The sequence below is a fragment of the Shewanella sp. GutDb-MelDb genome (genome assembly GCF_002836075.1).
GTDB lineage: Bacteria > Pseudomonadota > Gammaproteobacteria > Enterobacterales > Shewanellaceae > Shewanella.
This window is the reverse complement of sequence record NZ_PJBM01000232.1, coordinates 1-56937: the sequence shown is the minus strand read 5'-3', so window position 1 is coordinate 56937 and position 56937 is coordinate 1. Positions and strand designations below refer to the sequence as shown.

General features: G+C 43.1%; 46 protein-coding genes. 24 read left to right on the top strand and 22 right to left on the bottom strand.

From position 1 onward, the window contains the following. From CXF82_RS14060 to rfbB, 7 genes are all read left to right on the top strand, one after another. On the top strand, nucleotides 1-238 hold a 238-nt coding region (locus CXF82_RS14060; protein WP_219621786.1), incomplete at its 5' end, for a hypothetical protein. Continuing rightward, nucleotides 239-757, top strand: a complete 519-nt coding sequence (locus tag CXF82_RS14055) for an SDR family oxidoreductase (RefSeq protein WP_102044396.1) — start codon at nucleotides 239-241, stop codon at nucleotides 755-757. It abuts the gene before it with no gap. 7 nt (nucleotides 758-764) lie between these two features. Next, a complete protein-coding gene (locus tag CXF82_RS22790) occupies nucleotides 765-980 on the top strand; it encodes an SDR family oxidoreductase (RefSeq protein WP_102044395.1) in 216 nt (71 codons plus the stop codon). Beyond that, nucleotides 981-2156, top strand: a complete 1176-nt coding sequence (locus tag CXF82_RS14045) for a DegT/DnrJ/EryC1/StrS family aminotransferase (protein ID WP_102044394.1) — start codon at nucleotides 981-983, stop codon at nucleotides 2154-2156. It begins immediately after the preceding gene. 143 nt (nucleotides 2157-2299) lie between these two features. Next, nucleotides 2300-3652 (top strand): phosphoglucosamine mutase, encoded by a 1353-nt coding sequence (glmM, locus tag CXF82_RS14040; protein WP_102044393.1) that lies wholly within the window; start codon nucleotides 2300-2302, stop codon nucleotides 3650-3652. A gap of 608 nt (nucleotides 3653-4260) precedes the next feature. Next, the gene (locus tag CXF82_RS14035; RefSeq protein ID WP_102044392.1) at nucleotides 4261-6210 is read left to right on the top strand and encodes a nucleoside-diphosphate sugar epimerase/dehydratase; all 1950 of its coding nucleotides are present in this window, start codon (nucleotides 4261-4263) and stop codon (nucleotides 6208-6210) included. A gap of 561 nt (nucleotides 6211-6771) precedes the next feature. After that, nucleotides 6772-7845: a dTDP-glucose 4,6-dehydratase gene (gene rfbB / locus CXF82_RS14030; RefSeq protein ID WP_257982792.1), complete on the top strand. Its 1074-nt coding sequence runs from the start codon at nucleotides 6772-6774 to the stop codon at nucleotides 7843-7845. A 363-nt stretch (nucleotides 7846-8208) separates the two neighbouring features. Here the strand turns inward: rfbB and CXF82_RS14025 are convergent, their stop codons facing one another. Then, nucleotides 8209-9813 carry an MBL fold metallo-hydrolase RNA specificity domain-containing protein gene (locus CXF82_RS14025; RefSeq protein ID WP_102044390.1) on the bottom strand — a complete coding sequence of 535 codons (1605 nt, stop codon included), beginning with the start codon at nucleotides 9811-9813 and terminating at the stop codon, nucleotides 8209-8211. A gap of 224 nt (nucleotides 9814-10037) precedes the next feature. Here CXF82_RS14025 and rfbC point away from each other — a divergent pair, with 224 nt between their 5' ends. Continuing rightward, on the top strand, nucleotides 10038-10577 hold the full coding sequence (gene rfbC, locus CXF82_RS14020) for a dTDP-4-dehydrorhamnose 3,5-epimerase (RefSeq protein WP_102044389.1): 540 nt from the start codon (nucleotides 10038-10040) through the stop codon (nucleotides 10575-10577). A gap of 871 nt (nucleotides 10578-11448) precedes the next feature. On the opposite strand, the gene CXF82_RS14010 is transcribed toward rfbC, so the two are convergent. The 12 genes from CXF82_RS14010 to CXF82_RS13955 all read right to left on the bottom strand — a co-directional run bounded on the left by CXF82_RS14010 (nucleotide 11449) and on the right by CXF82_RS13955 (nucleotide 26655). Further along, entirely contained in the window at nucleotides 11449-12756 is a 1308-nt protein-coding gene (locus CXF82_RS14010) for a CDP-glycerol glycerophosphotransferase family protein (RefSeq protein ID WP_102044387.1), read from the bottom strand. A 12-nt stretch (nucleotides 12757-12768) separates the two neighbouring features. After that, nucleotides 12769-13191 carry an adenylyltransferase/cytidyltransferase family protein gene (locus CXF82_RS14005; RefSeq protein ID WP_102044386.1) on the bottom strand — a complete coding sequence of 141 codons (423 nt, stop codon included), beginning with the start codon at nucleotides 13189-13191 and terminating at the stop codon, nucleotides 12769-12771. A gap of 93 nt (nucleotides 13192-13284) precedes the next feature. Beyond that, entirely contained in the window at nucleotides 13285-14754 is a 1470-nt protein-coding gene (locus CXF82_RS14000) for a sugar phosphate nucleotidyltransferase (protein WP_102044385.1), read from the bottom strand. Nucleotides 14755-14764: 10 nt separating this feature from the next. After that, nucleotides 14765-16795: a WecB/TagA/CpsF family glycosyltransferase gene (locus CXF82_RS13995; protein ID WP_257982791.1), complete on the bottom strand. Its 2031-nt coding sequence runs from the start codon at nucleotides 16793-16795 to the stop codon at nucleotides 14765-14767. Nucleotides 16796-17083: 288 nt separating this feature from the next. After that, the gene (locus tag CXF82_RS13990) at nucleotides 17084-18163 is read right to left on the bottom strand and encodes a glycosyltransferase family 2 protein (protein WP_180961213.1); all 1080 of its coding nucleotides are present in this window, start codon (nucleotides 18161-18163) and stop codon (nucleotides 17084-17086) included. After that, nucleotides 18150-19682 carry an oligosaccharide flippase family protein gene (locus tag CXF82_RS13985; RefSeq protein ID WP_102044383.1) on the bottom strand — a complete coding sequence of 511 codons (1533 nt, stop codon included), beginning with the start codon at nucleotides 19680-19682 and terminating at the stop codon, nucleotides 18150-18152. The genes CXF82_RS13990 and CXF82_RS13985 overlap by 14 nt, the downstream gene beginning before the upstream one ends. 561 nt (nucleotides 19683-20243) lie before the next feature. After that, nucleotides 20244-21494, bottom strand: coding sequence for an O-antigen ligase family protein (locus CXF82_RS13980; RefSeq protein WP_102044382.1), 1251 nt, complete (start codon nucleotides 21492-21494; stop codon nucleotides 20244-20246). After that, nucleotides 21449-22861, bottom strand: coding sequence for a GumC family protein (locus CXF82_RS13975; protein WP_180961212.1), 1413 nt, complete (start codon nucleotides 22859-22861; stop codon nucleotides 21449-21451). The genes CXF82_RS13980 and CXF82_RS13975 overlap by 46 nt, the downstream gene beginning before the upstream one ends. Before the next feature lie 26 nt (nucleotides 22862-22887). After that, complete coding sequence (locus CXF82_RS13970; RefSeq protein WP_101089317.1) at nucleotides 22888-24222, bottom strand: polysaccharide biosynthesis/export family protein; 1335 nt, start codon at nucleotides 24220-24222, stop codon at nucleotides 22888-22890. A 25-nt stretch (nucleotides 24223-24247) separates the two neighbouring features. Next, nucleotides 24248-24598, bottom strand: a complete 351-nt coding sequence (locus CXF82_RS13965; protein ID WP_101089316.1) for an STAS domain-containing protein — start codon at nucleotides 24596-24598, stop codon at nucleotides 24248-24250. 403 nt (nucleotides 24599-25001) lie between these two features. Next, a complete protein-coding gene (locus tag CXF82_RS13960) occupies nucleotides 25002-25394 on the bottom strand; it encodes an ATP-binding protein (RefSeq protein WP_101089315.1) in 393 nt (130 codons plus the stop codon). Between the two features lie 13 nt (nucleotides 25395-25407). Further along, nucleotides 25408-26655 (bottom strand): SpoIIE family protein phosphatase, encoded by a 1248-nt coding sequence (locus CXF82_RS13955; RefSeq protein ID WP_102044380.1) that lies wholly within the window; start codon nucleotides 26653-26655, stop codon nucleotides 25408-25410. A 362-nt stretch (nucleotides 26656-27017) separates the two neighbouring features. On the opposite strand from CXF82_RS13955, the gene CXF82_RS13945 reads away from it, so the two are divergent. The 5 genes from CXF82_RS13945 (at nucleotide 27018) to rfbD (ending at nucleotide 35210) form a co-directional block, all read left to right on the top strand. Then, complete coding sequence (locus CXF82_RS13945) at nucleotides 27018-27869, top strand: phosphate/phosphite/phosphonate ABC transporter substrate-binding protein (protein WP_102044398.1); 852 nt, start codon at nucleotides 27018-27020, stop codon at nucleotides 27867-27869. Continuing rightward, nucleotides 27869-31510 carry a PAS domain S-box protein gene (locus CXF82_RS13940; RefSeq protein WP_102044378.1) on the top strand — a complete coding sequence of 1214 codons (3642 nt, stop codon included), beginning with the start codon at nucleotides 27869-27871 and terminating at the stop codon, nucleotides 31508-31510. The genes CXF82_RS13945 and CXF82_RS13940 overlap by 1 nt, the downstream gene beginning before the upstream one ends. Before the next feature lie 137 nt (nucleotides 31511-31647). Further along, nucleotides 31648-33147 carry a sigma-54-dependent transcriptional regulator gene (locus CXF82_RS13935; protein WP_102044377.1) on the top strand — a complete coding sequence of 500 codons (1500 nt, stop codon included), beginning with the start codon at nucleotides 31648-31650 and terminating at the stop codon, nucleotides 33145-33147. Nucleotides 33148-33238: 91 nt separating this feature from the next. Then, nucleotides 33239-33985 (top strand): phosphatase, encoded by a 747-nt coding sequence (locus tag CXF82_RS13930; protein ID WP_101089310.1) that lies wholly within the window; start codon nucleotides 33239-33241, stop codon nucleotides 33983-33985. Nucleotides 33986-34136: 151 nt separating this feature from the next. Further along, nucleotides 34137-35210, top strand: a complete 1074-nt coding sequence (gene rfbD / locus CXF82_RS13925) for a dTDP-4-dehydrorhamnose reductase (protein WP_102044376.1) — start codon at nucleotides 34137-34139, stop codon at nucleotides 35208-35210. Between the two features lie 183 nt (nucleotides 35211-35393). Here rfbD and CXF82_RS13920 read toward each other — a convergent pair whose 3' ends face one another. Together CXF82_RS13920 and CXF82_RS13915 are read right to left on the bottom strand one after the other, a co-directional pair. Then, a complete protein-coding gene (locus CXF82_RS13920; protein ID WP_102044375.1) occupies nucleotides 35394-36848 on the bottom strand; it encodes a capsule assembly Wzi family protein in 1455 nt (484 codons plus the stop codon). A 512-nt stretch (nucleotides 36849-37360) separates the two neighbouring features. Next, a complete protein-coding gene (locus CXF82_RS13915; RefSeq protein ID WP_374702371.1) occupies nucleotides 37361-38485 on the bottom strand; it encodes an alkene reductase in 1125 nt (374 codons plus the stop codon). Between the two features lie 91 nt (nucleotides 38486-38576). On the opposite strand from CXF82_RS13915, the gene CXF82_RS13910 reads away from it, so the two are divergent. The 5 genes from CXF82_RS13910 (at nucleotide 38577) to CXF82_RS13890 (ending at nucleotide 43599) form a co-directional block, all read left to right on the top strand. Then, nucleotides 38577-39473: a LysR family transcriptional regulator gene (locus tag CXF82_RS13910; protein ID WP_102044373.1), complete on the top strand. Its 897-nt coding sequence runs from the start codon at nucleotides 38577-38579 to the stop codon at nucleotides 39471-39473. Between the two features lie 502 nt (nucleotides 39474-39975). Further along, nucleotides 39976-40755, top strand: a complete 780-nt coding sequence (cysQ, locus tag CXF82_RS13905) for a 3'(2'),5'-bisphosphate nucleotidase CysQ (protein WP_257982793.1) — start codon at nucleotides 39976-39978, stop codon at nucleotides 40753-40755. A 174-nt stretch (nucleotides 40756-40929) separates the two neighbouring features. Then, nucleotides 40930-41835, top strand: coding sequence for a fructokinase (gene mak, locus CXF82_RS13900; RefSeq protein ID WP_102044371.1), 906 nt, complete (start codon nucleotides 40930-40932; stop codon nucleotides 41833-41835). Between the two features lie 183 nt (nucleotides 41836-42018). Then, the gene (locus CXF82_RS13895; RefSeq protein ID WP_102044370.1) at nucleotides 42019-42756 is read left to right on the top strand and encodes a YdcF family protein; all 738 of its coding nucleotides are present in this window, start codon (nucleotides 42019-42021) and stop codon (nucleotides 42754-42756) included. A 105-nt stretch (nucleotides 42757-42861) separates the two neighbouring features. Further along, nucleotides 42862-43599 carry a DUF2982 domain-containing protein gene (locus tag CXF82_RS13890; RefSeq protein ID WP_102044369.1) on the top strand — a complete coding sequence of 246 codons (738 nt, stop codon included), beginning with the start codon at nucleotides 42862-42864 and terminating at the stop codon, nucleotides 43597-43599. A 108-nt stretch (nucleotides 43600-43707) separates the two neighbouring features. Here the strand turns inward: CXF82_RS13890 and CXF82_RS13885 are convergent, their stop codons facing one another. The 4 genes from CXF82_RS13885 to galU all read right to left on the bottom strand — a co-directional run bounded on the left by CXF82_RS13885 (nucleotide 43708) and on the right by galU (nucleotide 46819). Further along, nucleotides 43708-44124, bottom strand: coding sequence for a bactofilin family protein (locus CXF82_RS13885; RefSeq protein ID WP_102038567.1), 417 nt, complete (start codon nucleotides 44122-44124; stop codon nucleotides 43708-43710). A gap of 185 nt (nucleotides 44125-44309) precedes the next feature. Then, the gene (gene napF / locus CXF82_RS13880; RefSeq protein ID WP_102044368.1) at nucleotides 44310-44786 is read right to left on the bottom strand and encodes a ferredoxin-type protein NapF; all 477 of its coding nucleotides are present in this window, start codon (nucleotides 44784-44786) and stop codon (nucleotides 44310-44312) included. Nucleotides 44787-44849: 63 nt separating this feature from the next. Beyond that, nucleotides 44850-45863 carry a UDP-glucose 4-epimerase GalE gene (galE, locus tag CXF82_RS13875; RefSeq protein ID WP_101089300.1) on the bottom strand — a complete coding sequence of 338 codons (1014 nt, stop codon included), beginning with the start codon at nucleotides 45861-45863 and terminating at the stop codon, nucleotides 44850-44852. A gap of 50 nt (nucleotides 45864-45913) precedes the next feature. Beyond that, on the bottom strand, nucleotides 45914-46819 hold the full coding sequence (galU, locus tag CXF82_RS13870) for a UTP--glucose-1-phosphate uridylyltransferase GalU (RefSeq protein WP_102044367.1): 906 nt from the start codon (nucleotides 46817-46819) through the stop codon (nucleotides 45914-45916). Nucleotides 46820-47275: 456 nt separating this feature from the next. Here galU and phhA point away from each other — a divergent pair, with 456 nt between their 5' ends. The 5 genes from phhA (at nucleotide 47276) to maiA (ending at nucleotide 52452) form a co-directional block, all read left to right on the top strand. Continuing rightward, nucleotides 47276-48067 (top strand): phenylalanine 4-monooxygenase, encoded by a 792-nt coding sequence (gene phhA, locus CXF82_RS13865; protein ID WP_102044366.1) that lies wholly within the window; start codon nucleotides 47276-47278, stop codon nucleotides 48065-48067. Nucleotides 48068-48101: 34 nt separating this feature from the next. Next, nucleotides 48102-48443 (top strand): 4a-hydroxytetrahydrobiopterin dehydratase, encoded by a 342-nt coding sequence (locus tag CXF82_RS13860; protein ID WP_101089298.1) that lies wholly within the window; start codon nucleotides 48102-48104, stop codon nucleotides 48441-48443. 341 nt (nucleotides 48444-48784) lie between these two features. Then, nucleotides 48785-50329, top strand: coding sequence for a transcriptional regulator TyrR (gene tyrR / locus CXF82_RS13855; RefSeq protein WP_101089297.1), 1545 nt, complete (start codon nucleotides 48785-48787; stop codon nucleotides 50327-50329). Between the two features lie 262 nt (nucleotides 50330-50591). Then, nucleotides 50592-51578: a fumarylacetoacetate hydrolase family protein gene (locus CXF82_RS13850; RefSeq protein WP_101089296.1), complete on the top strand. Its 987-nt coding sequence runs from the start codon at nucleotides 50592-50594 to the stop codon at nucleotides 51576-51578. 220 nt (nucleotides 51579-51798) lie between these two features. Then, the gene (gene maiA, locus CXF82_RS13845; RefSeq protein ID WP_101089334.1) at nucleotides 51799-52452 is read left to right on the top strand and encodes a maleylacetoacetate isomerase; all 654 of its coding nucleotides are present in this window, start codon (nucleotides 51799-51801) and stop codon (nucleotides 52450-52452) included. A gap of 21 nt (nucleotides 52453-52473) precedes the next feature. On the opposite strand, the gene CXF82_RS13840 is transcribed toward maiA, so the two are convergent. Next, a complete protein-coding gene (locus CXF82_RS13840) occupies nucleotides 52474-53355 on the bottom strand; it encodes a LysR family transcriptional regulator (RefSeq protein ID WP_101089295.1) in 882 nt (293 codons plus the stop codon). Between the two features lie 182 nt (nucleotides 53356-53537). Between CXF82_RS13840 and CXF82_RS13835 the strand changes: the two genes are divergently transcribed. Beyond that, the gene (locus CXF82_RS13835) at nucleotides 53538-54764 is read left to right on the top strand and encodes an MFS transporter (RefSeq protein WP_101089294.1); all 1227 of its coding nucleotides are present in this window, start codon (nucleotides 53538-53540) and stop codon (nucleotides 54762-54764) included. A 145-nt stretch (nucleotides 54765-54909) separates the two neighbouring features. Here the strand turns inward: CXF82_RS13835 and CXF82_RS13830 are convergent, their stop codons facing one another. Continuing rightward, entirely contained in the window at nucleotides 54910-56148 is a 1239-nt protein-coding gene (locus tag CXF82_RS13830) for an MFS transporter (RefSeq protein ID WP_102044365.1), read from the bottom strand. Nucleotides 56149-56598: 450 nt separating this feature from the next. Next, on the bottom strand, nucleotides 56599-56826 hold the full coding sequence (locus tag CXF82_RS13825; protein ID WP_101089292.1) for a hypothetical protein: 228 nt from the start codon (nucleotides 56824-56826) through the stop codon (nucleotides 56599-56601). Nucleotides 56827-56937 lie beyond the last annotated feature (111 nt).

The following is a 56937-nucleotide window of genomic DNA, read 5'->3' as shown; positions in this document are numbered from 1 at the left end:
TTGGAGAAATAAAGTGAACTTAGACGAATTGATGAAAGAAATAGTTGAGTTGATGCAACTTGAGACTGAACCGCAGTTGAAAGATAGTTTAGAGGATTATTCTGAATGGGATTCTTTGGTTATTTTAGGTGTACTTGCACTTTTTGATGATAGTTTTGGTATTGATGCGAGTGAGAATATAACTGAATGTAAAACGTTCCAAGATGTTGTAAACCTAGTCTCGGATAAACTCCATTAAATGTATCAATATAATAGCAATGATCACTTTGTCGTTACGGGCGCAACTTCTGGCATCGGATTCGAAGTTACAAAATCTTTATTATTAGCTGGTGCTTCCGTTATAGCTATTGGTCGTAATCCAGCAAAGCTAAATACTTTAAATTTTAGTACGCTGCATTTTGTTGAAATGGATTTTTGTAACCCCGATGAAGTAGAGCAGAAAGTTAAGCTAATAGTTAAGGACTTTAACAACTTTAGAGGGTGTGTTTTAGCCGCTGGAACACAGTACATATTACCCTTTAGTGCATGTAAAATGTCAAAGATTTCAAATTTAATGAATGTAAACTTATTGTCAAATTTGGCTGTAGCTAAAATCTTTGCTAATAAAAGAAACATTACGGAAGGAGGTTCTTCTATAGTATTTATTTCTTCAATTTCTGCAATAAGAGGGAGTCAAGGTATTTTGCCTTATGCTGCAAGTAAGGCTGCTATGAATGCTTCAATGAAATGTTTGGCTCTAGAGTTTTCAAAAAAATAATGTTCGTGTGAACGCTTTATTACCTGGCTTAGTTAGAACCGAATTACTTGAAAAACATTCTAATGTGTATACGAAGGAGTACCTTGATAAAATTAATCTAGAGTATCCATTAGGAATAGGAGAAATAAGTCAGATAATAGAACCTATATTATTTTTACTATCCTCAAAAGCTAGTTGGATCACTGGTTCTGAAATAATTGTTGATGGTGGGATATCTATATAAATGTTAAACAAAAAAGTGTCACCATGGCCTTCTTTTACTCAAGAAGAAGCTGATGCCGTCAGTCGTGTTCTATTATCAAACAAAGTTAATTATTGGACAGGTCAAGAATGTCGTAATTTTGAAAATGAATTTGCTGCATGGAATGGCTGTGACCACGCTATTGCTTTAGGTAATGGAACTTTAGCTTTAGACCTAGCTTTAAAAGCGCTAAGTGTAGGAGTGGGTGATGAAGTCATTACTACTCCACGCACATTTCTAGCTTCTGTGTCCTCAATTGTCACAGCTGGTGCTACACCCGTTTTTGCTGATGTCGATTTTAATAGCCAAAATATCACAGCACAAAGCATAGAACTGGTGTTAACGCCAAAAACCAAAGCTGTGGTTGTTGTTCATCTTGCAGGTATGCCCGCTGAGATGGACGCTATTATGGCACTTTCTGATAAACATGGTTTTAAGGTGATCGAAGATTGTGCTCAGGCACATGGTGCTAAATACAAAGGCCGAAGTGTTGGCTCTATTGGTCATATTGGTGCTTGGTCTTTTTGCCAAGATAAAATCATGACCACTGGCGGCGAAGGCGGCATGGTTACAACGAACGATAAAACTTTGTGGTCAAAAATGTGGTCTTATAAAGACCACGGTAAAAGTTTTGATGCTATTTACAATCGAGAGCATCCTCCAGGTTTCCGCTGGTTACATGAAAGCTTTGGCACTAATTGGCGTATGACTGAAATGCAGGGCGCGATAGGCCGTATTCAATTAACACGTATGCCTGTTTGGACTGCTAAGCGTCAAGCTAATGCTAAAGCGATTGATGATGTGGTTACAGATCTTAAATGTGTGCGCACTGTTGTAGTGCCTGATTATATTGAGCACGCTGAATACAAGCATTACATGTTTGTTAAGCCAGATAATTTAGCCAATGGTTGGTCGCGAGATCGTATTGTTGATGAGATTATGTCTCATGGTGTTCCAGCTTTCCAAGGAAGTTGCTCTGAGGTTTATCTTGAAAAAGCGTTTGATAACACCCCATGGCGACCTGAAGAGCGTTTAAAGACTGCAGTTGAATTGGGTGAGACTAGCTTAATGTTTGTGGTTCACCCTACATTAACTAAAGCTGAGATAGATAAAACATGCGAAGTTATCAAAAAAGTTTTATTAGCTGCTCAAAAGTAGAACTTTTGGAAATGTTTATTTGAGTTTTGTATGAGCCTTATATAGGTATGTTGTATCAGTTGTTTATAATTCCATTATGAATTTTCTACTTTATAACTGAGACCTTGCTTTATTTTTTTACTTTGGCTTTAAAAGGTTAATTGATGTCACGTAAATATTTTGGCACTGATGGTGTACGTGGAAAAGTAGGTGAGTTTCCTATTACACCTGATTTTGCAATGAAATTAGGTTGGGCTGCAGGGACTGTATTAGCTTCCTCTGGCACCAAGGGTGTGTTAATTGGTAAAGACACTCGGATAAGTGGCTATATGCTTGAATCCGCTATTGAAGCTGGATTATCAGCTGCAGGTGTTAATGTTTCACTTGTAGGTCCAATGCCTACACCCGCTGTTGCGTATCTAGCATCTACTTTTCGTGCTGATGCTGGCGTTGTGATTAGTGCTTCCCATAATCCTTTTTATGATAATGGCATTAAGCTTTTTTCTAATACAGGAAGCAAACTCACCGATGCTCAAGAATTAGAAATTGAAGCATTATTAGATAAGGCGATTAATCACAATGCAATGCAGTGTGTAGATTCTGCTAATTTGGGTAAAGTACGTCGTATAGACGACGCTGCAGGGCGTTACATTGAGTTTTGTAAAGGTGTATTTCCGCATGACCTATCGCTAGCAGGATTAAAGATCATCATTGATAGTGCTAATGGTGCTGCTTATCATATTGCTCCCAATGTTTATCGTGAATTAGGTGCTGAGGTTGTCAGCATCAACGATAAACCTGATGGGTTAAACATTAATGAACAATGCGGTGCAACAAGTTTAGAAAGTTTGCAAACTGCAGTTGTAGCACACAATGCAGACTTAGGTATCGCGCTTGATGGTGATGCTGATCGGGTTATGTTTGTTGATCATAATGGCCAAGTCATTGATGGTGACCAGATTTTATTTATACTAGCTCAAGCAGCTAAACAAAATGGCACGCTGGAAGGCGGAGTTGTTGGTACTTTAATGTCCAACTTAGGCTTAGAGCTTGCTTTAAAAGATCTAGATATTCCTTTTATCCGCGCTAAAGTGGGTGATCGCTATGTTGTTGAGCAGCTAAAAAAGACTGGCTGGAAGATTGGTGGTGAAGGTTCAGGCCATATATTAGATCTTAACTTCGCAACGACTGGCGATGGTATTGTTGCTTCATTGTTGGTGTTGCAAGCGGTTCTACTCAGTGGAAAGCGACTTGCAGAAGTAGCGTCTGGTATGACTAAATTGCCACAATTACTCATTAATGTTCGTTTAACGTCTAACAATGCTGATGAGATTATTGCGTCCGATAAAGTTAAGCAAGCTGTTTTAGATGCCGAAGCAATTCTTGCAGAGAATGGGCGTGTGTTATTAAGAAAGTCAGGGACTGAGCCATTGATAAGGGTGATGGTTGAGTCTTCAGATTTAGATATGACTCGAACTCAAGCTGAGAATATAGCCCAAGCGGTTAGAGAAGCATAAATGATACCCTGTTTTGGTAAGTGTTCACTTACCTGTTGAATGATAATAGTTATCGAGTAAGATGAATAAAGCCCGGCCTAATTATTTAGAACGGGCTTTTTTTGTTGTTTTAAATCCAATGAAATACAACTTCCTTTAGCTACAAGTCAGGATCATGTGCTACAGAACTGTTGATACAAATTATTTCGGAAACGTCAATAGGTCCAACGCCAAGTGTAATTGTCTACACTAGGTTACGCTGTTCGATACAAGGTCCTGTTAGCCAAGCATAGTATAAGCACGGCGACCGACTTTTAGTACTTTATAAATTGGTTCATTTTGAATTGATAGCGGTTGTTTTGAATATACCGAAACTTTGTCTTTGATCATTATCTTTCTTTATATTCACACAGAGTTAAGGTGCCATGCTTGCTCAGTTTCACCATATGTTTACAAATGCCTTTCGTTTAAAGAGTACGCCCCCAGAATATCACTATTCCCGTACTGCTAAATGGGTATCTGTATAATATGGTTTATGGTAAAATCGCAGCCTTGTTTATGCTATTATTACAGCGTAAATCCTTTTTAAGATCTCTTATACTATGAAATTTATGAACTTGGGGCGAAAAATGGAATTTTTGCAAGGCATATTTACTTTACCTCGCGCTCAAAAGCGTATGGTGAGTTTAGCAGTTGACTCTTTATTTTTAGTTTTTGCTTTTTGGACTGCTTTATTAGTTCGTTTAGATGATGTTTCTGTCTTGTCGGATAGCGGTTACTGGCTTGTTTTATTATTTGTGGTGCCTGTGAGTCTATTTGTGTTTGCTAAGTTTGGCCTCTATCGTGCGGTATTACGTTATATGGGCTTGCAAGCGTTGATCGCTATATCCTCTGGTGTCGTTGTATCGACGATAACTCTGGTGTTGGTTGCGTTTTATACTGAAGCGAATGTACCTCGGACTTTCCCTCTTATTTACGCGGCTTTCGCACTGGTCTTTATTGGCGGCTCACGAGCAATGGTCCGCTCGTTGGTCGGCACTGGGATCAAGCGTGTCGGCGAACCTGTGATTATATACGGCGCAGGTGTTAGTGGGCGTCAACTATTAAGCTCCTTAGTGCAGAGTCATGAATATCATCCTTTTGCGTTTGTCGATGATGATGAAAGTTTGCATGGAACGGTTATTCAAGGGGTGCATGTTCATTCACCTTCTATTATTCGCAAACTGATAAAGCAAAAGTCAGCAACTAAAGTGCTATTAGCGATCCCAAGTGCTAGTAGGAGTAAGCGTCAGAATATTTTGTTAACACTCGAATCCTTGGCTGTTCAAGTGCTCACTATTCCCGCGATGGCTGATTTGGTGAACGGCAAAAAGCTATACAGTGATATTAAAGAAGTTGAGATTGAGGATTTGCTTGGAAGAGACTCGATCTCTCCTCGTGAGGATCTTCTTTCTGCCAATATTACCAACAAAGTTGTTCTGGTAACCGGAGCTGGAGGTTCTATTGGCTCTGAACTCTGTCGCCAGATTATAAAGCAATCACCTGCTAAATTGGTTTTGTTTGAACTCTCAGAATTCGCTTTATATGCGATAGAGAGGGAATTAAGGACGATTGCTTTAGAACTTAATTTAGATGTACCTATTTTCCCTCTGATGGGATCGGTCCAGCGTGAGAATCGAATTCAAGCTGTGATGGAGTCTTTTAACGTTCAAACGGTCTACCACGCAGCTGCCTACAAGCATGTACCTCTCGTTGAGCACAATGTAGTGGAAGGGGTTCGAAATAATGTGTTCGGGACTCTATATACCGCAAGAGCTGCAATTGCTGCCAAGGTCGAAACATTTGTTTTAATTTCTACAGATAAAGCAGTTCGCCCAACTAATGTCATGGGCACCACTAAACGTATGGCTGAATTGGTATTGCAAGCTTTCGCTAAAGAAAATAAGCACACTCGTTTTTGCATGGTTCGCTTTGGTAACGTTCTAGGTTCATCAGGTTCTGTAGTCCCTTTATTTAGAAATCAAATCGCTAATGGTGGCCCTGTTACTGTTACTCACCCTGAAATCACTCGTTTTTTCATGACTATTCCAGAAGCATCGCAACTTGTTATTCAGGCGGGTGCTATGGGTAAAGGGGGTGATGTTTTTGTTTTAGACATGGGCAAATCAGTAAAAATTGTAGATTTAGCCTCGAAGATGATCCGCTTGAGTGGATTTGAAGTGAGAAACGAGGTTAATCCAGATGGTGATATAGCGATTGAGTTTAGCGGTTTACGTCCAGGTGAAAAACTCTATGAAGAGTTACTTATTGGTGATGATGTTACCGGGACCGAGCACGAACGTATTATGACGGCTAATGAGTCATTTTTAGATTGGAGTGAATATTCCCTAATATTGGACAGGCTTGATAAAGCTTGTCATGCATTTCAACACGAAGTGATTCGCGATATTTTGCTTACTACGCCGACAGGCTTTAATCCAACAGATGGTATCTGCGACTTGGTATGGCAACAAGGTGTGTCAGAAAGAGAGATGGATTCTATAAAAGAAACTGCAAAAGTTATCCCGTTAGTTTCTTAACTCATCCTCAAGTTTATTTAAAGGCCAATTGTTAATTCGTCCTCAAGTTTATTTAAAGGCCAATTCTTAGAGTTGGCCTTTTTTGTTTTTAAAGGAGTAAAAAATAGGTATAAGCTAAGACGGTTAGGGCAGGTTAAGAGCCGATAAAAGCAGATTAAGGCTGAGAAGGGTTAGAGCCGGGAAAAGCTAAGACGGTTTAGGGCTGATAAAAGCCGGTAAGAGCGGATTAAGAGCCGAGTAAAGCTAAGACGGTATAGGGCTGATAAAAGCCGATAAAAGCAGGTTAAGAGCCGATCAGAGCTGAGACGGTTAAGGGCTGAGGCTATTTGGGGCTGTTTCTTTGCCTTACCCCATTGTGTAGGTTTATGCATAATATAGACGGAACGTGCTTCTTCAAAAGACATTGGGTGTATGTGAGAAGAGATTGTTAAAGTAGCTGAGGCATAATGCCTCCCGCGGAATTAACTCTCAAGTTTCAGGCTGAGTCCAAAACAGTTAAATGGTGCACTGTAGTCATTCCCTATTGGGGCTATAGCTTAGCGCTTTATGGAGTATTTTAAGTTGGCTGTGGTAATAAATAGCAAGACAAATAAAGTCATACTTATAACCGGTGGTTCAGGCTTTATCGGTTCTGCGTTAGTACGCTTTATTATTGAACAGACACAAGATGAGGTTGTTAATATTGACAAGCTTACGTATGCGAGTACACCTTCCGCGTTGGCCGGAATTGAACATAGCGCGCGTTATCAGTTTGTAGAAGGTGATGTATGCGACCGGGTGTTATTGCTCCGCGTATTGGATCAATTTAAGCCTGATGCCATTATGCATCTAGCAGCTGAAAGCCATGTTGATCGCTCTATCTGTGGTGCTGATGAGTTTATACAGACCAATATTGTTGGTACGTTTACTTTATTGGAAGCTTGCCGAGATTACTACTCGAAGTTGCAAGGTGAGAAACGGCAAGCGTTTCGCTTCCTTCATGTGTCCACTGATGAAGTGTATGGTGATTTACCTGATGGAGGCAAGTTCACTGAACAATCAAGCTATGCGCCTAGTTCGCCATATTCTGCGAGTAAAGCTGCGGCTGATCATCTTGTACGCGCTTGGTACAGAACATATGGCCTGCCAGTTATATTATCAAACTGTTCTAACAACTATGGTCCTTATCAGCATGTTGAAAAGCTGATCCCTCTTACCATATCAAACGCACTTCAAGGTAAGTCCATTCCTATTTATGGTTCAGGTAAGCAGATAAGAGATTGGTTATACGTTGACGATCATGTACGAGCACTTTATCAGGTCGTGTGTCATGGGACATTGGGTGAAACCTATAATGTCGGTGGTAATACTGAGATGCAGAACATTGATGTCGTCAAAGAGATTTGCAACATTCTTGAAGATGTCGCTGCGGATAACCCATATTCGCTGAAGGGTAGTGATAAGAGTGTTGACGGTTTTTCGAGCTTGATATCATTTGTGAATGACAGGCCTGGTCATGACGTACGTTATGCTATTGACGCGAGTAAAATCGAAAAAGAATTGGGTTGGAAACCGCAAGAATCTTTTGAGTCGGGATTGCGGAAGACGGTTGAGGGCCGATTAAGAGCCGGTTTAGGGCTGGAAGGAGCCGATTAAAAGTCGGTAAAAGCTAAGATGGTTAGAAGCCGGTAGAGCCAAGACGGTTTCGGATAACGGAACGTTCGCAAGCTCACTTACAGAACGCTGCGCTTACGGGAAAGAAAGGTTAAAGCAGGTTTAAGAGCCGGGAATAACAGCTGAAAGCCGGTTAAAGATTAGATTAAGGGCCGGGAAGAGCAGGGACGGTTTAGGGCTGATAAAAGCCGGGAAGGGCAGGTTAAGAGCAGATTAAGAGCCGAGTAAAGCAGATTAGATCTAAGACGGTTTAGGGTCGAACAAAGCAAAGACGGTTTGTTCGAATGTGCTGTTATCCGTTAGCCTTACTTTGTCTTGGTTTGCACCGTCTTGGCCTGTATCATCTCAGCTATTCCGTCCCTGCTTGTACGTCTCAGCCTGTATCGTCTCAGCATTATCCGGCTTTAAATCGGCTCTTAACCGATTATCACCTTCTCCGCTCGCACCTATTTCGATTTTCGCATTGGGGAGTAGTTTTTTATATTCCTCAGCGAGTGCTGCTTTAGCGTCGTTATCGCCGTGGACTATGCGGATGAGTGTTGGTTTAACGCGCATGCCTTTTACAAAGTTAATTAGGTTGTGTTGGTCTGCGTGGGCTGAATAGCCACTGACGGTATGGACTCCTGCTTTAATGGTGATTTTCTTGCCATCTATGGTGCTGTAACCTCCGCGAGATCCGTAGGTTTGGATCTCTCGTCCTGTTGTTCCTTGTGCTTGATAACCTACAAATATGATGTCGGTTGTTGGATCGCCGAGCAGTCTCGCTAAATAGTTTTGAATTCTTCCACCAGTACACATACCACTTGCGGCAATGACTATCGCCGGTTTATTGCGTTTACAAAGGTAATCTATTGTTGCTAGGTGCTCTTGATGGCTGCCGACGGTATAAAGCTGCTCGAAGTCTAACGGGTGCCTGTGTTGAGTGAGCTTTAGTTTGGCTTCGTTGTCCCACAGCGCTTTAAACTGTAGGTAGTGCTCGGTAAACTTTGCGGCCATTGGCGAATCAATAATCACTTCAATATGTTGCCACATCTCATTTTTATGCTGATATTGATGGATCAGCTGCTCTAGTTCATAAAGTAACTCTTGTGTTCGGCCAATACTAAAGGCTGGGATAAGTACCACGCCATTATCTGCAACAGACTTCTCTATAACCTTTCTTAAACTTTCACTCCGCTGTTTACGTCCTTGATGGTTCTTATCGCCGTATGTTGACTCTATAACTAAAGTGTCTGCTCTATAAGGGCTTTTGGGACTTGCAAGCAACGGAGTATTAGTCGCCCCTAAATCGCCGGAAAATACCACTCTGTGCTTAGCTTTGTTCTGGCTGTTGTTTTGGCTCTTGTCTTTGTTCTTATTTGTGTGCTTATTTTTAGAGGCAGCACTATTGGATAGCTCTATCTCTACATAGGCGGAGCCAAGAATATGACCCGCGGGTTTAAACTTTGCTTTGGCTTGGTTATAGGTATTGGCTTGATGGTCTGGGTTCGCGTTATTCACTGCGTTATTCACTGCGTTATTGCTGAAAGGGGAGTTGAGCTCTAAGGCAAACCATTGATTATATTCAATCGGTATGATGAGTTGTTGCAGTTTTTTTAAGTAGAGCTTTATCATACGGTGGTTTTGGGTCACACCAATTTTTAGTGCGTCTTCAATAACCATTGGCAGTAGCGCTGCAGTGGCCATTGTGGCGTAGATAGGTTTGTTAAAGCCTGCTGCCAGCAAGTAGGGTATTCTGCCAACATGGTCGATATGGCAGTGAGTTACAATTAGCGCTTGGATATTGCTGAGTTCGAACTCTATCGGTAGTTGTTCAATGGCGCTTTTGCCTGCGGTTTCAGCGCCCTGAAATAATCCACAGTCAATCAGAATACTCGACTGAGTGTTGATATCAAGTTGATGGCAAGAGCCAGTGACTCCGTTGACTGCACCGTGATGGATTATTTGCATTTTTTTATCTCCGTATTTATACACAAGCCATTTGGATATACCCTTCCATGGATTAAACTAGAGTAATGCAAATATAATAGGATGCAAATATAACGAGCAGCAAAGGTGCTTAATGGGTGTTATTTTAATGATGGCCACTGTTGCTCTCGTTGCTGAACATTAGCACCGAGTTTTTCTTTTGCTGTACTTTAGTTATTTTTCGCGTTTTTTTACCATGAGATATTATGAAACTCATTTCTACCGCTATTGCTGATGTGTTGTTATTCGAGTCCCAACGTTTCGGTGATGAGCGTGGTTTTTTTATGGAAACCTTTCGCCAATCTCAGTTTGACAAATTGTTTGAGGGACTAGGGTTAACAGCCCCTACTTTTGTGCAAGAAAACATGAGTCGCTCTGCAAAGGGTGTGTTGCGGGGACTGCATTTTCAAAAGAACCATCCTCAAGGCAAACTTATTCGAGTGGTCGCCGGAGAGATTTTTGATGTGGCCGTTGATATTCGTGCGGGCTCGGCGACTTTCGGCCAATGGGTGGGTCAAATTCTGTCAGCTGAAAACGGCCTGCAAATGTATATTCCAGCAGGATTCGCACACGGTTTTTTAACCTTAAGTGAGCATGCTGACATTATCTATAAATGCACTGATTACTATGTGCCAGGTGATGAAGGGATCATTGCTTGGAATGATGCCAATTTAGCGATCAAGTGGCCTTTAGAGACGGGTGTTGTGCCTATATTATCGGATAAAGATGGGAAACAAAGACGGTAAAATCTTAGACGAACGGCTTATGGCTTACGGCCTAAGGCCTTACGGTACGTGACTTCGTCACTACGGAGCGCTTCGCTTACGGCACGCGACTGCGTCACTACGGAACGCTTCGCTTACGGTAAAAATTAGAAAAGCCTAAAATCTTAGATGAACGGCCTACGGCCTCACGGCACGTGACTTTGTCACTACGGAACGCTTCGCTTACGGTAAAAGTTAGCAAAGACGGTAAAATCTTAGACGAACGGCCTACGGCCTCACGGCACGCGACTGCGTCACTACGGAGCGCTTCGCTTACGGTAAAAACTAGCAAAGACGGTAAAATCTTAGACGAACGGCCTACGGCCTCACGGTACGCGACTGCGTCACTACGGAGCGCTTCGCTTACGGTAAAAGTTAGCAAAAACGGTAAAATCTTAGACGAACGGCCTACGGCCTTACGGCACGTGACTTTGTCACTACGGAGCGCTTCGCTTACGGTAAAAACTAGCAAAGACGGTAAAATCTTAGACGAACAGCCTACGGCCTCACGGCACGCGACTTCGTCTCTACGGAACGCTTCGCTTACGGAAAAAATTAGAAAAGAGCAAAGCGACGGTATAAATGCCGACCTTCTCAGCTTGTTCGGCTAGTTCGGCTTTCCCCCTGCTCTTGAACGGCTCTTAACCGGCTTTAAATCAGCTTAAACCATCTCACTTGTTCGGCTTTCCCCCTGCTCTTGAACGGCTCTTAACCGGCTTTTAATCAGTTTAAAGCATCTCAGCTTATTCGGCTTTCCCTCTGCTTTTTTTCGGTTCTTAACCGGCTTTTAATCAGCCTAAACCGTCTCAGCTTATTCGGTCTTTACCCGGCTTTCCCCCGGCTCTTGATCGGCTTAAACCGTCTTAGCTTGCACCCACTCTTCTAATGCACTAAACGATTCGGTTTCGTCTCCCCAAAGCATCTTGTTAGCTGTTTGATAGTTTGCGCCATATTTATTGGTCAGAGCGTTAACTGAAGCTGGTTCTATCTGAAGTAATAACTCATTGAACGTCAGGCACTCTGGTCCTAGTGTCGGCATTGAATTGGAATACTCATACATTTCGCGGCAGTTTTGTTGATATTGCGCTTTATCAAATCGGTAAAAACAGATGGGAATATTCAGTGGTAGTACATCAATAAACAGTGATGAATAGTCGGTGATCAACATATCGACTTCATGCAATATGCCATACACGTCTTCCATCGCACTGATGTTCAATATGTTAGGTAGACTTGCAAGATTATTGCCCAGCTCAGCTTCGTTCGGGTGTAATCTCAGTAAAAACAATTGATTATTTTTCTGCAGGTGTTCTGATAGCGCTTGCCAGTTAAACGCGGCTGTATAGGGCGTTTCATCTTCAAAGCGCTTACTTTCAAAAGCATCACGCCATGACGGGGCATACAAAATGACTTGTTGATAGCTTTGGCTAATACTTTTACTCTCAACCTCACTCTGTATTTTACTCTCAGTTTTACTCTCAATTTCAGCGCCTCTTTCGCTACACTTTGCATTTTTCAGTAGCACGCCTGTTTTGATGGATTGCGCCTGATGTGGGGTTAATCGATAGTAATCGGTTCTGGGATATCCGCAGCGAAGTAAGTTGCTACTTTTGAGTCTAAATGCGCTGTTAAACAATTCATCAACTAGTGGGCTGGGGCTGAGCATGAGGTCGGGTTTAATCCGTTGTTGATGTGCATGCATGCTCTGTATAAACGTTTGAAATCGTGACGTTGGATTAAATACCTTCGCCATTGGGCCTGACGTAATATCGAACTCAATTTTCTTCATCGGCAGACCATGCCATAAGTTTACTTTTACAGCGCCCTTTGCCAGCCATTGATTGATGTCACCTATATAGCTGTTGTAAAAATAGTATTTGGCGGTTAATGCATGATACGCGCCTTGGATTGACCAGCGGTAATAGGCTTCACAACCATCACCTTGGAGCTGCTTGATAATATCTTTGTTAGCCGTGATCCAAATACAGCGGATGAATTGACTCTGTTGCCAGTGTTTATAAAGGTATTTACTGTTATCTGAAAATAGCTCTTTATAACTGCCAAATACGGCTTTATTGGCATTTCGAGGCGCAAGCGCTGATAGCCAATAGACCAGTTTTCTGGTCGCTGCTTTAGCCCATTGCAAAGCCGAATTCTGCATTGTTTTTGTACCTTATTTTTGTACTTTATTAATGTCATGGTTTGGCATTTTGGCCGCGAGGCTATTTTTGATCTCGGTTGAGGAGATCTCTCCAGTGCGACTTAGATAAACAACATCGCACAGTATTGACAGTTCATCAAATTCTCCCTGCCAATCATCTCCCATCCCAAAAATGCTGATATCGTGTTTACAGATATCTTTGGCCTTTTGCTGCCAATGGGTTTCAGGCACCACCATGTCGACGTATTTACACGCTTCAACAATTTCAGCCCGTTGCAGGTAACTAAAAAATGCGGCTTTACCTTTTAACGCATTAAACTCATCCGTTGAAACGGCCACAATCAACTTATCACCGAGGGCTCTAAGGCGTTTGAACAGACGTACATGGCCAAAATGAAATAGATCGAAGGTGCCGTAAGTAATAATCGTTTTCATAATGTTCTCTCTTATATTCTCTAGGTGAGCGCTAAATAGGGACTCGTTATCAATCGACATTAGTTTCAGTTGCTGATGACTCGCTAATGATGGTTATTGCTTAACCGTGTTTATCGGTGTTTTGTGTTTAACAGATTTGGTAAATATGGACATGCTGACTAACGACCAATATTTACTGCGCTGGTTAATACAAAGGTATTCGGCTTCAACAAATTCACGCTCTTCTATCGGTGCTGCAGCGTCGATAACTAATTGCAATGGGCCGTATAGCCCTAATGATGTTGCCAAACCGATTGGGTTATGCTGTTTAGTTGTCTGTACTTTGGCCTCAAATGGTGTCGCCCCAAATAGGGCGAGTCGGCCGGTAAATACCCAATAAAGCTGCGGTAGACGGGCGATAAATAACGGGCTTAGATTCCAACGCCAAGTTGCTTTTTTTCCACCTTTGATAAAAATATATTCTCTGATCAAAGGTTGCTTAGGCTGGGTGATTAGCGATATCAACATTAATAACGGGGCAAAAAATAAGCCGATAGAGAACATGACCAATGCTTGTAATCTATCCAGTGTGGAGACGTGTTGTAACGGCTGCAAACGGTTAGCGAGCTTGCTATTGTCAGAGATAATACTCGGGTCTGTGAGCGTTAAGTGACCGCCATTTTCTGGCATTATCAGTAAGTCTTCACAGACAATTGCGTTACTGACATTGAGCCCTTGACCAATATAAGTATTATCTAAAATAAGGCAGTTGTTTAGGCTGCAAGCTTTCTCAACTAAGCAATTTTTGCCGACGATAATGCTTTGCTGCATATCAACACTTTCATCTATCCAGGTATTTTTACCTATCACACCCCATGCGTCGTGCATTCTAAGTTGGCCGGTTTTGGTTTTAGCACCAAGGTAAAAACCCTGTACCTTGGAAGCACTGCTAAAGTAACGTCCTTTAGGGGTTATGCCGGTGAGCTTTGCTGACGCAATTGCTTGGTTGGCACTCATGTAATCTTGCAGAGAATCGAGCATAAAGCAGTTGCCGTGCAGAATTTGAGTGACACTTTGCGATTGCTCAGAACTCTGGTTAGTATTTTGGCTATTAGCTAATGGCCAGTTGAGATCTTCAGTAAAATGCTTGGCGCCAGGGAGCATCATTAGGCCTGCATTTTTGTTCGCTATTTTTGCGACTACGTGGCTAGTGCTCATCTGTTGGCTAAATTGCACAAATGATTTGATGCAAGGGCTTCTCAACATATCGGCTCGCGCCAGCAATATTGCTTCATTTGGGTTAAGCGCTAGCCGTGGCAGAATGTTGGATACCGCTTCTTGCTCACGACTTAAAAAATACTCAACGTCTAATCCCCATTTCTCGCCATTACCAATGAGCTTTTCTATTGCTGCAGATTGAGCAGAGATAACAATTCTCACTCGGTCAATTTGGGCTTCGGCTAAATCTTCTAAGGTAAATTCAATCACGGCCTTATTACCGACAGGCAAGAGTGCAGGGCAATAATGCGCATGCAAGGGGGCGAGTTCATTACCGTTTCGATTAGCGAATATGATTGCTTGCATAGTCAGCTCCTTAATATGCGCCACGAGCAAATAACACGGCTGGAATGGTTTTAATCAATAGCCAAACATCGGCGGTGATTGATTGCTGGTAGATATAGTCAATGTCGAGTTCAACTTGCTGCTCAAAAGGGATATTTGAGCGTCCAGAGACCTGCCAAATACAGGTGATACCGGGCTTTACCAGCAGTCTGTTTCTATCATGCTGGCTGTATTGCTTCACTTCACTTAACAGCGCGGGGCGCGGACCGACTAACGACATATCGCCTTTTAAGACATTCCAAAGCTGTGGTAGCTCATCGATTGATGCTTTACGAATAAACTTACCTATCAGGGTGATTCTTGGGTCTCGCTTCATCTTAAACAGCACGCCGCCTTGCATTTCATTGTCTGTTGTTATCATTGCGAGTCTTTGCTCTGCGTCCTGATACATGGAGCGTAACTTCCACATGGTGAAAGGTTGGTTATGTCGTCCTGCACGTGTCTGGTAAAACAACACCGCACCCTTCGACTCAATGCGGATACAGATTGAAATTAGAATGAACAAAGGCATAAGTAACGTAAGCAAGGTGACTGATACCGAAATATCGAGCATACGCTTAGTGCCGCGGTTTAAGCGTCGACCTAAGTTATGTGCTGCGCGACGTGCATTTGCTCGCTTAGCATCAAAATTTGGGGTGTAGTGAGTATTTGTTTTAGCCTTTACCTTTTGCGATTGCGTCGGCTGCATTTTTCTCAGTTGACGGTTTTCGTTCCAAACACGTCGCAAAAACCTTGGATTGCCGATGATATAACGTTGCCACATTCTGCTAGGCTCTTGCAGCAATCTGTAGGTCCACTCCATTCCCATTTGTCTTAACCATAAAGGGGCTCGTTTGATCCGATTTGAATAGAAATCGAACAGACCACCGACACCGATGCCAACATGGCAGTTGAGTTGATGCTTGTTCTCTTTAAGCCATTTTTCTTGCAGTGGTGCGCCCATTGCGACCAACAAAATATCTGCTTGAGATTGGTTTATGCAATCAACAACGGCCTTGTTTTCACCATTATTAGGCTCTTTGTTATTGGTGTTGTCGGCATGCTTGTTGCTCATATTGAAATAACCGCTATGAGTGCCTGCAATTTTTAGATCTGGGTAGATTTTTTGCATATTGCTGGCAGCATCAATGGCCACCCCATCAGCTCCCCCCAGTAGAAAAATAGACAACTGCTGCTCGGCGGCGAGCTGGCACAATCTTGGGAACATGTCGGTACCGTTGAGATTGTCTTTCAGCGCATGCCCTTTGGTTAAGCAAGCCAACCTGACACCCATCCCATCAGCAAATACGCGCCCGCTTTGTTGTAAGCACTGACGATAAGCTTCATTTTTCATGCTGATGTTTAAACAGTCCGCATTCACAAAACTGTATTGTTTCATTACAGATGGAGTATCACTTTGGCACTGTTGCTGTAAATCACTTAAAAGATCCGTCATGGTCCAGTTATCTAACGCTATGCCAAACACAGAGATTGTTGCGGTTGTACGTTTGGTTTTTGGCATAAATATACCGGTGATAATCAACACGAATAGGGCTCTTACTAGTGCTGATATGTAGTTAACCACGCTGCTGTGGGCTTTGTTGAGAGAGCGGTGTGCAGCTTCAAAGCTAAGGCCTGTGGCACTGTTTATCTGCTCAATCGAGGTGATCCCGGGGTTTATGGCGTAATTTTTATCTGTTTGATGGCAAGCTTGTTTGGCATCAAATGCAAATTCGATTTTGCTACCCAGTAGGCTGATGTCACCCTTGAGCAGGTTCAATAGCATAGGCAGCGATTTAAAGTGTCCAGCGTAAGTAAACTGATATAGCGCGATAACACTATTGTTAGGTCCAGAAATAAACACCGACTCAAACGTATGGCTATGCGTGGCAGCGCTTCTGAGCATGGCATAAGCAAGTAATGGACTCGTGAGTAATATCATCAAGATTGCGGCAAATGCATCGACAACACGGATGGCGAATGCCGTAGTGCGGGGAGCGCGCGTTTGTGTTTTCGTCATCATCGGCCTCGTTGTCATCAATCGTGGTTATCAATCTAGGTTATAAAGAGTTATTGCAGGTAATAGGCCAATACTTATATACACCTTACAATCAAATGCTTACTGTGTTTTTGGTGGGTTTTGTCGTGTGTGTTTTTAAACGATTTGCAACTTGCATCGCGTGCTGCAAACGATTTATGACGCTTGATAGGGCAATTGTTGGGCGCTGAAGAGGGGATATACGGGTATATGGCTATAGATAGGCTCTAGCAAGGCTTTTACAAGCCATTACTAGAGGAGAGTCGTTCTGCATTACAAGCTGTTCATTAGCTCGGCCGTCACGCCGTCTTTAGATATTCGAGCACGTTGCATACGCCCAAGAACGGCTTGAGCAGCTAGCTCAATGCCTTTATAGGCGCTGCGGGGCAATATCTTTAGCAGGTAGGCAGCGGCAAGCGTTGCCAGGGTGCGGCCGGTTTCATGCTTAAGAATCGACGGTGATGTTTTTAATGCTTGGTTTATGCGTACTACCGCTTCTTTACCATCATTATTACGAATGGCTTGTCTCGCTAAGTATCGCAGTTGATACGCACGGGCGCGATTTTCGTGTTGGGCTAATAACTCAGGTGCGTAGCGACTGGCTTTGTTTATCATGTTTTCCCATGAAGCATATTGTTTATTGGAGTCCGCTGATAAGCCCTGATTATTGAGGCGGTAATAGGTGAGTGGCGCCGGTAGCCCTTCCATTTTCCAATGGGTGGTTGCAAGGATCCTTAACCAGCATTCGATATCTTCTGATTGACGAAAGTTTTCATCAAAATAGCAGCTATGGGGATGGCTTTTATTCAGTGCTTGATAGCGGATATCAGCTAGCGTTTCTCGGCGCAATACGGGAGCCGAACCGTTACCAACAGGATTGCGGCACAGCAGATCACTGGCGCTGATATCGGTTAACTGTGGCATTTGGAACACATTAATGGCATTACCTTGGTAATCAATAAACAGTGAGCGAGAAAAGCTAATGCCCACTTCAGGCGCATTATCCAAGTGTTCTACATGCTGCGCTAACTTTTCAGGGTGCCACATGTCGTCAGAATCAATAAAAGCGACGTAACGGCCAATAGCGTGGCGGATCCCGGTATTTCTGGCGGCAGCCAACCCTTGATTAACGTCATGACTAATAATACGAATACGTGGGTCGCTAAACGACTGGCACAGGGCAAGGCTGTTGTCGGGTGAACAGTCATTGACCAATATGAGTTCAAAGTGGGTAAATTCTTGTGCCAATACTGAGTTGATAGCGTCTTTTACAAAAGCTTCAACATTGTAGATGGGCATGACAACAGAGACTTTTGCTGTCAAAGGTTTGTGGTATGGGTTATGAGAAGTCATAGCGTGTCTCCCGTGAGCCAACGGTTATCGGCTGTGTCGGTTGATTAGGATTATGAATGCTGGATTGCGGACTGGCTGTCACTTGAGCCGATACTTCTGTGGTGATGATGGCCGCTGAAGCTGTATCGGCTTGTTGAACCGTAATCTCGCCGTTGTCAGCTTCAGGCTCAGGTTCAGACTTTTGGGTTAACTGTAAGTAAATAGTGAAACCGGGCATCATAAATAGATGCACCAGCAAAATGCCCAGTGCTACCGTTGTGAGCCCTGAGAAACTGCAGAGGGTGATCGTCACTGCGAGTACTAAGGTAAAAATACTATTGCAGATAAGGTTGAATCGACTTTGTCCTGAGCTAATTAAATATTGGCTAGCGGCTTCACCAAGTGGCCTGACTAAACCACTGAGACAAAGCAAAATAAAAATTGGTAGTGCGCCGGCTTCAAGCCATTTTTGACCGTAAATTAGCGGCAGGTAAAAAGGGGCGAGTGCAGCTTGCACGGTAATGATGGGCACCGTGAGTAACATAATAAACTTGAGTGATTGAAAGTACTTTTGCTGCTGTGAAGTGTTTTTTTGAGCATCGTTGGATTGTTTCTGACATAGATGCGAGTAAAGCGCAGTGCCATAGCTTTGTATCAAACCAAGACTAATGCCTAAACTGGCATTGAAAGCAAAAAAGTAGATCCCCAGTGCTTCTATGCCAAGGAAATAGCCAACAAGTATATAATCGATGTTCTGGCGCATGGCGATTGCCAAGTCACCTAAACCTACCTGTATACCAAACCTTAAGATCTTAATTGCTTGTGGGTTTAAACCCAGTTTATGCTTTTTGGAACTCGTTTCGCATTGACCGGCGTTAATCGCACTCGATGCTGATTTGAGTGTTTTTGATAAAGCCTCGGGAAGGGGATTGTGATATCGATGAACCCCAATCCAAATAAATATCACAATAATCTTAGGCAAAATAATTGCCCAGATCCCTAGCCCGAGTAAAGCCAATGTTGCGGTGAGCAGTCCATCAAAAACGGTCTGCCAAAGTACCGCTCGTCCTACTACCCTCATTCGGTTGAGGCGTAGGTTCTTTGCGGCGTAAAGCATGCCTAGCGGCAGCAGTAAATAGCTTGTTGCCATGAGTATCATAGGAGGTATGAGCTGCAAGTCATCGTAATAGAAAGCAAGCGGCAAACTGAGTAAGCTCATGGCAACGAAGGCGGTAATCGCAGCTAACCAGTTAACTTGATTAGCACTGGTGAGTGCATTGTTAAACTGTTCATCATCCATCTGTATTAATGCGGCGGATGATATTCTGCGGGTGGGAGTACAGATAACTTCAAAACTGGTGAGAATGATGGCGACCAGACCAAATATTTCAGGTGTGAGTAAGCGAGCAATGATAATGCTAGAACCTAAACGCACAATACGACCGAGTACTTGAGCGGAGCCGAGCCAAAATAGACTCTTGCCCAGCGCACTCCCAAAGAGGGTAGTTAGGGTGCTTTTAAGTTGTGAAATAGCTTGCATGCAACCACCTGTTATTCAATTCGAGAGGCGCTAGGATTAAGCTGTTAATCGCGTCGTCACACTCTGCTTCTGTCATCTGTCATCTACTCTTAGCGTTAGATCTATTGTCTTTGGCTAAGGGTTATTGGAGGTGACTTTTCCTCTTGTCATATACAGAGGGTTACAGATATCGTGCCAACCTTGTGCTTTAACGCTGGAAGAATGTAAGTATTTGAAGTGTATTGTGATTGATCCGTTGGGGCGAAGGCGGTATTGGTGTGCCGCTATGTTAGGACAGGTTATGTCCGTGGATTTTGCATATTGCGAGTCAGAATGTGAAGCGGATAAGAGCAGGATGGAGCGGGGTGGAGACGGATTAGAGCCGGAATAGAAAAGGGATAAAGCCGGGGGAGAGCGGGTAAGAGCCGGTTGAGAGGCGGAAAGGAAACGGATAGAGACGGGGGAGAGCGGATAAGAGCAGGATAAGAGCCGGGGGTGAGCCGGAATAGAGCTGGGGTAAGCCGGAATAGAGCTGGGGTAAGCCGGAATAGAGCTGGGGTAAGCCGAGGTGGAGTCGTCACTTTAGCTTGTGGATTTATTTTGTTTTAGTGCTATGCCGATAATGATAAGTCCTGGCCAGAATAGGTAGGCGAGGATCTCTAAGTTTTCACCAAAAGTGTATAGGAACATCTGCAACAGAATGGCAACTGCTACTGCTGAAATCGCATTGCTAAAAATAAAACGCAGTAGGCTAATAAAAGTGACTAACATCGCTGAGGCTAACGCTAAAGCGCCCACTAGCCCTTTAACAAACAACAACCCATACCAAGTATGGTGGGAGCCAATGACCATGTATTCCACTAAATGCGGACCTTTTTCAACAATGCCGTGACCCCAAATAACGGCTTCGTTAGCCCAACGTTCGAGTGCAATGTTGCCCAACTCTTGTCTAACTCGGGTTGAACCTGCGCGTGCGTTCTTAAATGCGTCGACACTTTGTTGTACTTTTTCAAGCACGCTATAGCCAGAGAATCCGAGAAATAGCAGGGCTGGGCTAGCAACAAAGTACAGCCATGGCGAACGGTACCAACGTATGAACATGAAAAAGCCAATCAGTAACAGGTAAGTCACCAGCGCAAGTCGAGATTGAGACAACAAAATCATGCTTAAGCTGCCAGCGAAACCATAAAACCGATACCGCTTTGATTGCTCTTGGGTGGTAAAGATAAAAAACAGATTTCCCATCATGCCTAATGCCGGTGCCCACGGAGTGAACAGCCGCCATCTGGGGATCCCGCTTGCTGGATCGAGTTCATATAAACTGACGCTGAAAAATTCAGGTCCAGGTCCACCAATAATACTCAGGGGTGAGGTATAGAGCGTAGTGGGTAGTTTTAGTAGCCAGGCGAGCATAAAAATAGGCAGTAGAATAAGGGTGTGTTTACAGACGATGCAACAGGCACGATAGATGATTTGTGGGCGAATATTAAGTGAGCCAATTAAAGGGAAAATAGCTAACAGCGCCCAACCTTTGGCCCAACCAATACTCGACTTAATTAACTTGGCAACACCCAAGCCTTCAGTGAGATGCGCAACGACCAGTGCGAGTAACATCAATGACATGGCCACGATCCAGAATTTTTGCGTATTGGAAACAACAAAGTGCTGCTGGTTCACAAGGATTTTTTTGGCAAACCTTAGCAATAAAATCCAGCCAATCACCGGCGCGACTACATACATGGCACCCAATAACCAAAATAGGTAGGTGCCTGTGATGGAGTACCAAACTAGTCGTTCATCAGAATTTTCTGGAGTATAGGCTTGCGGATCCATAACATTCCCATCCCTGCGATTAATGATATTGATGCGGCAAATCCGCCAACCAATGCCAACAATATTGCTAACTTATCTGATGCCTCTGGCATTGTTGGTGCCGACATTAACTGTATCAAAGGAAATGACGAATATATATCAGCTTTACCAACATCCATTTTAGCCAGTGCTGAGGTGAATACGGCGGTGGCTACCTGGTGTTCTCTTTGTAGATCTTCTAGTTTTGCAGCATCATCGTTACTGTCGTATAAACGGTGATCCCAGTCATGGATCTGCTGCGTCAGCGAGGCAATTCGACGATTGAGTCCTTTGGCCTGAGTGTCGAGTGTTATTAGCTGCTGCATTAATTGCGCTCGGCCATCAAGATCATCGACTGATATCATTAACATTAGGCGTTTATCAGCATAACCAAGCAGTACTTTACAGCGCTTTGATATCGCCGCTAGTATCGATTTTTGCTCATTTCTATGGGTAACCACCTGTGGGTGGCGCTTACCATATCGACTTGAATATTCAGTGAGTTTTGCCGTTACATTGGTATAGCTTACCAGTAATTGCTGAAACAACTGGTCATTTTTAAGGGTTAGCAAACCTGCAGCTTGTTTTGGTGACAATGACAGATGTATTTCAAGCATTTTTTGGCTTGCGATAATGCCTTGATACTCAGATACCAAGGTAACTTTACTATGCTTTAGGCGCTCCATTGTCAGTGCTAGCTCTTTAAATTGGTCAAGCGAGACCAAACCATGATCCGACTGAAACTCAAGTAACTTGCTTTGAGTAAAGCTGACTTTATTGGCAAAACTCGCCATACCTACGCGGATAGCATCTTCTCGTTGCTGTACTTCATCGTTACGCAGCAGCGACAACAATGCTTGTAAGCTGTGATAGTGCGCCCATGCTCGTTGTTGTGCGTCTTGAGCCGTGGCTGCTTTTATGCTGAACTGCATCAAGCCAGTTTGATTTGGCAATTTTAGCTTTGGCTTGGTAAATGCGCTATTTTTAATGTTCATGGTTTTGGCTGCAGCATTGAGTATGGTTTTGCTGGTGGCGATTGACTGGTAATTGATTCTAGGATCAATTGCAGTGCTTAAATAGGGTGAGCTAGCGCTACTATTGGCTTGGCCGATACTGTCTAAGCTCACTACGGCGCCTGCACCTGCGCCGGGTAAAATGAGAGTCCATTGGCTTACATAGCGGCTAGGGGTCATGAGAATAAACAGCAGTACCAGTAGCCAAATACAAGCGACAAGGGTAAAGGTTAGCTTCAGATAAGCACTTTTTCGCTGCTTAATGGGCATCATGCTACCGTCGACGAACAAACGCTTCATCCACAGTAGAGGTCTTATTGATTGTTTTTTTTCCATCATAGCCTCCTTTCCGTTAAGGACGATTAAAGTAATTCAAGTAGGGTTGCAGGGACTAATATTTCGGTCATAGTCCGCGCGATTTCCCGCATATTGGTCACACGTGAGTCATAACAAGCAATGCCGTCACCGGGCATTAATATTGGATTCATGCCCGTTTCCCAAGAGTGTCTAATTAACGAATCCATAGAGCGTTCAATCACATCCATTTCAGATGTTAAGGGATTTTTAGTGATCAGCAGTAAGTGTCGACTGGCATTGGTTGACTGCGCGCCGCCGACACAGTTTGCCGCTATTGCACCACTCAGCAGGCGCGTACCATAGGGAAAACGAGTGGCGTCGGTATCGACTGCAGATTGCGAGTTACTGCTTGCTGGTTGCGTGAGGTTAGATAGAAACACCCGGATCCCTGGCGCTGTTATTTGCGAGGGTCTAGCCAGTGCATCATCAAAATAATCGTGCTGTGGTACATGAATATGGTCACCTGACATGAGGGTCATTGATGGTACTGGGTAACCGTGGATCACCCCCGAAAGATCGAGCTTGAAACTGTGCTGATCACGAATAACAATAATTTCGCTTATATTCGCGTCGGGGCGAACTCCACCAGAGGCTCGAAGCGCAGCAGCAATGCTTCTTTCTACTGCTTGGTCGCCACTGTGGCTGCCGCTATCATCGATAATGACGGTATCGGTTTTCTTGTTGATTTTGTGCTGTCCAGGTTCAAATACGCCACCTGAAACGGTGACCTGCACTGGCGCCCACTTTAATGGGGTAATACTTATCCTTACGCTGTCTTTGAGCATAAAGTCTTGCTCAACCAAATGTTGTGCAATGGCGGCTGATAATTGCTGAACATCAAGCCCTTTAGCATGAATGGGTTGCAGGTAGGGTAGATAGATATATCCGTCGTTGTTGACTTCGATTTTACCACTGAACTCGAGTCCATTTAAGACGTTCACGTTTAAACGATCACCGACCGATAAACGAATATTTTGCGGCAAATGTAGCGCTTGCTGTGCTTGACCCGTTTGCATTAACCAGGTGGTTCCCATTGGATCATTTGTCCTTTGAGTTATATTTTTAGGCGCACGTTCGCTGGTTTTGCTGCGCATGTAAGGGGTGTCGTTATCGTAGAAGTGGCATTGGGTCATGTCATCTTCTATGTTGTCACAGATGTCAGCTTCTTCTGGGTGATGGGGCAGAACGCATCCCGATAATACCGTCGCTATGGCGATGATGAGTAGCCCAGATAAAGCACTCAATTGTTTTACCTTACTCACTGGACTCAGCTGTATATTCTGCGGCAATGCTGAGTGTTGGACTGTGGCGGATAAGTTTAAGCAGTGATTGGGGTTCATAGCGTCTTCCTTAATACCTAGCTTGTTAGCTAACAAGTTCATTACATATATAGTCAATAGCGGCTGTTTCATCTTCATAGATAGAAAAAACGTGATGCAGACGGGTCAGCTCTATCAGTGCCCGCACACCAGCAGTGGGTGACAGTAATACAATTTCGCCACCTTGCTCCTCGACTTTTTTAAGCGCTGAAATCAACACTGAAAGGCCGCTTGAGTCGATGTATTGCACTTGATGTAAGTCGATGACTAATTGAATCATCCCGCTGTTGATTTTCTGCAAAATGGCGGCACGAAGAGTCGGAGTCTGTGTCATCACCATTTCGACCGGTAAGGTGATTTTGCAGGCATTATTCTGTGCTAGTGGAGAGAATTTCATAGGAAGCTCCTTAATATGCTTTGGGCTGGTTGCTAATGAATCGTTGCTAATGAAGACAAAATAACGATTTGTTTTGTCATTCATCTTTATTGGGTTACATAGATATTTGCAACTCTGGTGCCAACTTTTAAGTGGTTGTTATTAATCGGTTTAATCTGTTTTAGTGGTTTTGACTGGGGTCTGTTTGGAAGGGAGTCTTAATATGCAAAGCAAAATGAGCAATCTGCGAATAACTCAATGTGATGTAAGAAACAGCTTAATGTCGTTGACTATTTAACAATGAAAAACAATACGTTGTGTTATGCGCGGGACACTGACTTGACTGATTAGCCAAAGCACAACGATGTTTTCCTGCTCCCTAATGTTGAGCTTGAGTTTAGTGTTGTCTGTAAATATGCCTGCGTCATTGGATTGATAAACTCAATTGCAGATGAGTCCCAGCGACAGATTTTTGCACCCTGACGTTATCCATCCAGCTATGCATAATCCATAAACCACGACCCGACTGAGCATCAGTATCAGGGCATTGCTGTGGTGCTTTACTGCAATGTAATGTGGAGTGGTCCAGCAGGTCGACAATCACTTTATTATCGCGATTGTGTAAAATGAGGGTCATATCTGCGGATCCATTGTTAGCGTGATCCATTACGTTTGCGACAGCTTCGAGTACACAGGTGACAATCTTAAATCGTTGCGAGGAGCTTATGTGGTTCTGCAGCATAAACTGCTCTATTTCCAGACAAAGAGAGTGTTTGGCGAGTACGGATTTATTGAGGTTGATCTGTATGCTATTCATGTTCTTTCCTTGGTTAATTTAATAGGCAAGTGAATGCGTTATTGGTCGCAGATTGTGTGGAGATCAGCATTAATGAAACATCATCCTGAGCTTGCTTCTGTTGCCAAAGATCACAGCTATGGGTTAGGTGATGCAGTAATGAATCTGGCGTTAGTGTTCTGGCATCATTGATTATCTTTAGCAGACGCGGCTGGCCCAAAAAACCATGTTTTGGATGACGACATTCATATATGCCATCGGAATAGAGTAATAAATGTTCTTGCTGTGCTAATGAAAAATAACTGCTGTTATATTGGACATTCTTACGGATCCCTACCGGCAGTTGAGTCGCAACGTTGAGCTGAGTTTTATCGACAAAGTAAGCCTGCTGCGAGTTAATCACAATGGGTGCTGGGTGACCCGCGTTAACTAATTCAACTGCGCCAGTGACAGTATTGGCGATGCCTATCACCATCGTCGCGAAGCAGCCGCTATTTTGTGGGTCATCAAACTCATTGTTAAGCGTGTTGATGAGAGTGCACACATCTAATGCTCGCCAGGCATCTTGGTTGTTCGTTAAATGCTGTGCCAAGGTGAAGCTTTGCATAGAAGCCGCTGTACCATGGCCACTGACATCAAGTAGATAAAAGCCAATATGCTGCTCGTCAATATTAAAGCATTGAAAAATATCTCCAGCCAAGTCGTGTGCAGGTTTAAACTCACAGGTCACCTGCCATTGTTGATTGAGCTGACCGTTGTCTGGCAGCAGCGCTTGCTGCAGTTGGGCTGCCAACGCAAGATCTTGTTTGACTAAACGGAGGTATTGTTGCTCTTTTTCAAGCAAGTGGTTGAGTGACTTATTTTTTTGTGCCAGTTGGCGCTGCATCTCTATTATTCGCAGTCCGGCATTGATCCTCGCTTTGAGCACGGCACTATTAAAGGGCTTAGCAACATAATCATCTGCGCCGGAATTTATCCCCTCAACAATATGGCTATTATCACTGTTCCCGGTGAGTAGTATGGTATACGGGTTATTGATTGAGCATTTGAGTATTTTGCAAAACTCGATGCCGTTCATGTTTGGCATCATCCAATCTGTAATAACGAGGTCGATATCGTGATCACTCAGGTAATCAATGGCAGATTCGGCATCGGAGAAATCAACGCTATTGAGTCCCATCGCGGTGATTAAAGCGCTTAACAAGCAGCGTTCGCTATCACAATCTTCGACAAGCATGATTTTAAACGGTTGCTTTGTTTCTGAAGCGGTCAACACTGTCATTACTCAATTCGCAAAATTGTTGGGCTATGCAGTGAGAAAGCAAAGGCTATGCCATCATCGACGATAGCTGAGCTATCTATTTGTATATAGTGATTATTTGCATTTTTAAAGGTTTTGGTGGCTGCCTTCAGTGCTATTTTGCAATTGAGATTGTTGCAAATTGCGAATGGCTGTTCCATATTGAGGTCAAGCATTAATAAACAATAAGTCTTTGTCATAGAAAGAGATTTTAAATTCTCTGTTTGATTTCGCCTATTCTTAATCTTGGCGTACTTATTGCTGGTATTAGTAAAATGAAAATAGATTTAGCTCAAGGATGGAACGGCATGTTTTCACTCTTCTATAGAGAACAAAGGCTTTTGATGCATGGCTCAAAAATAGTGATGGCTAGCTTGCTACTATGCTTTGCACAGACCTGTATTGCTGAGGTTGAGAGCCGTCGCTCAGCGGACATATTAGTCTTTGGCGTTGTGCCTCAGCAAGCGGCCAGTACACTCGCTAAAGCTTGGGGGCCGCTGTTGGCTGCAGTGTCGCAAAATGCAAAGCTTGATTTGCGTTTTGCAACTGCGCCCGACATTCCTACTTTTGAATCTAGGCTTGCAAGGGGGGAATATGACATCGCTTATATGAATCCTTACCATTATGCGCAGTTTCATCAATCACAGGGTTATCAGGCTCTTGTTAAAGAAAAAGATAAAAAGCTCAAAGGTATTATTGTGGTGGCTAAGGATGGGCCTTATCACACTCTGGATGCCTTAGCAGGAAAGACGATAGCGTTTCCCGCGCCAGGTGCATTTGCGGCCAGTATGATCCCAAGGGCGAACTTAAAGCAGCGAAATATCGACTTTACAGCTAAGTTTGTTGGCTCCCATGATTCTGTCTATTTGGCCGTATCACAGGGATTATTTGAAGCGGGTGGCGGCGTTGGTAGAACATTCAATAATTTACCCGTTGAAATTAAATCTAAGTTACGCATTCTTTGGACCACCCCAAAGTACACGCCTCACGCCATTGCTGTGCATCCGAGAGTGTCTGCAAGCACACGTAAAATATTGACGGCAGAGCTAGAGGCTTTGTCGGCGTCGCCGCAAGGTCTAGCCCTGCTCGACACGCTTGGTTTTAGTGCATTTAAAGCGGCTCAAAATAGTGATTGGGATGATGTTAGAGCATTAAAACTGGGTGAGTTATCCATTCCGCTAAAGGAGGGTAACTAATGTCTTTTAGATTAAAAACTATTCTTGGCATTGCGATTATTGAAGGCTTGCTGTTAATGCTTCTGGTGTATACCAGTATCGACTATTTAAAATCTTCTAATGAATCTGAAATAGAAAAACGTGCTCAATCAACGGCATTATTGTTTGCTGCCGCAGCAAAAGATGCCGTGCTCAGTACCGACTTATCAACGCTGAGTAATTTAGCCAATGAGCTTATTGCAACTAATCAGGTGTTGTATGTGAATGTCTTTAATAGAGATGACCTGTTAGTGACCGCAGGAGTGACTGATGGCGCTCATTTAGCGGCGCGTGATAGCAGCGTGACTTATGTTGATGATGGCATTTTGGATATCGAGGCCATGGTCGCCGAGTCTGGCATTGTTTATGGCAGAGTCGAGCTTGGGGTTGAAATATCAAAGCTTGATATTTTTATTGCTGATGCCACCAAACGATTTCTATTTATTGCCGCGTTGGAAATGCTGCTTGTTGCGCTTTTCTCTTGGTTATTGGGTCACTATTTAACCCGAAATCTACAGCAATTGAAATTGGCCTCAACACGTGTGTTTGCAGGGGAGAAACAAGTCAAAATACCGGTAACATCAGAGGATGAAATAGGCCAAGCTGCCCATGCTTTCAATCAGATGGTTGAACAGATCGATATTAAAACCCATGCGCTAGAGAATGCCAACACACGCCTGAGTACCATTTTAGGCACCGCATTAGATGGCTATATCATCATCAATACGCGTGGTGAGATAAGCGAAGTGAACCCTGCTGTTAGCCGCCTTTTTGGTTATAAAGACAGTGAGTTATTAGGCGAAAATGTATCGTTACTTTTACCTTTATCTGAAAGGCCCATGCATGACGGTTATATCCGTAACTATCTTGAGAGCGGTGACGCTAAAATCATCGGCAAAGGTCGGGAGTTACTGGCGCAACATAAAGAGGGGAAGCTGTTTCCCATTGAGCTATCAATCTCAAAAATGATGCTCGATGGCGAGCTACTGTTTTTAGGATTAGTCAAAGATCTTAGTGATGTAAAACGGGCGCTGGTGGCGGCGCAAAGAACAGAGTCTATTTTGTTAGCCACCTTAGAAGGCAGTAAAGATGCATTAGTCACCATCGATATTGCCGGTAATATTCAAGAGGTAAATGACTCCGCTTGTTTAATGTTTCATGCCCATCAGCTTGATTTGATTGGTGAATCGATGGAGACTCTATTGTTTAGAGGTGAAGCGAAAATCGCGTTTAGGGGCATGTTAGAAGAGTATCGTCGCACGGGTGCCGGCAAGGCCATTAAAAATGCCACCGAAATGCACGCGACGGACTTTAGTGGCAAGCCTATCGCAATTGAGCTGACTTTGATCCCGGTGCAGTTAGGCGACGAAATGCTGCTGACCGCTTTTATTCGTGATATTTCAAGACGTATGGAGTACGAAACTCAGCTTAAGCTGGCAAAAGACCAAGCTGAACAGGGCAGTAAAGCAAAATCCCGATTCTTGGCTACCATGAGCCACGAAATTCGCTCTCCTCTTAATGCTGTGCTGGGAAGCGTTGAGCTGATGCTGGATTCACGGCTGAATAAAGAGCAACGTATCTATGCCAATACGGCAAAAGAAGCGGGCACGGCGCTGTTAAGTACCATTAACGATATTTTGGATTTTTCTAAAATTGAAGCTGGGCAGATGTTGTTAGAGAAAAGTGCCTTTTCGGCAGCAAAACTGGTCAGTCAAGTGCTACAGATTTTGTCACCTAAAGCACAAGATAAAGGGGTTACCTTAGCCAGCTTTGTCAATTCTAATATACCCGAAAGTCTGATTGGAGATGGTCAGCGATTACGCCAAGTGCTACAAAACTTAGTTGATAATGCGATTAAATTTTCATCCGGTGGTTGCGTGGCTGTCGAGATGTGGTTGCTTGAAGGTACCTCTAGCAAGGTGCAGTTATGCTGTACTGTATCGGACCAAGGTATTGGTATTCCCCAAGAAGCACAAGGCACGTTATTTAAGGAGTTCAGCCAGGTTCATGATGGCTACAATACCAACTATAGCGGCACGGGGCTGGGCCTCGCCATTTGCGCAGAACTTATCAACCGTATGGAAGGCAATATTGCAGTACGGAGTCAACAAGGACGAGGCAGTTGCTTTAGTTTTGATGTCAAACTTGAGTTGGACAACACCGAAGTGCTGTTAACGCCTCATATACCCGCTCATGCTCGTGTGTTGCTGGTACATCCCAATACGACCTATTGTGAATTGTTTACCAAACAATATAGGCAATATGGGGTAACCGCTATTTGTGTTGATAGCATCGACAACATCTTCAATGTATTAAAGGTGCAAGGTCGTTTTAATTTAGTGTTGATTGATGAACGCTGCTTAGTCGATCTCAAAGTGGAGCAGGCTAAAGAGATTAAACAATCATTTCTTTATGATGAGGCGCTAATGGCGGCACTCATGACGGTGGTTGTGCCTGAAGCGTCAAAATTATTGGCAGAGGTGGGCCTTGAGCAAGTGGTTAATAAACCACTAAGCAGAGACATGATGCTTGGCATGCTCAGTGGTGATCACAGCTTTAATACTGAGTTAAGCAGCGCTGAAGATATGTTGATGAATGAAAGCCAAACTCAATTACCGATTTTGTTAGCAGAAGACAGCCCTGCAAACCAAATTGTGGCCAGCGCGCTATTAAATAAATCAGGCTTTAAAGTTGAAATTGCTAATAATGGTAAAGAAGCCGTGGCTATGGCAGCGAATAAAGAATATGCGTTGATTTTAATGGATATGAGAATGCCTGAAATGGATGGTATTGAAGCCACTGAACATATTTTGCTGCAAAAGCCGCAGCAACGCATCATCGCTATGACGGCGAATGTACAAAAAGAGGATGTAGAATTATGCATGAATGCGGGCATGAAGGACTTTGTCCCTAAACCAGTCAATCGCGCACAATTAATTAAAGCGGTTAATCGGTGGGTGACAAAGGATCCATCGATGACTCGGGTGTCTTACCAAGCTAATCATCAAGTGAACGGTTATGGTCAATCTTTAGCGGCTGAATGGGATGATCCTGTTAGAGCTGAATCCCCTCTGTATACGGCTTCTCCTCAAGCAGATAAAGATCCAATCGAGTGCGTATCAAAGAGGATACCATCAATATCGAGTTCTGCGTCTACAATCAGTCAAGGGCCGAATAAAGATGGTTATCAAACTGAGGGACAAAGTTTGACTGAAAAACACGGACGAGATCAGGGTTCAGTAAGTGACGTTGTTGAAGAGATAAATAGCCAATTACTCGATGAAGCCACGCTTAAAGAGTTAACGAGTATGCTCGGTGAAGAGGCGATGACAAGAATGTTCAGCGTATTTATTAACGAGGCCGAGGAGCGACTCGGTATATTAAAATCACTGTTAAAAGCCTATCAGTCACTAGGCGAATGTGATCTAGATGAAGTTGACATACAGGCGCACACATTAAAAAGTAGTGCGGGCAGTTTTGGTGCTCAAGCGTTAAGCGTGGCAGCTAAAGGGCTTGAATTAAGTGCCAAAGAAGGTGATATTAATCAAGTAGTCCAGTTACTTAGTGATGTTATTGATATTGGCGAGAAAACCCTACAGGTGTTTAATGCCCGTTTAACGTAACGTCATCTGCGAGTATGTAAGAAAACTGACTGATAACTGCTAGACTTTACTCACTAACCTTTGTCTCTCTTAGCGCAATTGATACGATGATGACAACATATTAAGGTTTGATAATTTATTAAAGGTTGATTGTTTATATGGATATAACGAGCTCGTTCAGTGCATTACTCGTAGAAGATAGCATGTCGCTCGGAGCGCTATACACGGAGTACTTACGTGCGGACGGTGCGAAGGTTACTCATGTTAATCATGGTGAGGATGCGCTAAATGAGTTAAAGCAGTGGCAACCGGACCTGTTAGTGTTAGACATTAAACTTCCCGATATGTCTGGTATGGATATTCTTGATATTGTTCAAAAACAGTATCCTGATATTACCGTTATTATGATCACCGCTCATGGCACAATTGGTCTCGCGGTTGATGCTATGCGAGCTGGCGCCTTTGACTTCCTGGTTAAACCATTCGATGCCAAGCGTTTATCGATTACCGTTCGAAATGCCCTTAAGCAACGACATCTGGTTAACTTGGTGGCTAAATATGAAAGCAGTTTACCCAAACCTCATTATTTGGGGTTTATTGGTGAGTCGTTGGCGATGCAAACCGTTTATAAAACAATTGACTGCGTTGCCAATAGTAAAGCATCTGTCTTTATCGTGGGCGAAAGTGGTACTGGTAAGGAAGTCTGCGCCGATGCTATTCATCATGCTGGTAGTCGCCGAGATGAAGCCTTTGTCGCATTAAACTGTGCCTCAATTCCGAAAGACCTGATCGAGAGTGAAATTTTTGGTCACACAAAAGGGGCGTTTACGGGGGCTATAGCACACCGTGATGGTGCGGCAACTCGCGCCCACAAGGGGACACTGTTTCTTGATGAAATCTGCGAAATGGATTTGGATCTGCAAAGTAAGTTATTACGCTTTATCCAGACTGGTGTTTTTCAGCGCGTTGGCGGCACTAAAGAGGAGAAAGTTGACGTCCGTTTTGTGAGTGCGACTAACCGTACTCCTTGGGATGAAGTCAAATCGGGTCGTTTTAGAGAAGACCTGTTTTATCGATTACATGTGATCCCAATTGAACTGCCACCATTAAGAATGCGCGGTAATGATATTTTGCTGCTAGCGAATAAGCTGCTCAAAGAGTACAACAAGGAAGAGGGCAAGCAGTTTAAAGGCTTTAGCGCCGAGACTAAGCAATGCCTTAAAAATTATCAATGGCCGGGCAATGTTAGGCAATTGCAGAATGTCATTAGACAAGTGGTGGTGCTTAATGATGCTGAAATGGTTGAGTTTGATATGTTACCGGTGCAGGTCACCGCGGATATTAATGTGAAACATATCGCGCCTAAAGTTCAGAGCGCTTCGACGACCTTTGCTGATGTTAATGCTGATGCCTCTTCGGTGGTTAAAGGGGCAGCAGAGGTTGAGGGGGATTTCTCTGAGCAAGTAGCAACACCTGCAGTGCCAGTTGATATTGTCCCGCTATGGATCACCGAGAAGCAGACCATTGAAGATGCGATTGCATTTTGTGGCGGCAATGTGCCTAAAGCGGCTGCACTGCTGGATATTAGCGCTTCGACAATCTATAGAAAAAGACAGAGTTGGGAAGAGGTTGAGGGTAGCTTAACTCAAGAGGGCTAGTGACTTTTTATATCGATAGAACATAGAGAAAATACTGCAAAAAGAGTAGACTTTGAGTCTACTCTTTTTGTTTTTTAGAACGAGATTAATCATGAAATTCCTAGTCGATACCCACGCTCATACCATAGCGTCAACTCACGCTTATAGTACTGTGCATGATTATATTCGTGTTGCGAAAGAGAAAGGCATCAAGTTATTTGCCATCACCGATCATGGGCCTGATATGGCAGATGCTCCTCATTTCTGGCATTTTGTTAATATGCGAGTATTACCCCGCATCATTGATGGTGTCGGTGTGTTACGTGGTATTGAAGCGAATATAAAAAATGATGCAGGCGATATCGACTTTTTTGGCGATTACTTACAAACGCTCGATATTGTATTGGCGGGATTTCATGAACCAGTGTTTCCACCATCGACTAAAGAGGTTCACACTCGCGCACTCATCAACTGTATTGAAAGCGGTAATGTCGACATTATTACTCACCCCGGTAACACGGTATATCCAATCGATATTAACAAGGTAGCTGCAGCCGCTGCCAAACATAATGTTGCACTAGAGATTAATAACTCCTCTTTTTTGACCTCAAGAAAAGGCAGTGAAGCAAACTGTACCGCCATTGCCAATGCTGTCAAAGAGGCTGGTGGACTTCTTGTTATGGGCTCTGATTCTCATGTCGCTTTTAGCTTAGGCAACTTTGAAAAAGCCATTGAGATAATAGAGGCGGTGGAGTTTCCAATTGAACGGTTACTTAACCGTAGCCCTGAAGCCTTGTTGTGCTTTCTATCGGCGAGGGGCCATGCATCCCTTGATGAGTACTCTGATTTAATTGAGTAAGCTTTTTTAACAATGCATTTTGTTGTCATGTATTCTCTCATTGAAACTCAAGTTGATATGGTCAATCTGCGCTACACACAGGGCATGATGTCGGCCATCGAGGTATACATGAAAATAGATTTTATGAACGTTATACGATGAACATTGTGCTATGAAAATATTGGTTACAGGCGGCAGAGGGCAATTAGCACATGCATTAGCATTAATCGCGGATCTCAGTGGTGCGCAGGTTAAAGTGAGTCCGTTTTATGCTCAAAGCACAGGATCTATTAACATTGGCGCGGAGCGTGAATTACTTCGTTTTTTACCTGAAGCGGCGAGCTGTTTAAGTGAACTAGATGAAATATACCTGCTCGCGCATCAAGAGTTAGACATTTGCGATCCGGTTTCAATTGATGCTGCTTTTAAACACATAAAGCCAGATGTGCTGATTAACTGCGCTGCATATAATGCTGTCGATAAAGCGGAGGTAGATGTTGATAATGCCTACCAGATTAATGCACAGGGGCCTAAGTTACTTGCTGAGCAATGTAAGCGAGACGAGGTTAAGCTTATCCATATCTCAACGGACTTTGTTTTTTCAGGAGATAAAGGCTCGGCTTATGATGAACAGGCTCGTCCATCGCCTATTTCTGTTTATGGTAAAAGTAAGCTTGCAGGAGACAATGCGGTGCTGCAAATCTTAGGTAATCAGGCCTATATCGTTCGAACGGCTTGGCTTTACAGCGCATGGCAACAAAATTTTGTCAAAACGATGCAACAGCTGTTTCGCAGCTCAGATAAAATTAGTGTGATTGATACGCAAAGGGGCAGTCCAACCTGGTGTGAACCGTTAGCGGTAGTCATTTTTAAATTAGTTAAAATGGCCGTGAACGAACGCAAGCAAGATAACAAACACTCCTTAAGCGATGATGCTTTATCTTGTGGCGACAATGTCTATCATTACGCAGGTCATGGACATTGCTCGTGGTTTGATTTTTCCAGACATATTCAGGACTTAATGGGTAAGGCTGACAGCAAATCGCATTGCACTGTTACCCCTATATCAACGGAGTGTTGGCAAAAGCTGCACCCTAATCCATTGGCTGCCAGGCCGACGAATAGCGGCTTATGTTCTGATAAAATACTCGCTGAAATATCAATGGAACATGACAGTTTAATTCGCGCTTCATGGCAGCAGCAGTTACAAGTGATGTTAGCCATACAGGCATTGAGTGGCAAATAGGTATTATCGAGCTATTGCCACTAGTGTGGTGAAAGCTTGTTGGGTTGGGTTGGGTTGTGCTGTGCTGTGCTGTAGAGTAAGTTAAGCAATAAAAAAGGAGTAAACCTTAACGGTGTACTCCTTTTTCAGATATTAGCTTAAGGCATCGACATCAGTATCGGTTAAGCTAAAGAGGGTTAGCGCTTAGAAGCTTCGCTCCCAACCTGCATAGAGTGTCGTATCCCAGTCATTGCCGCCAGAGGTAACATATTGACTGTAACTCACGGTTCCACCCACTTTTAAGGTGCCTTCATAAAAAGGTCTATGGTAGCTGGTGTCATATTGGTAAACACGCTCATATTCACCGGGTGACACAGGATTGCCGCCAATACCTACGTTCCTATCAATGCCATCGGTATTAAGGCGTAACCAACGCAGTTTATTGGTGATGTTTTGACCTCCACCTAACTGGGTAATGCCGCCGATAACGAATGTTTCTGAGTCATTGTCATAAGTGCTACCTAAACTGCGGCCATAGTAACGATAGCCACTTTGGTAGAATCCATGTTCGTACAGACAGTTATACTTTTGCGGGTCAATACCGCAAGAGACTTTAGTATCTGAGTATTCTAAGAATACGCGAGTGCTCCAGTCGGATAATACAAAGTCAATCCCGCCCATATTAGCGGCGTTGATCAATTTGTTTTTACCATTATGGTAGTCTTCATGAGTACGCTCGTAGTAGATCCCATAAGGAATACCAAAGGCAGTATCTGACCAACGGAAATCATATCCAGCCAGCATGTTTTCTTCTCCGTTTATGGTCTCTCCTCCGTTAAACAGACCATCCCACCAATCGCCTAGGCCATTACCATAACCTTCGCCGCCCCATTGCATTGTCCAAGAAAAACCAACCTCGAGTTTCGAGATAGGTCTGAGGGTACCGCGTGCGCCCCAGTGTTTAGTTTCTGGTACGTAACGGTCGCTTTCCATCTGACTAAATGCGGTGGTAAAGGTCCAAGGGCCAACCCAATTAAGCCATGGCGTTTCAAATGCTTGGCTGTTATTACGGCTCAAGGTGACTCCAGGCATAGGTCTGGCGTTAGTGGTCTGAATTAAACCACTGTCCCAGCCAGGCCCCCAGTATTTTTGCTGTGCACCGGCACTGACTATCCAGTTACCCAACATAACAGCGGCAAAACTGTCATCTAAACGGGCACTGTTGCCATCAATAGGATCGGCGTGATAGCTGGCTGATAGACGGCCACTGAACCAGTCCTGGGTGACTTCGGCACTAACGGTTCCTTCGCCTTTATCGCGATAATCTTGGCCAAAGCCAATAAATCTGGTGGTGTCAGTAGCGCCTGCAAGTTCAACTTTGGTGCTAAATGCACGATGATCTTTATCGTAGGCACGATTAACTCTGTCAAAAGCACTACGCTGATGATCTGAAAGTTGAGTTGGTTCGGCTTTATCTAAATCTTGTTTTAGACCATCCCACATCAATGGGTAGGTGGTAATGGGTTGGACAATAACCCCTGTATCAGAAAGTAGTTGAATGTCGGCTCTAAGCGCCAAATCTGTCGGTTCAACCCACCATGCTGCTTGCACTGAGCTGCAACCGAAAAGAAAAAGTCCTGCTAATAATTTGAGTTTCATTGGGATCCCTTATGTCAATGAAGCGCATTCTAATGTATTTCGCTAAAGGCTAACAGTGTAAAGTGATTTGTTATTCAAAATAAGCACTAATAACGATCACTTAGTTACTAAATTATTCATAATGTTGATTGTTATTACATAAGCAGTGAATAAGACGTTGATGATGAGGTAGACGAAAGGATTACGTCGCTGAGTTTATGTGCAGAGGTAAAGGTTGTTAATCGCTCTAGCATTAACAACATTCAATATCCATTCTGAAGGGAGTTAATTGCTTGGATATATTCGGCTTACGATTGAGGTTAACCATCTGGCGCTGATGGATATGTGCTTTTACTTTCCTTATCATCAGTACGGCCTTTTAAATAATCCATAAATCCATGCCATTTATTTTTTAAACAAAAAACCCTCAATATTATCAGTAATATTGAGGGTTATGATCTGTCCGAAACATGGTTCAAGTATTCTTAAACGATCGGCTTTTTGCTCATTTAGCAGATTGTTTTGATTTGGGGTTAAGCTGAGTATTCAGTGTAATCGGCATAGCCCACTTCTGTACCACCGTACATGGTTGTCGAGTCCGCATCATTGAATGACCACTCATTCTTGATGCGAGCGGGCAAATCAGGGTTAGCAATAAAGGGACGACCAAAACCAAATATATCACCGTAACCCAGATTAAGGATGTGCTTGGCTTTTTCTACCGAGTACTTACCTGCATACATGATGATGCCCGAAAATGTGTCACGAACGTCTTTATAGAAAGCGTCAGGTAAATCAGGTGCATTTTCCCAATCAGCTTCTGCCAAGGACAGGTAACCAATACCGATATTTTCGATAGTTTTAATGGCTTCGATATAAGTTTTATGTGGATTTTCTTCAACTAAACCAAGATAAACACGCACATCGTCAGTAGTGGCAAACAGTGGTGCAAATCGAACGCCTACATGCTCTTTACCCACTTCATCTGCAACTGCCTGAGTGATTTCTTTTAAGAATCGTAAACGGTTTTCTAAACTTCCGCCGTATTCATCAGATCGTTTATTACTGTGCTCAGAAATAAATTGATTCACTAAATAACCGTTGGCACAGTGTAATTCAACACCATCAAAACCGGCAGCCATGGCATTGCGAGCAGCTTGAGCATAAAGGGCGACGAGTTCTTTTACTTCAGCAGTTGATAGTTCACGTGGCATGCTTGGATCTGCTAATGCCCCTTCACCAGGACCTGTTTCAATGAACACTTTTACATTATCCGCTCTGATTGCAGAGGGGGCGATTGGTGCTGCGCCATCGGGTTGCAAGCTGGTATGTGAAACACGGCCAACGTGCCAAAGCTGAGCAAAGATAATACCGCCGGCATCATGCACCGATTTAGTGACTATTTTCCAACCTTCGATTTGTTCATCTGAGTAAATCCCCGGTGTCCATGCATAACCTTGACCACGAGGTTCAATTTGAGTGCCTTCGGTGACCATAAACCCCGCAGAAGCGCGTTGCGTATAGTACTTAGCCATTAATTCATTTGGAATATTGTGAGGCTGGGTACTACGTGAACGGGTTAATGGTGGCATTACAATACGGTTTTTTAAAACGTGATCGCCGAGTTTAGTTGGCGTGAATAAAATGTCATTGTTCATTAGGGTCTTTATCATGGTGTGGCGAATGAGTTGAACTATATACTTGCTTAGGTACAATGAAAATCAAGTAAAGTGTGTATGAGAAACAAGTATGGCTGATATCAGTAAGCTGGAAATAAAACAATTAAGGGTGTTAGCGGCACTATTACAATTACATAGCTTAACTAAGGCAGCGGTTAAGTTAGGGATCACCCAGCAAGCGGTGAGTGAACAACTGAAAAAACTCCGCGATATATTCCAAGATCGGTTATTCATTCGTAGCAGTCATGGTGTTGTTCCAACCCCAAAAGCGCAAGAGTTAGCCCCTAAAGTTCAACAGATATTAATGGCCATTGGTGAATTAACTGAAGTGGCTGAGTTTGACCCACAACGCTTAAATGGGGTCTATAAAATCAGTGCCTCAGATTATGCGATGCGCGCTGTTTTACCGTCTTTACTGGTGGAAATTAGACAGCAGGCCCCGCATTTAAAAATAATCATTCGTCGATTTGAATCTGATAATTTAAATCAGCTAATGGCCACAGGTGAGATTGATTTAGCATTAACCTTTCCAGCGTTTATTCCGATAACTTGCCCTTCAATGTTACTGTATGAAGAACGTCATGTTTGTGTTGCCGCTAAGGGCATTGCTGATAAGTATCAGGGGCTTAGTTTAAAAGAAATCGCTGCAGCGCCACAATTAGTTATTTCACCTTCACGCGCAAGCCTAAAGGGCTCCGCAGACGAATGGTTCGCTGCCAAGGGTTTCCAGCGTAATATAATTATGTCATTACCGAGTTTTTCAGCCGCGCCAGATTGCATCGAGGCAATGGGGATTTTGGCATTTTTACCATCACGTATGTTACCAAATGATAAATTAGCTGAAGTCGCATTACCTGAGCCATTACCCCATTTTGAGGTTGTGGCCGCATGGCATCAACGTTCAAGCCAAACTCAGACTCATCAATGGATCACCGGTTTACTGTGCGAGTTATATCCGCAAGAATAAATTTACTTTAGTGTAAAAGTAGATCGCAAATGAATGTCGTCCAAACTAGAGCCCAGTAAGACGTCAAACGCTAACCAATTATTTGATTTATCGCCCCCAAAAGCGAGGTCTCGATAATTCAGTTGTATGCTAACTTGCTGATTTTCAGGGTGGCAGCTCAATTTATGATGGCATTGAGTTACAAGTATCAAAAGCGGGTGGCAAAACGATGCTAAGTCCAACAGGCGAGTTTGCTATTAAGCTTGATGTGGCGATAAATGGCAGGTATCACGAAATGTAATTTGAATAAAGCGATTGAATACGAATGCAACATAGCGCTAACACTATTTTTGTTTATGAGACTGGCTTAGTATCTTTTAGACCGAGATTGAGCAATTGGTTATTAAATTTTGTTTTGTGTCGATGGCATAATGGTCGGCTGGGAATATTAAGCATAAGAGAGAGCACCTTGAGTCGGATTGAAACAGAAACGTCAGCAGAACAACGCAACCGTAAAACAGCCATTTTCAATCCCGTTTGGTTGGAATCAATAGTCGATATTGCTGTCGCTGCAGGTGATGCAATTATGACGGTTTATGCGACAGATGATTTTACTATTGATGTTAAATCGGATGATAGCCCTGTTACCGCCGCCGATCTAGCAAGTCATAACGTCATCGTTGCCGCACTTGCTAAGCTAACGCCGAATATTCCGGTTATGTCTGAAGAGTCAACTACCATTGCATGGGATGAAAGAAAGCAATGGCAGTCTTACTGGTTAATAGATCCATTGGATGGTACCAAAGAATTTATAAAACGAAATGGTGAGTTTACCGTTAACATCGCCTTTATTCATCAAGGGCGAGCGATAGCAGGTGTTGTTTATGCTCCTGTTTTAGATAAATGTTACTTTGGCAGTCATGATGGTGGTGCTTGGTTGAAACAAGCAGGCACACAACGACCACTGGTTAAAATAGACTTGGATAAGCAAGCCGTACCACGGGTTGTCGGCAGCCGCTCGCATATTAGTCCAGGTTTACAGACTTATTTGCAAGCACTTGGCGAGCATGAAATGAAGAGTGTGGGCAGTTCACTTAAGTTCTGTTTACTGGCTGAAGGCGAAGCTGATATATATCCACGATTAGGTCTGACGAGCGAGTGGGATACTGCAGCGGCCCAAGCCGTGTTAGAGAGTGCTGGTGGAAAAGTGCTGCAATATGGCAGTGAAACTGCACTGGATTACAACCAAAAGTCAGATATTTTGAATCCATATTTTATTGCTTATGCGCCGCACTGGGTCTAGGTAATATGATTTAAACATGAGTGTTTAAGTCATATGTTTGAGGGTTAGCTTTTAAGTATTAGAGTGTAAACAATAGCGTTCAATAAGATAGGCTTAAGGGCTTTGTGCACTAATGCATGTTGCCTCAATATCATCATTAGAATGATGATCACTACGATTATGAGAGAGGGTTAAATGTTACGGATTGGCGTCGATCTTGGTGGTACAAAAATTGAGTTGGTTGCATTGAACCACGAAGGCGAAGAGCTTTTTCGTAAACGTGTCCCTACGCCCAAAGAGTATGTGGCGACCTTAGATGCGATAGAAGCCTTGATTAATGAAGCCGAGTCTCAACTTAGCGAAACTGGCACTGTTGGTGTGGGGATCCCAGGTGTGGTATCACCTTATTCTGGTTTAGTAAAAAATGCCAATTCAACTTGGATCAATGGCCATCCACTGGATGCCGATTTAGGTCAACGCCTCGACCGAGAGGTGCGAGTTGCTAATGATGCTAATTGCTTTGCTGTGTCTGAAGCTATGGATGGCGCAGCAGCCGGTAAAGGTGTTGTTTTTGGCGTAATTATTGGTACTGGTTGCGGAGGAGGGCTTGCCATCAATGGTAAAGTTCATGGTGGCGGTAATGGCATTGGTGGCGAATGGGGGCATAATCCTCTGCCATGGATGAGTGCTGATGAGTTTAATTCGACCCTTTGTTTTTGTGGTAATCGAAACTGTATTGAAACCTTTATCTCTGGTACCGGATTTGTACGTGACTATAAGCAGGCGGGCGGCGATGCGACAAGCGGAATTGAAATCGCTGCAAGAGTTGAAACCGGAGAGGTACTTGCTAAAGAGGCATTTGAGCGGTACATCGATAGGTTAGCGCGTTCACTGGCCCATGTGATTAATATTTTAGACCCTGATGTGATAGTGCTTGGTGGTGGTGTCTCTAATATTGAAGCACTCTATCCATTGCTGCCAGATATGCTATCTAAATATGTGCTTGGCGGTGAATGTCGAACGCCTGTAGTGCAAAATATGTATGGCGGATCATCTGGCGTTCGTGGTGCAGCTTGGCTTTGGAGCAAGCACGAGATATAGAGCGCGCGATGTTTTACCGCCAAAGCTCACGACGAAGTCATATCGAATATATGGCTTTTTTATCTCTTACTACATGCTTTATGTTGCCTTTTTGAAGGTGACGGCCAAGAATAATCGCTAACCTTACCACTTGAGAAGCATGCTAAGCTTACAGTTCTGTTTAATCCTTTCTGGTTTTATCTCATGTTTTTGTTAAAGAAGATCGTTTCTCAGCTATTTATGCCAGTGCCCTTGGTGATCATCTTTATTGTCCTTAGTTTTGTTGTGATCCGTAATCGAAAGTTAGCAAAAAGCCTGTTAGCGATGGCGGGGGGGATATTAATTATTCTGTGCAGCAGTATGGGCAGCAACACACTATTAGCCCCGCTAGAAGATAAGTACCCTGTGAATAATGAGCCTATAGGTAAAGGTTGCTTAGTGATGGTGTTAGGCAGCGGTCATGACGAGGCTGACAATCATACTGCGGTGCAACAGTTATCAAATACTGCATTGGCCCGTTTGAGTGAAGGGATAAGACAACTCTCTTTAGGTGAAGACTGTAAGCTGGTGGTCAGCGGCTGGAGCGGAGGGACTAACAAAAGAGCCCATGCCGATGTTATGTTTGATGCTGCGGTAGAGCTTGGAGTCAACCCAAATTCTATTATTAAGTTTCCGCTAGCAAAAGACACCATAGAAGAAGCTCAGTATATGCAATGGGAAGTGGTGGATGCGCCTTTTCGCTTGGTGACCTCAGCAAGTCATATGCCGCGTTCTATGGCGATATTTGAACATGCTGGATTAAATGTAACAGCTGCGCCGACGGATTTCGCTCAACGAAAAACCTATTGGTGGTATTTTGATGCTGGAAGTTTGTTATCGTCACAGCGTGCTATCCACGAGTATCTCGGTTTACTTTGGTTTAAACTAAAGCGTGTAATTTGAGTCGCGATGTAATCCATAGTAAGGCTACTCATCTTAGCGTCGGGAGTGAATATTAAGGCCTGATATTTTGGCGAGATTGTTACTCGTCATCCCGACGAGCCACAGATGGCTCTAAAGTCATTTTATGTTAATCAACTTATAGTAGACACCACTTTGGAAGTATTGAATTTAGAACCGCTGCTCATTAAACCCGAGAATAAACGTAATGGATTTACGCTGACGTTTGCCGGTATCACAGGGCTTGCTATCGGGATAGGACTCTTTATTAACGGCAGCCATCTATTTGCACCTGGCATTGTATGTTTCGCTTTTGGTGCTATTTCAGCGGTGCTCGGTGTCTCTAAGATATTTGAGCCTGAAGTGACGGTAAGTATTGATCCCGATGGGATCCGCTACTTTCATCGCCGTGGTGAGGTTAAAATAGATTGGGATAATATTCAAAGATTTGATCAGCCAAGGGTGATTCAAGGCGTGGAGACACTCACTTTGCCCTATGTAGGGATAAAACTTAAATTAATAGGTCCAATCTTAGACTGCATCTCATTGCGCTTAGCTTCGGGGTTGCTGACCGAGCAAAGGCCGCTATTGATGACTGCGTCGGCGCAAGATGAAGATCTATCGACATTAGAAAACCAAATGAGTGAAGAGTTCACCCCTTTTATTGAAGACGATAGTCGTTATAAAGGCGTACTGGCTATGTTTGGCCATCGATGCCGTATATTGGGCAGTCATTTAGGTTTTCATCTTTATATCGCTACAGATGCTTTAGATAGGCCTGCGGACGAGTTTATGGCGCTAGTGCGCGAGTATCAAAGGTTGGCTTTGGTCAATAGAGCTAATTGAAGCGGATAAATATTCAATCTATAAAAGGATAGAGCTAAAACAACTAATAATATAAAAACTAAGTTTATAAAGCCTTGTTGTTTTATAAACTTAGTTCTTAGCTCATCATCAGCTAGTGGATAATTGTGCATCTTCAATTTGTGCTGGTTTAACGGCTTCTTGTTTGTCTACTGAAGAGGCGGGTAAGAAGGCTATTTCGTCACGAACACGCATTCCTATAAACTGGCCGCCTTCAAAAATCTCCATCGATTGACAAGCCACTTCACCGTCAACAACCCCAGTACTGGTTATATTGAGCTTATTGCAGTTTAATTTTCCACGAAAGGTGCCTGATACTCGCAGTTCTTGGCAATTCAATACGCCATCGATTAGGCCATCTTGTTCAATGGTGATGTTACTTGTGGATTGGATGTCACCATAAACTTCACCAGAGACTAATGCCTCGGCGCTGAATTCACTTTCTCCCGTCAGTTTGGTTCCTTGGGCAATATAAGTGAGCCCACCGCTTCTTTTTCTTTTAAACATAAATGCGTCGCTGTTAGTCAAGGTAGCTTGATGTTACCTTGAAAAAAAACATTTAAAAACCACTTATATTTGGCACTCGCTGTCATTATTTTGGCTCTACAGCATGGGAGAGGGCTAAGCTTTAGTGTTCATTGGAGAAAAGGATTTATGGCAAGGGATATTAGTATGAAAAATATTATTTTTAATCAGGGTTTTACCAATATAGCATCGGACGGACAAGGCGCAACGCAGGCACCGCAACCCGTGCAAGCATCAACATCGATGTTAGGTTGAGGCGCTTTACCTATCGCCATGGTAAAGCTAATAGCGCTTGCATCACAGGCATCTTTACAGCTTTGGCACCATATGCCTTGATAGGCCATGCAAGTGTCTTGTATTGAGGCGGTGACTTCCCAAGGCGCAGCGCTGGTGTCGGTAAATAAAGGTTCTGGGCAAACATCAACGCAGCGCTGACAGAAAGTACATTCATCAATGTTAAAATCGACTTCGGGAAAACCACCATCACCTTTGATGATGATGTTGGTTTCACACGCTTGAATACATTTATTGCAGCGGGTGCATTCATCGGTAAACTCGATGTCTTTTTTCACCCAAGGAAGATGAACGGCATCATTCTTTTTGCGATTAAAAAGACGACGTCGACTTTGATTGATACTGTTCATCCGCTGTACTCTTGGTTATGTCGATAGTGCGTAAATGCACAACTAACTAAACGTATTGTTTGCTTAGCTGCTATAGCCATTAGGGTTACTTGACTGCCAATGCCAACTACTTTGTGCCATATCATCAATATTATGCGTTGCCTGCCAATTAAGCTCCGTTAAGGCTTTTTGTGGATTAGCATAACAAGCGGCTATATCGCCTGCTCGTCTTGCAACCAATTGATATTTTATGACGGTGCCGCTGGCTTTTTCAAATGCTTTAACCATTTCTAACACACTATAGCCTTGACCTGTGCCGAGGTTATAAGTCACTAGACCCGGCTGGGTGCGGAGTTTATCAAGTGCTCTTAAATGACCAATAGCTAAGTCAACCACGTGGATGTAATCACGCACACCAGTGCCATCAACGGTATCGTAATCATTACCAAACACACTGAGTTGCTCTCGTTTTCCTACCGCGACTTGGGTAATGAACGGCATTAGGTTATTGGGAATATCATTTGGATCTTCACCAATCAAACCACTGTCGTGAGCGCCAACAGGATTAAAGTACCTTAGTAGGGCAATATTCCAACTAGGATCTGAGTAGTGTAGGTCAGTGAGTATATGTTCAACCATCAATTTCGATTGCCCATAAGGGTTAGTGGCACTGGTTGGGAAATCTTCCGTTATCGGCAAGGATGCTGGATCGCCATAAACCGTTGCGGAAGAGCTAAAGACTAAATTCTTGACGTTAAACTCGTGCATTACTTGGCATAAAACAATGGTGCCAGTAACGTTGTTTTCATAGTAACGAAGCGGTTGCTCTACAGATTCACCAACCGCTTTAAAGCCTGCAAAATGAATGACAGACTCAATTTCATGGTCGGTAAACACCTTTTGTAGAAAAGGTTTATTCAGAATGTCGCCTTGGCAAAAGGTTACCGATTTACCCGTGATTGTCTCGACGCGCTCTAATGCAGTGACACAAGAGTTACTTAGATTGTCGACGATCACTACATCGCTGCCGCTGTTAAGCAGTTCGACTACTGTATGCGTGCCGATATAACCAGCACCACCTGTTACCAAAATTGTCATCTTAATATCCTTTACTACTTTGTTTTTTTACTCATGAAGTGAAATAAGTATTAAAGACTTTTCACTATGTCTTTTAAATACTTGGCAAACTCTGGACCAATATCTTTATGGCGCAGTGCATGCTCTACGTTGGCTTTCATATAGCCCAACTTATTACCGCAGTCATGACTTTTACCTTGCATGTAATAGGCATTAACCGTTTGATTTTCCATTAGCATGGCAATCGCATCGGTTAATTGAATCTCGTCACCAGCACCCGCTGGAGTCTTTGCTAGGTACTTCCAAATGTTAGCTGGAAGGACGTAACGACCAACGACACCTAAATTAGACGGTGCGTCATCAACATCTGGTTTTTCAACTAATTGAGTAAGCGGAAGTGATTGACCTGGTTTTAACTCTTTGCCACCAATGTCTGCAATACCGTATTGATTGACTTGATCGTGTGGCACGCCTTCAACCATTATCTGGCCGACTTCGGTTTCGTCATATAATGCAACCATTTGTGCCAAATTGTCTTTGGCTAAATTACAGCTAGCATCATCGACAATAACGTCAGGCAATAACACTGCAAAAGGGGCATCACCAACAATAGTTTTAGCACAAAGAATGGCATGGCCTAAACCTTTTGCTTGCGCCTGACGCACACTGATAATGGCCACATCAGCAGGGCAGATTGATTGCACTTCTGCCAGTAACTGTCTTTTCACTCGACGCTCAAGGTGGGCTTCAAGCTCAAAACTGGTGTCGAAATGGTTTTCAACGGAATTCTTACTGGCGTGGGTGACCAGAACAATTTCTTTAATCCCCGCTGCGATAGCTTCTTTTACAACATATTGGATAAGGGGTTTATCCATAACGGGCAGCATCTCTTTAGGCATCGCTTTTGTTGCTGGTAACATCCGTGTACCAAGACCTGCGACGGGGATAACTGCTTTTAGAATCTTATGTTGTTTCATTATCTTCCTACTTTTACTATCAACGGATTAATGCTGTATCACTATTCTATACTGAATTAATATGATGTGTGCTTTGATTTTGGCGCTGCTGATTGATATTAATTAAATTTGACGCTTGTAAGGCGATATTTTCATCGTATATTGTTTAGCGAGTATTCAATGTCCTTAAGGCTCTTTGCTCAGTAATGTAAGGCTGTACAGGGTTAAAGCTCGCTTCTACACTTTTTAGTGAAGTATTTTATGGTTTGGCTTTATAAATCCAAGCAAGATGTAAACATAGGCGTACATTAAATACACTGTTAATAAAAGCATTAATCGGCGTGGATAGAGATATGTAATTTATTCGTTACATTAAGTCGGCCGTAACGAGTAAAGAATAAACTGTGATCTAGTTAACAAAAAACCGAGTTTGGTTAACTATGGAGGCAGGCAATAGTTACGAGTGTTTTTATCACCATGAGCAAACTAACGAAGTATATCGCTCACTTGCCTGATGCAAGTGGCCGTATCCAGTACCCACAAGACGAAGATGAGATCTGGCAAGAGCTTTATGCAAGACAGCTTGTCAATTTACCTGGCCGTGCATGCCAAGCTTACCTCGATGGACTTGAGCGCCTGGCATTACCAAGCGATAGGATCCCGCAGCTAAGTGAAATTGATGCTGTTCTACAAGAAACGACAGGATGGAAAACGGCGGCAGTACCGGCGCTTATCTCTTTTGGTAAGTTTTTTGAACTGCTAGCGAATAAGTCTTTTCCTGTAGCGACCTTTATTCGAAGTCGTGAAGAACTCGATTATTTGCAAGAGCCTGATATTTTTCATGAAGTATTCGGACATTGTCCATTACTGACCAACCCATCGTTTGCCCATTTTTCGCATCTTTATGGCCAATTAGGATTAGCAGCAAGCAGAGAGGAACGTGTTTTCTTAGCACGACTTTATTGGTTTACTGTTGAGTTTGGCATCATACGCGCAACTAATAATGACCTGAGCATTTATGGTGGCGGTATTATAAGCTCGCCTGGTGAAACACTCTTTGTGATGGGCAATGAGCCTGAAATTAGACCGTTCGATCTGGTCGATGTGATGCGAACCCCTTATCGTATCGATATTATGCAACCCATCTATTATGCAATAAACAGTATTAGTGATCTCGATGGTATCGCTGAAATGGATATTATGGGCGCAGTAAAGAAAGCCCAGCAGCTTGGATTATTTGCAGCAACGTATCCTGCTAAAGCGGGCTAAATACGATTTAAATTACAGAATTAAAGGAAAGATAATGACTGAATTAGCCCAAATGAAGTGTGAAGCCTGTCAAGCAGATGCGCCTAAAGTGAGTGATGCCGAGCTGGGTGAACTTGTACGTATGATCCCTGACTGGACTGTAGAAGTACGTGACGGCATTATGCAGCTTGAGCGTGTGTACAAGTTTAAGAATTTTAAGTTAGCAATGGCGTTCACCAATAAGCTCGCCGATCTTGCAGAGGCTGAATTTCATCACCCAGGCATTTTGACCGAGTGGGGAAAAGTGACGGTGACATGGTGGTCTCATTCAATTAAGGGGCTGCACAAGAACGATTTTATTATGGCTGCCAAAACAGATGGATTATTAGCTGACTAGTTTTATGCCGTGCCAGCGTTGCTGGCACGCTTCTTTTTTCTTTATGTTACAAATCTGCTGTAAACAAGCCTTGCCACAACCCTCATAACCTTTTAACGTATAGGCGAAATATGCTTAACAGTTATCTGTTCTTCTTATTGGATCAGAGCTTAGCGTCGCTTAATGCTGGTTACTAGCTTCTTATCAGTTTTATTAACTATTTGATTGTCTGCGATTCGTAGAAAGTGGGTCGGTGTTTGTCCATTGATGCTGCCACTAAATTAGCTTCAAAGGCCATTAAATAGTTAATGCAATTAGTTTTATCCCAATAACAATTATTTAGAAAAGGGAACTGCAATAGTATGCGCTTGGAAGTCAGCTGTTTGGACCGAGTCGGTCTAGCGAAAGATATATTATTGATAATGGAAGATTATGGGATCAACTTGTTTGCTATCGATGCTAGCAATCAGGGTTTTCTGTATCTGCAATTTGCTGAGGTTAGTTTTGATATGCTCAGTGAGTTACTGCCGCTCATCCGCAAAGTAGAAGGTGTACATGATGTACGAACCGTCTCCTTTATGCCTTCAGAACAAGAGCATTACGCGTTAAAAACCTTATTAAAGACGTTGCCTGATTCGGTATTTTCCCTCGATATAAAAGGGCGTATTCGTATTGTGAACGAATCGGCTTTGCATATTATCGGTATGGCTGAACATGAGGTCATCGAAGAATCTATTGGTCACTGGGTACAAGGCTTCAATTTTAGCCGTTGGTTGAGCGAATCAACCGTGCTGGCGCAAGCGACCCGGGTCAATATTGGTGAGAACGAATATCTGGCCGAAATGTTACCTATCTATTTACCGGACGGTAGTGAAAACCCGATTCTTGCTGGTGCTGTGGTGTCTTTAAAGTCACCGGCCCGTTTAGGTAAACAGTTTAATGCGTTGCAAAACCAAACAGCAGGTTTTGAAAATGTATTAGCCACAAGCGATAAGATGAAAGAGGTGCTTGTGCAGGCCCGTAGAATGGCTCAGTTAGACGCGCCATTATTGATCACCGGCGAAACAGGGACCGGTAAAGAGTTGATGTCACGAGCGTGTCATGACGCCAGTATGCGCCGTGATCAACCTTTTATTGCGATTAATTGCGCCGCTATGCCAGACAGCGCAGCCGAAGAAGAGTTATTTGGCTATGTGAGTAATGGCAGTGTGGTTAAACGCGGCTTTTTTGAAGAAGCCAAAGGCGGAACGGTCTTTTTAGACGAAATCGCTGAGATGTCTCGATCTGCACAAGTTAAGTTATTACGCTTTTTACAAGACGGTACATTTAGACGTGTTGGCGGCGATGAAGAGGTGCGTAGTGATGTTCGGATTATCTGTTCGACGCAAAAAAATCTAGCTGAACTTTGTCAAAGTGGTGAATTTAGAGAAGATCTTTACTACCGTATCCACGTATTAGGCTTTCATGTGCCATCTTTGCGCGAGAGAAAAGTTGACGTTATTCCACTGACAGAAATGTTTTTGGAGCATTATAGCCAGCAATTATCTATTCCAATTCGTCGTATTTCAGGTGCGTGCCGTGAACATCTGCTGGGTTATGCTTGGCCTGGCAATATACGTCAGCTTAAAAATGCCATCTTTAGGGCTGTGTCAATGTGGGATGGCAGTGCGGAATTGACGGTAGATCAGCTTAAATTACCATCATATGCTGAAGGTTTTGGCTATTTTGATCATCAATTCGAGGGCAGCCTTGAGCAAGCGATGAAGCAATTTGAAGCCAGTTTACTGCGTCGATTATATCCTGCTTACCCAAGTACACGCCAATTAGCTAAAAAGTTAGGAGTGTCTCACACTGCTATTGCGAATAAGTTGCGTGAATACAAAATAAGTAAGCAAAAAACCTTGTAACAACGGGTTGCCAGTCATTGCTTGCTTTAGCAGCGATAAATCATCAATAACCCCCATTACAGCCTATTTTATATAGGCTGTAATCATATGTTTACAAACTAGGGGCCATTCTACATAAATGTGATTTGGCTCACGCTATTCCACTATTGCCATAGTTAATGCATATTTCTATGCAAAGTAGATTTAGGTGTCAGCTTGATCCATTTAAAACAGCATGCAAAAGCTGGGATAATCAGCTAGCCACATTTTATTAGGAGTGAGTATGAAGTTAGCAAGTTATGATAATGGACGCCGTGACGGCCAGTTAATGTTAGTTAGCCGAGATCTAACTAAAGCGGTTGCAGTGCCCGCTATTGCTCATACTATGCAGCAGTTGCTAGATGCATGGGATCTACTTAACCCACAGTTGGTTGAGCTTTATGATGCATTGAACGAAGGTTTGATGGATAACGCAATCGCATTTGACGAAGCTAAGTGCCTATCACCGCTTCCAAGAGCTTATCAATGGGCCGATTGTAGTGCTTATGTAAACCATGTTGAATTGGTACGTAAGGCTCGTGGGGCTGAGATGCCAGCAACATTTTGGACAGATCCGTTAGTTTATCAAGGTGGCTCAGATTGTTTTATTGCACCTAAAGCCGACATCCTATTAGCGAGTGAAGAGTGGGGCATTGATTTTGAATCTGAAATTGCCGTGATCACCGATGATGTACCAATGGGAATTACAACAGAAAATGCAGCTAAGCACATTAAACTGTTAATGCTGGTTAACGATGTGTCCCTAAGAAACTTGATCCCAGGTGAATTAGCCAAAGGTTTTGGTTTCTTCCAAGCTAAGCCTTCAAGTAGTTTTTCACCTGTAGCGGTAACGCCGGATGAGCTAAACGACAAGTGGCAAGATAGTAAAGTACATCTGCCATTAATCACTCATCTGAATAATGAACTGTTTGGTCGTCCAAACGCGGGTGTCGACATGACGTTCAACTTCAGCCAATTGGTATCTCACGTGGCTAAGAGTCGTCCTTTAGGGGCTGGTGCCATTATTGGTTCTGGAACGATTTCTAACTATGACCGCAGTGCCGGCTCAAGCTGTCTTGCTGAGACTCGTATGCTTGAAACCATTGCAGAAGGTAAGCCATCGACGCCATTTATGCGCTTTGGCGACCGTGTTCGTATTGAAATGCTTGATGAAAATGAGCATTCAATATTTGGCACAATTGACCAGCAGGTTGTTGAGTATAAAGCTTGATTTTTAGCCTAAGTCATTGATGTACTTAGCAACATGAAGAGTTAATTCGTAAAGAGTTAGCTCTTTTTTATTTTTAGGCTGTTGGGTTTAGATAATACCAATGGCATTAAATAAGTCGTTAATACAGAAGCGCTCAGGCTTCAACTCAATACGTATTGATGAGATATTGGTTGCTCGCTTGTAAGTCAGTGCAATTGATATAATGGGGAATTTAACAATGATGAAATTATATGGATACTGGCGTTCAAGCGCTGCTTACCGTGTGCGTATCGCGCTTAATTGCAAAGGACTAACTGCTGAGCAAATTTCTGTTCATCTAGTCAAAAATGGTGGTGAGCAACATCAGTCTCAATACACTGCCTTGAATGCACAGGAGTTGGTGCCTACATTGGTGACAACAGATGAAGATGGCCAAGAGTGGGTGTTAACGCAGTCACTTGCGATAATCGAGTACCTTGAAGATAAGTATAGCAATAGTCCACTTTTACCTATCGGTGCTTTTGACAAAGCCATTGTAAGAGCGATGGCGCTGACGGTAGCGTGTGAAATTCATCCTTTGAATAACTTAAAAGTATTGCAGTATTTGGCCGCAGAATTAGAGACTAGCGATAGCGCAAAAACGGCGTGGTATCACAGCTGGGTAAATCAGGGGTTTGCTGCATTAGAACAGCAATTGGCACAATATAGTGGTGATTTCTGTTTTGGCGATAACATCACGTTAGCTGACCTATGTCTGGTGCCGCAAGTTTATAACGCAGAGCGATTTAACGTTGATATGACGTTATTTCCTAATATTGTACGGGTTAATGCACATTGCTTAGCTCAACAAGTTTTTATTGATGCGATTCCCGAGAATCAACACGACGCGGTATAGGCTAATGTTTAGCGGCCATTTCTAGCGGTTTTGCATTAAGAATTCGACAAACGCCCGATCGGCTTTACTGATTGGGCGTTGTTTTTTCCAAGCTATATGTAGGTCTAAATACACTGGCGGTTCAAAAGGCTTTGCCAATATATTATCATGCGGTTCAATCACCATCTCTAAAACACTGGTAATCCCATACTCTTGGGCAACCACTTGTTTGATAAGATTGATAAGATTAGTTTCAAACGCAATACTGGCATTGAGGCCCAATAGCTCAGCCTGTGCAAGCATCCATTCTCGATGAAAGTATCCCTGTTTAAATAGGACTAAATCGTGTTGAAAAAACTGTTCAAGGGGCACGGAAGCTTGATCGGCTAACGGATGATGTTTACCTACGGCAACGACCATCTGTTCTTGCAGTAAAAGATGACTTTCAAAGTTTTCGTTCAAATCGTTGGCGGTAATGATGGCGATATCGACATCTTCTCGTAGCAGCATTTTTAACGTGTCACGAGTACCACCTTCAAATAATGATAACTTCAAGTCCGGATGTTGATGCCTAAAAGCCATTAACCGACTTGGCAGATAGAAAGAGCCTAGCATACCAGGAACGGCTACTCTGACCTCGCCTTTGGTTAAGTTCGCCATTGCTTTGATATGGGCTTCTGCTTGCGCCATATTTTTAATAATAAGCGTTGCGTGTTGATGTAGTGCACGTCCCTCTGCCGTTAAAGAAAGCGTCTTACTGCGTTTGTGGGCGCCTCTGTCTACTAAGGTGACTCCGAGTGAGTCTTCTAACCTTTTTATGCTCTGGCTCAGTGCTGGTTGCGCTATGTTTAATTGTTGCGCGGCTTTAGTAAAGCTTCCTGAGGTTATCAATGCATCAAGATGTTTTAACTGTTTTATATCCATAGCAAACCCACTTAAGGCGGAACGACGAAATGTTTTGTTCTCGAGTGCTTATACTGCCAATTTTGAAGTTAACTTTCCATAACAAAAATCAATGAATAGAGCTGTTTTTAGTTATTATCGTTATGTAACTAGCATTGCTATGATCATCGGACTGAGACAACGTTGTGAAGAGTCATATTATTATGAGCAATACTGCTGTGCAGGTTAACGATAAGCGCGAACTACAATTAATTGGCGGTTTATCTATTGCTTCGATTGTTATTTTTATCAATTTGTATCTTGTTCAGGGAATGCTACCGCTTATTGCCGAGTCATTTTCGGTGTCAAAAACACATGCGACTTTATTGTTATCGGTGACAAGCTTCACGATGGCATTTTCGTTGCTACTGTTTGCAGTTCTGTCAGATCGTATCGGCCGTAAACGCCCGATCATTATTAGCCTTTATCTGCTCGTTATTGTGGATATAATTGCAATATTTATTGGTGATTTCAGTCAACTTGTTGCATTGCGAATGGTACAAGGGGTTTTACTCGCTTCAGTGCCCGCGATGGCAATGGCTTATTTTAAAGATGAGCTTGGTGGCAATGTGCTGTTAAAAGCGGGGGCCATTTATATTGCAGCGAACAGTGTTGGTGGTATAACTGGTAGGTTGCTTGGCGGTATGATGTCTGAATATTTGCAATGGCATGAGGCAATGGCGCTGTTGGCTGCTTTATCGCTCATTGGCACGATACTCGCTGCAACGATGTTACCTGACAGTCAGTTTGTTAAGCCTAAGCTTGGACTTGGAAAATTGGCTGTGCAATCAGATTTAAAAGGATTTTATCATCATCTAGCTAACCCAAAGTTGAGATTGATTTATCTTGTAGGTGGCGTCGCATTCATGGTGATGGTCAATCAGTTTAGCTATATACAACTGCATTTAATGGCGAGCCCCTTCATGCAGGGACCTTTTGAGGTAACCTTGATCTTCCTTTGTTATTCAAGCGGTACATATGCATCGTATCGTAGTGCCAAATGGATTAGTAAACTGGGCATTAAGCGTGTATTTAGTTTGTCAGTTCTCGCGTTAATGCTAGGGACACTATTTACCCTTTTTGATAGTGTGATTACCATCTACATAGGGTTTCTGGTCTCCTCATTTGGTTTTTTTCTTATTCACAGCAGTTGTAATGCTTGGGTTGCGTTTATCGCTAAGCAACATCGTGCAAAAGCCACAGCGCTGTACTTATGCAGTTACTATCTAGGCGCTGCCATTGGCGGACCTTATTTGTTACCTTTTTGGCAACATTGGGGTTGGCAAGGTGTTGTATTCGGTTCAATGATTTGCTTGAGTGTACTGGCTGTACTCGTCAATAAGTTAATATCGCCTGCGAATGCAAAAAGCCCAGTGTCATTTACTGCTTAACATATATTAATTAATACCGGGGTTTATGCTGAGCTGTTTTTAAAGCCCATCTTTATGGATTGGGACAATGTGAAATACCCAGCGACTAAAGTGCACTGGGTTACTCGGTACCATTCGATAAATAGCCCATTGCTGCTTAACTTATCTAAGCTGGTGCACTCGAGGGGTGTGGCCATATTTTTGCCCGGTAATGGCCATGAAAGAACACCGCAGCTGCAAAAAATGTGACTAAAGCCCCACTGAGTAAAGCCCATTTCACATCAAGTATACTCAATATACTGCCAAGTCCCGCAGCGAGTAGGTTACCTAAGCAGAATATAGTCACCAACATTCCCATCAGTTGTCCCTGTGCGTTGTTGTGGTATGAATTCGATAAGTACACTGGCAGGAAACCGTTATAAATGGCTATTCCTGCGCCCATTAGTGCGAAACAAATTAAATATAGCTGGCTGGTGAGAAAGGGAAGCGCGGTAAGGGCAGAGCCAAAGATAATGACTCCCATTAAGCCTGCTCTAGCATGTGACATTGTTTGCTGAATTTTTGGGTTAATCCAAATGCTGGTAAAAATCATACATGCCGTTAAGAATACGGTAGCCCAACTAATATCTACGGGGGTGTAGCTGAATTGCCTGACTAAAAATAGGGGGTAGAATTCGTAGTAGAGATTGACTCCCATAGTTAACAATAAGTACAGCATAAAAAAACGGCGTAAATCAACTTGGCGCAGCAGTACAAGGCTTGAAGCATTGCTTGGTGCATTGGTCGTTTCGTTTAGGCTTGATGGCATGAGGAAGTGACTTAATCCTGCGCATAAGAAACATGCAATAGCCGCGACAATAAATACCGTTTCAATCCCCGAATAAATTAAATAGCCACCCATAAGAGGACCTAATAAATACCCACCGTAGCCCATTGCACTAATGAGAGAAAAGCTGCGAGTTTTATCGATGATAGGGTGAAGGTCCGCTGCGATTGCACGGGCAATCGAAATATTGCCTTCGCACACTCCGGTCATTAGCCTTGCGATACAAAATAGCGCAAAGTTACCAGAGAGTGCAGCGAAAGCGGTTGCACTATAGCCAATACCACTGCCCACTAAGGTGAGAGTTAATAAGCGACGCCTACCGTAACTATCAGATAAAGCGCCAATAAAAGAACTACCTATAATAATGCCTAAGGGGTAGACACCTAATACGATGCCTAACAACAGCTCTTTAGGTAGACCTTGAAACTGAGTTAATGCACTTTCACCTTGTTCGAAAAGCGGCGCTAAGATGGGGTAGGGAAGGGCAATACCAGCAACACTGATAAGCGTCACTATTAAAGTGATCATCAGTATTTTTTTTGCTTCAGCTTGAGTCGTGCGAGTAGACATCTTTTTCATATTTAGCTTTATCTGGTAATGATATAGCTAAATATTACATGTACAGTAAGTTAAGTAAATAAAAATGTTTACTTAATGCAATTGGTATTAATTATCGTGCTGGATAAAAGATGTCATCTTTGATGGCAAGTTAACCCCTAATAGGTCAAATGCTATCAACAATTAGCGTCCTGAGTTCAAGTGAATACAACTAATTTTAAGTGATGCTTTTTAGATATGCTGAGGTCATTTTATGAAGTGAGATAATGAGGTTTTCTGACAAAGTGACTTTTTTATGCTTGTTGGCGTAAGCCTTTGAGCATTTATCGCGGTTTAATATCTTGTCGATATGGTTCATTTATGCCTTCTGCAATATCGACGCTACTACATCGAAGTAGACAGCAGATGATTGAAGCAAATAGCGATTATATGTCAAATATATCTAGCAGAGCTAAATGGTATTGATGAGTATTATTTAGTCGGATTTATCTGGTGCATCACAGTGTCGCTAGGAAGCAACTCAAGGTGACCTTGCTCGTCGAAATACCAACCCGTAATGAAACCCTTTTGACGCATTCTGACTAAGTTTTGCATGACTTCTTTTGCTTCTACAAGCGCAGTTTGTTGATCGTATTGATACGTGAGCTTTAAGTAGGCGGCAATACTCGAAAGTGAAGCCGATTGACTAACGTCAGCCATGAGATTCATCCAAAAATAGAACATACTAAAGGATAGTTGAAATTGGGAAGTACTGAAGAAAAATAGATAAAGAAATGGTGTGTAACATCGAATCTAGAGGGGAAATATGGT

Excerpts from the sequence above, each read along its gene's own strand:
- CXF82_RS14055 (WP_102044396.1), top strand. The coding sequence starts at position 239 with ATGTATCAATATAATAGCAATGATCACTTTGTCGTTACGGGCGCAACT.
- CXF82_RS14045 (WP_102044394.1), top strand. The coding sequence starts at position 981 with ATGTTAAACAAAAAAGTGTCACCATGGCCTTCTTTTACTCAAGAAGAA.
- glmM (WP_102044393.1), top strand. The coding sequence starts at position 2,300 with ATGTCACGTAAATATTTTGGCACTGATGGTGTACGTGGAAAAGTAGGT.
- CXF82_RS14035 (WP_102044392.1), top strand. The coding sequence starts at position 4,261 with ATGGAATTTTTGCAAGGCATATTTACTTTACCTCGCGCTCAAAAGCGT.
- CXF82_RS14025 (WP_102044390.1), bottom strand. The coding sequence starts at position 9,813 with ATGCAAATAATCCATCACGGTGCAGTCAACGGAGTCACTGGCTCTTGC.
- rfbC (WP_102044389.1), top strand. The coding sequence starts at position 10,038 with ATGAAACTCATTTCTACCGCTATTGCTGATGTGTTGTTATTCGAGTCC.
- CXF82_RS14010 (WP_102044387.1), bottom strand. The coding sequence starts at position 12,756 with ATGCAGAATTCGGCTTTGCAATGGGCTAAAGCAGCGACCAGAAAACTG.
- CXF82_RS14005 (WP_102044386.1), bottom strand. The coding sequence starts at position 13,191 with ATGAAAACGATTATTACTTACGGCACCTTCGATCTATTTCATTTTGGC.
- CXF82_RS14000 (WP_102044385.1), bottom strand. The coding sequence starts at position 14,754 with ATGCAAGCAATCATATTCGCTAATCGAAACGGTAATGAACTCGCCCCC.
- CXF82_RS13995 (WP_257982791.1), bottom strand. The coding sequence starts at position 16,795 with ATGATGACGAAAACACAAACGCGCGCTCCCCGCACTACGGCATTCGCC.
- CXF82_RS13990 (WP_180961213.1), bottom strand. The coding sequence starts at position 18,163 with ATGACTTCTCATAACCCATACCACAAACCTTTGACAGCAAAAGTCTCT.
- CXF82_RS13985 (WP_102044383.1), bottom strand. The coding sequence starts at position 19,682 with ATGCAAGCTATTTCACAACTTAAAAGCACCCTAACTACCCTCTTTGGG.
- CXF82_RS13980 (WP_102044382.1), bottom strand. The coding sequence starts at position 21,494 with ATGGATCCGCAAGCCTATACTCCAGAAAATTCTGATGAACGACTAGTT.
- CXF82_RS13975 (WP_180961212.1), bottom strand. The coding sequence starts at position 22,861 with ATGGAAAAAAAACAATCAATAAGACCTCTACTGTGGATGAAGCGTTTG.
- CXF82_RS13970 (WP_101089317.1), bottom strand. The coding sequence starts at position 24,222 with ATGAACCCCAATCACTGCTTAAACTTATCCGCCACAGTCCAACACTCA.
- CXF82_RS13965 (WP_101089316.1), bottom strand. The coding sequence starts at position 24,598 with ATGAAATTCTCTCCACTAGCACAGAATAATGCCTGCAAAATCACCTTA.
- CXF82_RS13960 (WP_101089315.1), bottom strand. The coding sequence starts at position 25,394 with ATGAATAGCATACAGATCAACCTCAATAAATCCGTACTCGCCAAACAC.
- CXF82_RS13955 (WP_102044380.1), bottom strand. The coding sequence starts at position 26,655 with ATGACAGTGTTGACCGCTTCAGAAACAAAGCAACCGTTTAAAATCATG.
- CXF82_RS13945 (WP_102044398.1), top strand. The coding sequence starts at position 27,018 with ATGCATGGCTCAAAAATAGTGATGGCTAGCTTGCTACTATGCTTTGCA.
- CXF82_RS13940 (WP_102044378.1), top strand. The coding sequence starts at position 27,869 with ATGTCTTTTAGATTAAAAACTATTCTTGGCATTGCGATTATTGAAGGC.
- CXF82_RS13935 (WP_102044377.1), top strand. The coding sequence starts at position 31,648 with ATGGATATAACGAGCTCGTTCAGTGCATTACTCGTAGAAGATAGCATG.
- CXF82_RS13930 (WP_101089310.1), top strand. The coding sequence starts at position 33,239 with ATGAAATTCCTAGTCGATACCCACGCTCATACCATAGCGTCAACTCAC.
- rfbD (WP_102044376.1), top strand. The coding sequence starts at position 34,137 with ATGAAAATATTGGTTACAGGCGGCAGAGGGCAATTAGCACATGCATTA.
- CXF82_RS13920 (WP_102044375.1), bottom strand. The coding sequence starts at position 36,848 with ATGAAACTCAAATTATTAGCAGGACTTTTTCTTTTCGGTTGCAGCTCA.
- CXF82_RS13915 (WP_374702371.1), bottom strand. The coding sequence starts at position 38,485 with ATGAACAATGACATTTTATTCACGCCAACTAAACTCGGCGATCACGTT.
- CXF82_RS13910 (WP_102044373.1), top strand. The coding sequence starts at position 38,577 with ATGGCTGATATCAGTAAGCTGGAAATAAAACAATTAAGGGTGTTAGCG.
- mak (WP_102044371.1), top strand. The coding sequence starts at position 40,930 with ATGTTACGGATTGGCGTCGATCTTGGTGGTACAAAAATTGAGTTGGTT.
- CXF82_RS13895 (WP_102044370.1), top strand. The coding sequence starts at position 42,019 with ATGTTTTTGTTAAAGAAGATCGTTTCTCAGCTATTTATGCCAGTGCCC.
- CXF82_RS13890 (WP_102044369.1), top strand. The coding sequence starts at position 42,862 with ATGGCTCTAAAGTCATTTTATGTTAATCAACTTATAGTAGACACCACT.
- CXF82_RS13885 (WP_102038567.1), bottom strand. The coding sequence starts at position 44,124 with ATGTTTAAAAGAAAAAGAAGCGGTGGGCTCACTTATATTGCCCAAGGA.
- napF (WP_102044368.1), bottom strand. The coding sequence starts at position 44,786 with ATGAACAGTATCAATCAAAGTCGACGTCGTCTTTTTAATCGCAAAAAG.
- galE (WP_101089300.1), bottom strand. The coding sequence starts at position 45,863 with ATGACAATTTTGGTAACAGGTGGTGCTGGTTATATCGGCACGCATACA.
- galU (WP_102044367.1), bottom strand. The coding sequence starts at position 46,819 with ATGAAACAACATAAGATTCTAAAAGCAGTTATCCCCGTCGCAGGTCTT.
- phhA (WP_102044366.1), top strand. The coding sequence starts at position 47,276 with ATGAGCAAACTAACGAAGTATATCGCTCACTTGCCTGATGCAAGTGGC.
- CXF82_RS13860 (WP_101089298.1), top strand. The coding sequence starts at position 48,102 with ATGACTGAATTAGCCCAAATGAAGTGTGAAGCCTGTCAAGCAGATGCG.
- tyrR (WP_101089297.1), top strand. The coding sequence starts at position 48,785 with ATGCGCTTGGAAGTCAGCTGTTTGGACCGAGTCGGTCTAGCGAAAGAT.
- CXF82_RS13850 (WP_101089296.1), top strand. The coding sequence starts at position 50,592 with ATGAAGTTAGCAAGTTATGATAATGGACGCCGTGACGGCCAGTTAATG.
- maiA (WP_101089334.1), top strand. The coding sequence starts at position 51,799 with ATGAAATTATATGGATACTGGCGTTCAAGCGCTGCTTACCGTGTGCGT.
- CXF82_RS13840 (WP_101089295.1), bottom strand. The coding sequence starts at position 53,355 with ATGGATATAAAACAGTTAAAACATCTTGATGCATTGATAACCTCAGGA.
- CXF82_RS13835 (WP_101089294.1), top strand. The coding sequence starts at position 53,538 with ATGAGCAATACTGCTGTGCAGGTTAACGATAAGCGCGAACTACAATTA.
- CXF82_RS13830 (WP_102044365.1), bottom strand. The coding sequence starts at position 56,148 with ATGAAAAAGATGTCTACTCGCACGACTCAAGCTGAAGCAAAAAAAATA.
- CXF82_RS13825 (WP_101089292.1), bottom strand. The coding sequence starts at position 56,826 with ATGGCTGACGTTAGTCAATCGGCTTCACTTTCGAGTATTGCCGCCTAC.